Here is a 56,596-nt window from a genome sequence, read left to right on the forward strand (position 1 = left end):
TGTCCAGCACGTTGCAGAACTGCGGGTTGGTCGCGGCGTTGTTGACCAGGATGTCGAGGCGGCCGAACTGTTCCTTGATGCCGGCGAAGACCTGGCTGATCTGTTCCATTTCACCGATGTGGCAGGCGATGGCGGTGGCCTTGCCGCCGGCGGCAATGATCGCGTCGGCGACGTGTTGGCAGCCTTCGAGCTTGCGGCTCGAGACGATCACGTGGGCGCCTTGCTGGGCCAGCAGTTTGGCGATGGCTTCACCGATGCCACGGCTGGCGCCGGAGACGAAAGCGATCTTGCCGTCGAGGTCGAACAACTGAGTCTTGGACATGGGGTTCCCTTATGAAAAGTCTTGTTGTTGAGTCAAGTGCCGGGTGTCGCTGATGCTGTCGGGTGGGGCGGGTTGCTGCGTTTGGTCATTGAACGAGCGTTATCGTTCGCGACCATCGCGAGCAGGCTCGCTCCTACAGGGGGTTGTGTGTAATCGAGCAGCATCGGGGCGCGTCGAGGTCAGAGGGTGGATTTCTGGATGACTTGCAGGCTCATTTGCTCCAGCAGCTTGTTCATGTGAATGAACTGCGCGAAGCGTTTGTCCTGGGTCTGGCCGTGGTAGAAGCGGTAGTAGATCTGCTGCACGATACCGGCCAGGCGGAACAGGCCGTAGGTGTAGTAGAAGTCGAAATTGTCGATGCGGATGCCCGAGCGTTCGGCGTAGTAATCGACGAATTCGCGGCGGGTCAGCATGCCCGGTGCGTGGCTCGGCTGGCGGCGCATCATCTGCACGGGCGCCGGGTCGTCGGCTTCGATCCAGTAGGCGAGGGTGTTGCCCAGGTCCATCAACGGGTCGCCCAGGGTGGTCAGTTCCCAGTCGAGCACGCCGATGATCTGCATCGGGTTGTTCGGGTCGAGGATGACGTTGTCGAAACGGTAGTCGTTGTGCACGATGCTGGAGGTCGGGTGATCGGCTGGCATCTTGTCGTTGAGCCAGGCTTTGACCGTTTCCCATAGCGGCGCATCCGGAGTCAGGGCTTTTTCGTAGCGATCGCTCCAGCCCTTGATTTGCCGCGCCACGTAACCTTCGGGCTTGCCGAGGTCGCCCAGGCCGTAGGCGTTGTAGTCGACGCGATGCAGTTCGACGAACTTGTCGATGAAGCTCTTGCACAGGGCTTCGGTTTTCGCCGAGTCCAGCCCGAGTTCCGGCGGCAGGTCCGAGCGCAGGATGATGCCGTTGACCCGTTCCATCACGTAGAACTCGGCACCGATCACCGACTCGTCGGTGCAGTGCACGTAGGCTTTCGGACAGTACGGAAAACCGTCGCGCAGTTGATTGAGGATGCGGAACTCACGGCCCATGTCATGGGCGGATTTGGCCTTGTGGCCGAACGGCGGGCGACGCAGGACGAATTCCTGTTCGGGGTATTCCAGCAAATAGGTGAGGTTTGAAGCGCCGCCCGGAAACTGGCTGATCTTCGGCAAACCGCTGAGCCCCGGAATATGGGCCTTGAGGTAGGGATCGATCAGGCTGGCATCGAGCTCTTCGCCGGTGCGGATACGGGTGGATTGGTCATTAAGCGCCATGCTTATCCCTTCTGCTTATTCTGGAGGCCTGAAACTATTGGCTAATCTAATGCGCACACTCCAGACCCACAACCGCGAGCGGCTCTTATAGGTGAGCGTGTTGCCGGCCAATCATTGTTTTTGATACAGCTGTTTGAATTGCCGTCAATGAGCGACCCGGCTCTTGGCGGGCGGCAAGTCGATCGGCGTCAGCACCGGTTGGTTTGCGAAAAACGCCACGAGGTTCTTGCCCACCAGCTCGACGGTGCCTTGGGTGGCTTCCGGGGACAGCCCGGCGACATGGGGCGTGAGGATCACATTGCTCAGGTTCTTGAGTGCATCCGGTACTTGCGGTTCGTGATCGAACACATCCAGTGCAGCACCGGCGATCCGGCGTTGCTCGAGGGCCGTGATCAGGTCCGCGGTGGCAATTACGCTGGCCCGGGCGATGTTGACGATAAACCCCTGGGGACCCAATGCGTCGAGGACCTGGCGATTGATCAAGTGCTTGGTGCCCAGGCCGCCGGGCGTGGCGACGACCAGGAAGTCCGAGGCGCGCGCCAGTTCGGTCGGGGTCGAGCAGAACGTGTAGGGCACATCGCTGCGATGCTGGCGGTTGTGGTAGCTGATGCTCATGTCGAAGCCGGCGCCGGCGCGTTTGGCGATGGCCATGCCGACCGCGCCGAGGCCGAGGATGCCCAGGCGTTTGCCGGCGAGGGAAGGGCGCATGATCTTCGGCCACTCGCCGCGCCGTACGGCGGCATCACAGCGGGGTACGTCGCGCACCAGCGACAGCAGCAGCGCCATGGCATGGTCGGCGACGGACGAGGCGTTGACCCCGGCGCCGTTGGTGACGGTGATGCCCCGGTCAGCGGCGGCCTGCAGGTCGACGTGTTCATAGCCGGCGCCGATCACGCAGATGATCTTGAGGTTGGGCAGCGCGGCGATTTCATCGGCATACAGCCCCAAAGGGCCGCGGGTGAGTACGGCGTCGATCTGGCCGGCGTGGCGGGCGATGGCTTCGGCGCGCTCGGCGGGTGTCGGGGCCAGAATCAGGTGGAAGCCCTGATGTTCGAGGATAGGCAGGTAATCATTGATGGTTTCAACCAGTACCAGAACGGTTACAGGCATGCTTGGCTCCCTGTGGGCATCGGAAAATCGGCAAAACGTCGCTTGAGATTGCAGATTCAAGGATAGCTTGGCAACCGCCAGCGATGGTCGTTAACGATGACGCGTTTGAACGGGATAAACGCGGCGCATTGGCGTCCATCGCCGGCAAGCCGGCTCCTACGGTTTTCCGGGCATGAGAGTGGCGCGGGCAGCCTCGAGAATTTCGTCCGACAGCGGATCGCCGCGAGTCGCCCGGGACAGCATCAGTGCGCCGAACATCATTGAGTACTGCGCCAGCGCCTGCTGCCGTTTGCAGGCTTCGTCCTCTGTGTCCAGCAGCGAACCGAGGGAATCGAGCAGGTCGTTCAGGCCCTGCACGTACGTTTGCCGCAAGCCACTCTGGGCGGCCTCATGGCACATGTCTCCGGCAAAGGCCACCACCGGGCAGCTTTCGCCCGGGTTGTCCCGGCTTTCATTGGACAGGTACGGTTCGACCACGGCGCGGCGGGCAGCGTCCTTGCTGTCCTGGTCGGCCACCCGCGCTTGCCAGTTTTGCGCCGCTTGCTTGAAAGCCCTTGCGCTGGCTTCTTGCGCAAGCGCTTCCCTGGATTCGAAGTGGCCGTAGAAACCGCCGTGGGTCAGGCCCGCCGCCGCCATCACTTCGACCACACTGATTCCGTGCAGGCCGCGTTCGCGAAACAGCCGTGTGGCGGCTTCGACTATGGTCTCGCGGTTGAGGTCGGCTTGTTTGCGGGAAACTCGGGGCATGGGTCACTCTCGGGTCTGCAGGTTGACTATCAGAGGGCGTATTGGGCAATTCCGTTGCCGAACGACCAATTCTCTTTTTTCACTTCCACCAGATTGATGAAAACGTCCTCCAGGCGCAACGCCAGCTCTGCGTGAAGGCTCTCGGCGATGGTCTTGTAGAGGCGTTTTTTCTGCTCGATGGTCCGGCCTTCGCTCATGGTGATCTGGATCACCACCAGTTGGTCCGTGCGGTCGATGCCCAGGTAACCTGGATCAAAGATGAAATGCTGCTCATCGTGTTCGTTGAGGATCTGGAAATTATCGTTTTCCGGCACGCCGATGGTGCTGTGCATGGCGGCGTAGATCAGTTGGCCGATGCGCTTGGCGTGGGTGGGGTCCTGATGTTTTTTGATGTCGACGCGAACCAGTGGCATGGGAAGACTCCAGGAGGAATGCAGGTGGGTTAAAAATACATGATGGTAGACCTTTATCAAGTGGTAAACGCCATCTTGCGATGAAGCGCAGGATCTGAAAGCCGCACAAATTCCTGTGGGAGCGGGCTTGCCCGCGAAAGCGGTGTGTCAGTCAACTCAACGCTGAATGTGCCGCCGCCTTCGCGGGCAAGCCCGCTCCCACAGGTTATGTGTCGTTCATTATCGTCAACCTGGTACCACCGTTCCTCACCTAAGTCTTTGCTTCTGTTCACTAATCCTCCAGAATCGCGCCCCTGTTTCGGCCAAGGCGCTGCCTGTCGGGTATTCCGACGCGTCCTGGCCGGGTGGCAAGTGACCGGAATGTGGAGATCCCACCGGATGAATGATCAGGCCAATAGCGTCAACAAACGCTATGTAGCAGCAACACCCGCGACGCTTTCGAACTGGAATCGCCAGGACACCACCTGGATGCTGGGCCTGTTTGGCACGGCGATTGGTGCGGGAACCCTGTTTTTGCCGATCAACGCAGGCCTGGGCGGTTTCTGGCCGCTGCTGATCCTGGCGTTGCTGGCGTTCCCGATGACGTTCTATGCACACCGTGGGCTGACCCGGTTCGTGCTGTCCGGTCGCGAAGGCGCCGACATCACGGAAGTGGTGGAAGAGCATTTCGGCATCAAGGCCGGTGCGCTGATCACCTTGCTGTACTTCTTCGCCATTTTCCCGATCCTGCTGATCTACAGCGTGGCGCTGACCAACACCGTGGGCAGTTTCCTCGAGCATCAACTGCACATCACGCCGCCACCGCGCGCCGTGCTGTCGCTGGTGCTGATCCTCGGCCTGCTGGCGGTGGTGCGTTGCGGCGAGCAACTGATCGTCAAGGCCATGAGCCTGATGGTCTACCCGTTCATCGTTGCGCTGCTGTTCCTGGCGGTGTACCTGGTTCCGCACTGGAACGGCGGCATCCTCGCCACCGCCAGCAGCGTGCCGGCGCCCTCGGCGTTGCTGCACACCTTGTGGCTGGCGATTCCGGTGATGGTGTTCTCGTTCAACCACTCACCGATCATTTCGGCGTTCGCGGTGGACCAGAAGCGTCGCTACGGTGAGCACGCCGAAGAGCGCAGCTCGCAGATCCTGTCCCGCGCCCACCTGCTGATGGTGGCGATGGTGCTGTTCTTCGTTTTCAGTTGCGTGCTGACCCTGTCGCCAGCGCAACTGGCGGAAGCCAAGGCGCAGAACCTGTCGATCCTGTCGTACCTGGCCAACCACTTCAGCAATCCGACCATCGCCTTCGCGGCGCCGTTGATTGCGTTCGTGGCCATTTCCAAGTCGTTCCTGGGCCACTACATCGGCGCCAGCGAAGGCCTCAAGGGGCTGATCGTCAAGAGCGGCAAGCGTCCATCGGCCAAGGCCCTGGATCGCATCGTGGCGGCGTTCATGCTGGTGGTGTGCTGGATCGTCGCCACGCTGAACCCGAGCATCCTCGGCATGATCGAAACCCTCGGCGGCCCGGTGATCGCGGCGATCCTGTTCCTGATGCCGATGTACGCCATCCGCAAGGTGCCGGCGATGGCGCGCTATCGCGGTCAGGCGTCCAACGTCTTTGTGACGGCGGTGGGCCTGGTGGCGATTTCGGCGTTGATCTATTCGTTGAGTGCTTGAGTAGAGAGCCAAGAGGCGCTGAATACTTTGTGGGAGCGGGCTTGGTCCGGGCGGCGTTCCGACGATGACGTCCTCACAGGCGGCATAGATGTCGAATGTGCCGACCTCATCGCGGGCAAGCCCGCTCCCACAGGTTTGTCGGTGTCAGTTAAACCAGGCATAAAAAAACGCCGCCCATCTCACGATGGGCGGCGTTTTTCATTGCGTTGCTACGTTAGGCTTGAACGACCGGGATGTTGGCGTTCGCAGCAGCTTCACGGAACTCGGCGATCTGGTCGAAGGACAGGTAGCGGTAGACATCGGCCGCCATGCTGTCGATCTTGCCAGCGTATTCCATGTACTCCTCGACGGTCGGCAGGCGACCCAGGATGGAAGCCACCGACGCCAGCTCGGCCGAAGCCAGGTAGACGTTCGCGCCGTCACCCAGACGGTTCGGGAAGTTACGGGTCGAAGTCGACACGACAGTCGAGTTCGGCTCTACACGTGCCTGGTTACCCATGCACAGCGAGCAGCCCGGCATTTCCATGCGCGCGCCGGCCTTGCCGTAGATGCCGTAGTAGCCTTCTTCGGTCAGCTGGTGAGCGTCCATCTTGGTCGGCGGCGACAGCCACAGACGGGTTGGCAGCTGACCCTTGACCTGTTCCAGCAACTTGCCGGCAGCGCGGAAGTGACCGATGTTGGTCATGCACGAACCGATGAACACTTCGTCGATCTTCTCGCCAGCAACGCTGGAGAGCAGGCGAGCGTCGTCCGGGTCGTTCGGCGCGCAGAGCACAGGCTCCTTGATGTCGGCCAGGTCGATCTCGATGATTTCAGCGTATTCGGCGTCTTTGTCCGCTTGCAGCAGCTCAGGGTTGGCCAGCCAGGCTTCCATTGCTTGGGCGCGACGTTCCAGAGTACGTGCATCGCCGTAGCCTTCGCCGATCATCCAGCGCAGCAGGGTGATGTTGGACTGCAGGTATTCGGCAATCGACTCTTTGGACAGCTGGATGGTGCAACCGGCAGCCGAACGTTCAGCCGAGGCGTCAGACAGTTCGAACGCTTGCTCGACGGTCAGTTTTGGCAAACCTTCGATCTCCAGGATGCGACCGGAGAAGGCGTTCTTCTTGCCTTTCTTCTCTACGGTCAGCAGGCCAGCCTGGATCGCGTAGTAAGGAATGGCGTGAACCAGGTCACGCAGGGTGACGCCTGGCTGCAGTTCGCCTTTGAAGCGAACCAGGATCGACTCAGGCATGTCCAGCGGCATGACGCCGGTGGCTGCGGCGAACGCAACCAGGCCGGAACCGGCCGGGAACGAGATGCCGATCGGGAAACGGGTGTGCGAGTCACCACCGGTACCGACGGTGTCCGGCAGCAGCATGCGGTTCAGCCACGAGTGGATGATGCCGTCGCCCGGACGCAGGGAAACGCCGCCGCGGGTCATTATGAAGTCAGGCAGGGTGTGGTGGGTGGTCACGTCGATCGGCTTTGGATAAGCCGCGGTGTGGCAGAAGGACTGCATCACCAGGTCGGTCGAGAAGCCCAGGCACGCCAGGTCTTTCAGTTCGTCACGGGTCATCGGACCGGTGGTGTCCTGGGAACCGACGGTGGTCATCTTCGGTTCGCAGTAGGTGCCCGGACGAACGCCGGTCACGCCGCAAGCCTTGCCGACCATTTTCTGCGCCAGGGTGAAACCCTTGGTGCTTTCAGCTGGTGCTTCAGGCTTCTTGAACAGAGTCGAAGGTGGCAGACCCAGCTCGGTACGAGCCTTCTCGGTCAGGCCACGGCCGATGATCAGCGGGATACGGCCGCCGGCACGTACTTCGTCCAACAGGACCGGGGTCTTCATTTCGAAGGTGGTCAGGACTTCGTCGGTGCCGTGCTTGCAGACTTTGCCAGCATGCGGGTACAGGTCGATCACGTCGCCCATGTGCATGTTGGAAACGTCGAATTCGATTGGCAGTGCGCCAGCATCTTCCATGGTGTTGTAGAAGATCGGAGCGATCTTGCTGCCGAAGCAGAAACCGCCGGCACGCTTGTTCGGCACGTAAGGAACGTCGTCGCCGAAGAACCACAGTACGGAGTTGGTCGCCGATTTACGCGAAGAACCGGTACCGACCACGTCACCGACGTAGGCGATAGGGAAGCCGGCGTTGCGCATTTCTTCGATCTGCTTCATCGGACCGGTGACGCCTTGTGCGTCAGGCACGATGCCGTCGCGAGCCATTTTCAGCATGGCCAGGGCGTGCAGCGGGATGTCCGGGCGGGACCAGGCATCAGGCGCAGGGGACAGGTCGTCGGTGTTGGTTTCGCCGGTGACCTTGAACACGCGCAGGCTGATCTTGTCGGCCAGGGTCGGGCGCTTCACGAACCACTCGCCGTCAGCCCAGGATTGCAGGACGCCTTGGGCGTGAACGTTGCCGTTCTTGGCTTTTTCAGCCACGTCGTGGAAGGCATCGAACATCAGCAGGGTGTGCTTGAGTTCTGCGGCAGCTACTGGCGCCAGTTCGGCGTCGTCCAGCAGGTTGACCAGCGTCACGATGTTGTAGCCGCCCTGCATGGTGCCGAGCAGTTCAACAGCGCGTTTCTTGTCGATCAGGGGGGAGTTGGCTTCGCCTTTGGCGATGGCGGACAGGAAACCGGCCTTTACATAGGCTGCTTCGTCCACGCCTGGCGGAACGCGATTGGTGATCTGGTCAACGAGGAATGCTTCTTCGCCAGCCGGGGGATTTTTCAGCAGCTCGACCAGGCCTGCAGTTTGTTCGGCGTTTAGCGGCTGGGGAACGATACCCAGTGCTGCGCGCTCTTCGATATGTTTGCGGTAGGCTTCAAGCACAGTTATTACCCTCATCAGTGGTCCCAAATGGGTGTCCGGGACGCTCATCCCGAAATTGCCGTACTCATGCGCTGCATGGCGTTGTGAGCCACTTAGCCAGAATTACCGACAATTCCTTACAGAAGCTGCTTTCAAAGTTTTACGCCTGCAGAACGGGAGCTGATGAGGGTTGGCGTTGGGCTTTTCCCCGCTGGAAAAACCCATCGCCAACACCGCTCTGAAGGAACGACTGTGCTCGTGACGCTTTGAAAACAGCTTCTAACGGACATTGGCGCCTAAAAAGGCAGGCTGATTCTACGGCAAAAAAAAATTTAAGGTAAGTCAGTGTTTATTGGACTTTGGTGGAGGCGGCCAGCAAGGTGCCATTGACCTTAACCCTTTGACTTTGAGGGGTGATGAATATCGGACAAAGGGCTAACATGCCGGCCTGTTCTGCTTTTCGCGTTTTTGCCTACCTATGCCCAATCAGACCATCAAGACGCCGTGCGTCGGCCTTTGCTCCACTGTCTACGGTGACCTGGTGTGCCGTGGCTGCAAGCGTTTCCACCATGAAGTGATTCACTGGAACGGTTACAACGAGGAAGAAAAGCGCGCGGTATGGCTGCGTCTCGAGCAATTGCTGTCGCAAGTGATGGCCGCCAAGGTGGAAATTTTCGATCCGGCGCTGCTGCGCATGCAGCTGGAGCAGCGCAAGATCCGCTTCGTGCCCCATCAGTCGGAATATTGCTGGGCCTACCAGTTGATTGCCCGTGGCGCACGGGTGATCAACAACCTCGAAGCCTACGGGATGGTGTTGCTGCCGGAATTTCGCGAGTGGAACCTGCCGGAATTGCGCGATGCCATTGATCGGGAGTTTTTCCTGCTTTCCGAGGCGCATTACCAGCGCTACATTGCGCCGGGGTTTCTGAAAGACGTCTTTGGCGGGTGAGCCGCTGATATGTGGCGAGGGGGCTCGTCGGATCGCCGCACCGTCCCGTTCGGCGGCGCAGCCGTCGCAAATTGAGCTGGCACAGTACATCTGCCGGAATGCAGGGGGCCGCTTCGCGACCCAACGGGGCGGTGCGGCGGTCCGACAAGCCCCCTCGCCACAAAAGCATGTTCGGCCTCAACGCTTGACGGCCATTTCCTCCAGATGATCCTCGATCTCCTGCGGCTTGAGCACCAGCACATCGCTCTCCACCGCATCGAGCACCACTTCCGCCGTATTGCCGATCAACGCCCCTGACAACCCGCTGCGGCCCACGGTGCCGATCACCGTCACCGCCGCCTGCAGTTTGTGCACCATGAACGGAATCAGCACGTCCGCCGGGCCTTCCTCGATGTGCAGGTGTTCATCGTCGATGTCGAACTCCGCCTGGAACGACCTGCATTGCTCGCGGTAGCGCGCCTGGATGGTTTCGCTGAGTTGAAAGGTCGGGTCGGCCGACGACAGCATCGGCGACGGGTGGGCGCTGATCACGTGCAGGTGGGCCTTGGCCAGGGTAGCGATGTCATAGCCATGATCAATGATGGTGTCGTGCAGGTGGCGGTGTTCGAGGTCGGTGTTGCCGACATCGATGGCGGCCAGGATCACTTTGTCTTTCCATGAACCGGCGGTTTTCACCAGCAGCACCGGGGAAGGGCATTGGCGCAGCAGTTTCCAGTCCTCGGGTGTCAGCAGGGCCTTTTTCAGTGCGCTGTCGGGAAAGTGCTGCTTTACCACGAGACCGCAGCCTTCGGCTTGCTGCACATCGATGATGGTTTGATGCAGGCTCTGGTTCCAGGCCTGCTCGGTGGTGACGTTGTAACCGTCTTCCAGCAAAGCGGCCTTGAGCACACCCAACATGCCGCTGTGATCATGCTTGGGGTCGCACACCAGCAGATGCAACTGGGCCTGGGTCACACCGGCGATCAGCTTCGCCCGTTTGAGCGCCAGGCTTTCGGAGTGTTCGGGGTCGATGACCACCAGAATGCTGCGTACGGCTTGCATGATCGCTATCTCCTGAAAATGAAAAGGCACGGCGTTGCACAACTATAGTTGCTGCCAACGATTCGGTGACTTGATGCATATCAACGGTTGGCGACTGGTGGTCTGCGGGCAGGCCGGTATAATCGGCGCCCTTCGTTTTGAACCTATTTTTCCGTGAGCCCCATGATCCTTCCCGAAATTCACGAGTTCCTTGGCTGCCGCACCCCCGACGGCTGGGTTCAAGCCGCGCTGGCCGACCAGGAAACCCTGCTGATCGACCACAAGAACTGCGAATTCAAGGCTGCCAGCACCGCATTGAGCCTGATCGCCAAGTATCACTCCCATGTCGACCTGATCAACATGATGTCGCGCCTGGCCCGGGAAGAGCTGGTGCACCACGAGCAGGTCATGCGCCTGATGAAACGCCGCAAGATCGGCCTGCGCCAGCTGTCCGCCGGGCGCTATGCGTCGGGGCTGCGCAAGGTGGTGCGCAGTCACGAGCCGGTGAAACTGGTGGATACCCTGGTGGTGGGCGCTTTCATCGAGGCGCGCAGTTGCGAGCGTTTCGAAGCGCTGGTGCCGCACCTGGACGAGGAACTGGGCAAGTTCTATTTCGGTCTGCTCAAGAGCGAGGCGCGGCATTTCCAGGGTTATCTGAAACTGGCCTACCAGTATGGTGACGCCAAGGACATCGCCCAGGTGATCGACAAGGTCCGCGCCGCCGAGCAGGAACTGATCGAGTCGCCGGACGTCGAATTCCGCTTTCATAGCGGTGTACCGGCTGCGGCGTAACCTGCAAAGCGCCACCACCGGACAGTCGTCAGTGAATTTTGGTGGCCCTGAACTACAGTCAACGGGTCACCGGTCATGCTGTAGACGATATTTTCAGGGATCATTCCAATGCAAGCGTTCACGATCAAGCAAATCGATCACATAGTCCTGCGCGTCGAGGATCTCGAACGAAGCATCACTTTTTACGGCGATGTATTCGGCGCCGAACTGGTCAAGCGCCGCGACGATCTGGGCATGGTGCACTTGCGGGCGGGTGCCTCGATGATCGACCTCGTCGACATCCGGGGCGAACTCGGCCGCAAGGGCGGTGCTGCCGCTGCCCGCGAACGGCGCAATGTCGATCATTTCTGCCTGCGCATCGAACCGTTCGACGAGGAAGCGCTGATCTGTCACTTGCAATCCTTCGGCCTGGCACCCGAGAAAGCCGCCGTGCGCTTCGGTGCCGAAGGCAGTGGGCTGTCTATCTATTGCTTCGATCCGGACGGCAACCAGGTCGAACTGAAAGGGCCGTCCCAAGCGTAAGGATCATGCCCGTTTGGTTTTCAGCCCAGATCACTCAATGACAAAAACACGTGTTTTGGCATTGGCGTAAACCGGTCACCGCGCAGTTGGCTGATGGCATACGCCGCGCTGGCGGTGCGGCCATTACCGTCGCCGAACCCCTGAAAGCCTGCAATGGCCGCCAGCAAGTGTTTGTCAAAGTGCTCATGGGCGGCATCCAGGGTTTTCAGGTGTTGGTCCATCAGCGCAAAACCGCTGATGCTGCCGCCATATTTCGATGGCGCACCTGCGTTGCGCACCGAGCCAGCGAGTTGGGGGACGAGCCGGCTGTGGATCTCCTTGATGACGGCAGAATCGGTGAGCGATTTATTGTTGCCCGCGTACTCACGCAGTAACGCAACGATGTTTTCGAAGTCGTTGCCGTCGGACGTCGATCCCTTCAGCATCCAGGCGCCGGCTCTCTGCGCATTGTCGGTATAGCCCTGGGGATTGAAGGCGGATTCGGGCATGACATCGGCATAGGGCGCTTTGCCCAGATCCTGCTTCAACACACTCTGCTGGTGATTCTTGAGGTAGCTGACTTTCTTTGTTTCAAGTTCGGCGACAAAGCCCAGCGTTTCCGAATAGTCACGGGCGCCTATGGTGAACCGGGTTCCATCGAAGCGGCTGGGCTTGCCTTCAATGAACGCGATCAGTAGGTCGTTGGTGGCCTGATGGCCGATCAACGACTCCAGCTCCTGGAGTGGTCGCGCCGGGAGTGCGGCTTCTCTGATGGCATTGTTAAACAGATGCTCCAGCTCCGCGGATGATGCGCCCTTGGGCAGGAGAACGTTTTTCTCACTGAGCCGCGCAACGATCTGTTCGACGGTTTCCAGCGTGTCATCCTTGAACAGCGCACGGGCATGGGCCACTGTCGGCAGGCTCATGCGCAGTTCGGCAGCGGCCCCGGATTTGCTGAGCGCCTTGATCAGGTCGTAGGAGCCGCTGGAACTGCTCGTCAACCGACGCAGCTGTCCGGCACCCAACCGTGTGATCGAAAGGCCGTGGGCACCCAGTTTAAGGGCGCCCTTGCCGATCAGTCTGGCACCGCCCTGAATCAGTTGCGGAACGCCGTCCAGCGGGTTGAACAGCGACAGCACGAAACGTGAGCCGACCTTGCCCAGGCTGAGCAGTCTTGAACTGCTGGCGAATACTTTGGTAAAGGCGCCGGCGCCCCCCACGAAGGTGAACAACAGCAGGGTCGCGTCCATCACACAGCTGAACAATGCACTGTCGCGGCGGCTTTCCTTGCCCGATGCGAGGCCTTCAATGCATTCCTTGAACGGAATAAGAATGTTCAGAACTGTCTCGAGAAGACGCTGCCATTGTTCGTAGCTTTCTTCCAGTTCGGTTTTGTCGTAACCCATGGCATAGAAAGCATCGTAGGGCAGGGGCGGCTGGTGTTCTGCCAAATGCTGTGCGAGCTCACTGAATCGTCCGCAGTTGTAGCTTTCCATCGGGCTGCGCTGATAGGAAATCCAGCTCGCTCTGTCGAAACTGGCAAATTGCTCCAGCAGAACGTTGCGTGTACCGGGTAGCGAGCCGTTATCGAGCGCCTTGCCTTTGAAGTAGACCTCGCTGTCAATGGATGCCTTGAACAGGAAAATTTCTGTCTTTAACGCTCCCTCGCCCTTATCCCTTCTGTTATTGCTGTCGGGGCCGGGGATCTGACGGGTCAGCTCTTGATTTATCCGGCACGCCCCCAGCAGTGCGAACAGGTCGTAGGCAGTCACCTCCTCGTTGACTTTACTCAGCATGACGATCCCATAAGGTGCGACTTTTTCGCCTGATCGGTGTATCTGGCCATCAATCCCGATCGGGGGAACGGTGAGCACCCGGTATAGCGCCAGATAGCCCTGTTCGATGGCTACCCGGTCTTCAAGAGGGATTTGCGACAGTGCGAGACGAATGAAAGTCGTCAGGCCTTTTTTATGCAGTGCGTATTGGCTGTCGACTTCCCTGGCATACAGCGTGTTAACGGGTTCGAGGCTATGGAGTCGTTCCCGTTCAAAGGTGTAAGCCGTCAATCGGCGCGCCAGATACAGGTCAAGTAGAGACTCCGGCGCGCTGGCGTAATCGCTTATCTTGAGTTCCGGGTCCAGTCCTGTTGCCTGGATCACAGATCGTGCGATCGCCCTGCGACTCGGCGGAGCAGTGGAAATGTTCTTGAAGGCTTCGCGTGTTTCCTCAAGGAAGGCGTTGTATTGCGTTGTGGCATGCTCGACGAGTGTTTGCGTCGGCAAATTTTCGGCATTCTCCAGGTCAAGACCATTGATCGTGTTCCAGTCCAGAACACAACGGGTCAGGATCAAGTCATGCAGTGCCTGTTGGGCGGGACTGGCAGGCGCGATGGCGCCCAGTTCGTTCAGGCTTGCATAGGACATGCGGCGCGACAACCCGGGCGCAGTGGCTTCGGCGAGCATCACTGACTTGCGTAGCATGACCCAGCCCGAGGAACCCAATTGCAGTGCCGCTGGCACATACACCAGGAATTCAGGTGCAAGGCCGGCGAATATCAATTGCAACGCCAGAGGTGCAGCCGTTGCCTGAACAAAGAACGAATTGACGACGATGTCGGTAAACTTTTTCCTGATGTCGTAAGGATTCGCCTGAACATAGCGTGGTTCGTATAGGTGAAACGAGCGGTAGAACTGCTGCTCACTCTCTTCGGCCAGACCAAAATCCAGCATGACCGCGGCAACCAGCAACCTGCTGCACTGATGAGGCGACAGAGGTTTTTCGGCAGAAACCGCGTTGAGATTCATGGCTTCGAAACAGGCTTGGGCGAAATCCCTGGCCCTGGGAGCTTCGACAATCAGCTCCCAGCTTTTTTCGGGTTCTTCCTGCAGGAATGCGGCGGATCGATTGCCGTCAAACAAGGTGTCGGTTAAATAATTGAGCAGGGGTTCCGGTCGGACGCTGTCCTTGTTCACCACCCGCGCAATTTGTTGTTTTATCAGTAAATGCTGATCTGGCGTAATGGCGAGCAACGTTTCCTCAGTGTCACCCGACAGGCCCCAATAGTTTCCATAGGTGGGCGGCGCTGGAAGTTCAAGTTGTAGCAGGCTGATGAGATTGGAAATGTCGGGAATGTTTTTTGGTGTGTTCAGTTGATGGAACTTCAACCAGTTCTGCAGTGGAATATAGTCACTTGAGGAAACAATGCTCCCGGTCAATGCTGCGGTTTTTGCCAGAAGTTCTATATCAGCTTTTGATGTGGGAATGGCGCGGGTCACTGCATCGGTGACTTCTTCGAATTCAAAGTGTGTGGCCGGTGATTGAGTGGTTTCAGCCTGTAGAAGAGTGCCGTCTTCGGTAATCAGGATGAATTCGTCCGAAGTCGGGCCGTAGGGGCCGGAAAGTCTTGCGAATTCTGGCTGTCGAACCAATTGGCGAAGCACGGTTTTACTGGAACGATGGCTCTGTTCGAAATCACTGCCCTCAATGATTTTAACGATGATGTCATTGATTTCGACCGTTTCGTTCGCCCGGGCACTGGCTGGCAAATTGTCCTTGTCTGATAAGTCGAAAATTAACGTCAAAGTGCTGGCAATGGCTTGGCGCTCTTCCATGTCCGCAGTCGCGGGTAATGGATTGAACAGGTTCAATGGTTTATTCATGAGAATGGCCACCTTCCTTGGTAGGTAAGTTTTTGAGTGAGTCGTAAAGGTAGGCGACTATATCGGAAGGAGGAAGATTGATGTCTCGTAGTTGATTGCAAGTTATTTAATGGTTGCTGAAAGTGTTGGAGGCCATTTGTTTTCGGCGGCGGTGTAAGTGTGTGTTTAACTCAAAAAGGTTTTTCACGTAATTCCGGAAAACACCGGTACCTGTAGGAGCCGGCTTGCCGGCGATGGTCGTCAACGATAACGCGTGCGTCCTGACTAAGCGCGGCGCACTTGAGTCCATCGCCGGCAAGCCGGCTCCCACAGGTATTACGGTGTTTCCTGTCAAACGTTCAGCTTCAGAAATCCCACGTTGTGGTCAGCATCACGTTGCGTGGTTCGCCGTAGTAGGTGGTGTCGAAGTTGCCCAGGCCCGTCAGGTAGCGTTTGTCGAAGACGTTGTTGGCATTGACGGTGAAGCTCAGGTTCTCGTTGAACTGGTAGCGGCTCATCAGGTCGACGAGGGTGTAGCCGCCTTGCTTGATGCGGGTGTAGTCGCCCACGGTCGGGCTGTAGATCTTGCCGTAGAACGCGCTCTGCCAGCTGATGCCGCCGCCGATGGTCACCTGGTCCAGTGCGCCGGGCAGGCGGTAGGTGGTGAACGTGCGCACGACATGTTCCGGTTTGCTGGTCGACAGCGGGAAGCCATAGATGCGCTGCTCATCGGCGTCACGGGTGCGGGCGTAGGTGTAGCCGGCCGACACGTTCCAGCCATCGGTCACTTCACCGGCCAGTTCCAGTTCCACGCCTTTGGTGGTCGCGCCGTCGATGGCTTTGTAGATGCCTTCGTTGGTCACCGGGTTGGTGCCGATCGATTCGGCGACACCGTCTTGTTCGATGCGGAAGAAGGCCAGGCTGGCGTTCAGTCGGCCGTCGAAGTAAGCGGCTTTCAGGCCGGCTTCGTAGCTGTCGCCTTCGACCGGTGCCAGGGTCGAGCCGTTGATGTCCTTGTAGGTTTGCGGCTGGTAGATGCTGGTGTAGCTGGCGTAGGCCGAGTAGGTGTCGTCCAGGTCATAAACCACGCCGGCGTAGGGCGTGACCACCCCATGTTCCTTGTAGCTGGCATGGGTGTCATCGAGGCCGGCACCCGGATAGTACGAATAGTCTTCGTTGTACTTGTAGGTGCTCAAGCGGCTGCCGAGGATGATCGACAGGTCGTCGGTCGCGTGCAGGCGCGTGGCCAGGTACAGGCCGTTCTGGCTCTGGGTGCGTTCGTACTTGCCGTTTTTCGGGAAGTTCTGTTCCGGCAGATCACCGTTCCAGTCATAGATGCTGCCCGGGACCATGGCGAAGGCGCTGGTGTCGAAGGTCGCGCCGGTCTGGCGTGAGTGGGAGGCCATGAAGCCCGCCGTCAGCTCATGTTCGCGGCCACCCAGGGTAAAGGGGCCGGAGACGTTGACGTCAGCGGTGTTTTGCACGCGATGACCTTCCCAGCGCCCCCAGTACAGGAACATGCCTTCGCCGGTGGCGCGGTCCGGGTTGCCGCCGCTGGCCGAGGCCAGGCGAGTGTCGTGATCGGTGGTTTTCTGGTCGAGGGTAGCCTTGAACTTCCAGTCGTTGGCCAGGGCCTGTTCCAGGGAGGCGAAGTAGGTGATGTCGTCGAAGTCGCGTCGGCTCCAGTCGGCGCCCGGGTTGAAGTGACGCGGGAAGTCGGTGCGCCCGCCATCGGAGAAGTACACCGGGTTGCCGGTCCAGGACGAACCGCGCGGGGTGGCGCTCGATTTGTCGACACCGAAGGTCAGCAGGGTGTCGGGTGTCAGGTCGGCTTCGAGGATGCCGTAGAACAGGTCTTTCTTCTGGCTGTAATGGTCCTGGTAGGAGTTCTTGTCGGAATAAGCGCCGACAAAGCGACCACGCACGCTGCCGGAATCGTTCAGCGAACCGGAAATGTCACCGACGCTGCGATAGGCGTCCCACGAACCGACGGTGCCGCTGATCGACGCCTTGAATTCCTTGGTCGGCTTCTTGCGGATCAGGTTGACGGTGGCGGACGGGTCGCCCGCACCGGTCATCAGGCCGGTCGCGCCCTTGACGATCTCGATGCGGTCCAGGCTGGAGGCGTCGTCGCCGTTGGCAGGGTTTTCACCGTAGACACCGTCATACGGAATGTTGATGCCGTCGTACTGGAAGTTGGTGATGGCAAAACCACGGGCGGAAAATTCGGTACGGTCACTGTCGTACTTCTGCGTCGAAATGCCGGGGGTGTTGCGCAGAGCATCGCCGACGCTCTGCACGCCGCGGTCGTCCATCTGCTGGCGGGTGATGACCGTCACCGATTGCGGCGTCTCGCGGATCGACAGGGGCAGGCCGGTGGCCGAAGACGTGGAACCGGTGGTGTAGGAGCGGGTGCCTTCGGTGGTGGCGCCGAGCGCCTGGCCGGAAATGGTCGTTGCCCCCAGTTGCAGTACGCCGTCGTCCCTGGCCGGCTTCTTCCCGGCATCGGTTTCAGCGGCGTGGGCGGCGAGGCTCAGCAGGGCGGCGGGCAGGGCCAGCGCCAGAGGGCACAAGGCAAAACGGAAACGGGCGACAAGCTGGTGCGACATGGGGATCCCTTGCATCGAATCGATCGGTAGTTGAAGTGCTTCTGAGGGGTTAACCGAACGAAAAACGCAAAGGGGAACCGTTGTGCGAAAAAAATTGATAATTATTCTCAGCGGGTCAGGCCGAGACGCTCATGCCACTGGGCGATGGATTCTTCGGGGTACAGATCGAACTGCTGATCCGGGCTGCACCTGGACCGTCGCGGCTACTGGACAGGCACCAGAATCGCGTCGCCGGTCGCCACCAGTTTCAGTTGATCGCCGGTTTGTGCGAACAGCTCGGCGCGGGCGAACACCTGCTTCTTGCCGGCCTTCAGCACGCGGCCCCGGGCGACGAACACTTCACCCACCGCAGGCGCGAGGCAATTGACCGAGAAATGCGAGGCCAATACGTTGCCGGCGACCGTCCCGGCGGCAAAGCCGCAGGCGGTATCGAGCATCGCGCCAATCAGGCCGGCATGCAGGAAGCCGGCGTATTGCGCCATGTCGGCTGCGCGAAAAGCCAGGGTGAGTTCGGCTTCGCCGCTTTCGGCGCGGGTCACTTCGAAACCGGCCCAGCGGTTGAAGGCCGAGGTCGAGTTGATCTGTTTGAGTGTGTCGAGCATGGCGAATCCCTCCGGTTGAGGCATCAACATGCGCCGGGTGCGGGTGGATGTCATGCTCCATAAGGGAAGGTGATGGGCAGGTGGGTTGGTGGTGAATGGGCTGGCCTCATCGCGAGCAGGCTCGCTCCCACATTTGGAATGCAATCCCCTATGGGAGCGAGCCTGCTCGCGAAGAACGATTACACGGTCCCACTGGACGCCCACCAACGGCCAAGTCAGCATGGCCCCCTAAAAAACCGGGATCAAAACCCAATGCGACGATTACCTTCCCTGGCAGCCCTGCGCACCTTCGAATGCGCCGCCCGCCATGCCCATTTCGGCCGTGCGGCGGCCGAGCTGTGTGTCACCGACAGCGCGGTCAGCCATCAGATTCGCCAGCTCGAAGAGCAGCTCGGTGTATCGCTGTTCGTGCGCGAGGGCCGGCAGATTCGCCCGACCCTGGCCGCCGGGCGCCTGATGCAGAGCTTGCAACAAGCCTTCGAGCTGATTGGCGAGGCCTGCGATGAACTGCGCGACCCTTCATCCCTGGCGGTATTGCGCCTGGCGGTCACCGCCGAGCTGGCGCAGAAGTGGCTGATGAGCCGGCTCACGGATTTCTACGCGCGTTACCCGCACATCACCTTGCACCTGTACGAGCAACCGATCGACGCCACGGCGCCCGGGGAGGACATCGACCTGGCGATCACCTACGGCACCGGTCCCGTGGACAGCTCCGCGTATTTCGTCCGGCCGCTGCCGGCGCTACAGTTCTTCCCGGTGTGCAGCCCCGGGCTGTTCAACCAGGGCTCGCTGAAAACCCCGAAAGACCTGGTTCGCCATTGCCTGCTGCACGACGATCAGGACGGCAAGACCTGGACCGCGTGGCTCACCAGCCATGCCGGCGACCAGCGCCCCGACCGGCAGCTGTATTTCGCCCACGCCGGGCTCGCGCTGGAAGCCGCCGCGCAAGGGCAGGGCGTGGCCATGGGCGACAACCTGACGGCCCAGGAAGATTTGCTCAGCGGTCGCCTGGTCCGGCCATTCACGTCCAGCATGACCGCCCTGGGCCAATACGCGCTGGTGTGCGAACGGGTGCGGCTGGAACGTCCGGCGGTGGCGCAGATGCTGGAATGGTTCAACGATCAGTTGCTCGATTGATGAGTTGAATTCAAGTATTCCGTAATATTCATCGTTGGCGAGCCAGGCGCCAACGCCCTTAGCCTGTGGTCATTCCAATCCCTGCTGAAGAGGTTTGACCATGGCCCGTTTGCTCGACACCACCCCCAAACAGGACGGTTTCCGTCTGCCCGGCGAATTCGAAGCCAAGTCCGGCTGCTGGCTCGGCTGGCCGGAGCGCACTGACGTGTGGCGCAACGGTGCCAAGCCTGCGCAGAAAGTCTGGGTGCAGATCGTCACCGCGATTTCCATGAGCGAACCGGTGACCGTGTGCGCCTCGGCGGCCCAGTTCGCCACCGCACGCCGGCAGTTGCCGCCGCAAGTGCGCGTGGTGGAAATGACCTGCAACGACACCTGGTTCCGCGACAGCGGCCCGTGTTTTGTGGTCAACGACCAGAGCGGCGAAGTGCGCGGCGTCGACTTCGAATTCAACGCCTATGGCGGCCTCGACGGTGGCTTGTACTACCCGTGGGACAAGGATGACCAGATCGCGAGCAAGATCCTCGAAATCGAACGCTTCGACCGCTATCGCGCGCCGCTGATCGCCGAACTGGGCGGCATCCAGAGCGACGGCCAGGGCAGCATCCTCACCACCGAACAGTGCCTGCTCAACCGCAATCGCAACCAGCATCTGGGCAAGGACGAAGTCACCCGCCGCTTGACCGATTACCTTGGCGCCGAGCAGGTGATCTGGCTGCCACGGGGCTGCAAGTTCGACGAAACCGATGGCCATGTCGACGACCTCGCGTGCTTCGTGCGTCCCGGCGAAGTGGTGTTGCAATGGACCGACAACCGCGACGACCCGCAGTGGGAAATCTATCAGGAGGCCTACGACATCCTGCGCAGCACTCGTGACAGTCGTGGCCGCGAGTTGATCGTGCACAAGCTCCCGCAGCCGGATGTGCTGGAGTGGACCGCCGAAGAAGCCGAAGGCCTGGACCAGCAGGACAGCACCCATACCCGCCAGGCCGGGACGAAAATCTGCGCGTCGTACATCAACTACTACGCCGGCAACAGCTCCATCGTGGTGCCGCTGTTCGGTGATCGCAACGACAAGGTGGCGATGGCGACCCTGGCCGAGCTGTTCCCGCAGCACAGCATCGTCGGTATCGAAAACTCCCGGGAAATCCTTCTCGGCGGCGGCAACGTCGCGTGCATCACCATGCCGCAGTACGCGGGCAAAGGAGTGTAACCATGGGCCTGCACAAACTGACTCAAGCAATACTGCTGGTGCTTGCACCCCTGTGTGTGCAGGCCGCCGATACTGCCAAGCCGGTGGTCAACCTGTACATCTGGGGCGAGTACCTGGCCCCCGACACCTTGAAGAATTTTGAAGCGAAAACCGGCATCCATGTGGTGGCCGATCATTTTGACTCCCTGGAAACCGTCGAGACCAAGTTGCTCACCGGTCGCAGTGGCTACGACCTGGTGCTGACGGCGGGGCAGCACCTGTCCCGGGCCATCGAGAGTGGCGCGGTGCAGACGGTCGACAAGCAGCAGCTGCCGCACTTTGCCGGCGTCGGCGAGGAGTTCCGCCAGCACATGGCGGTGTTCGATCCGGGCAACCGTTATGCCGGGATCTACGCCTGGGGCACCACGGGCGTGGGCTATCAGGAGGAGGCGGTCAAGCAGCGCCTGCCCGACGCGCCGACCGACAGTTGGGCCATGCTGTTCGACCCGGCCGTGGTTTCTAAATTCGCCGATTGCGGCGTCAGCCTGCTCAACGATCCCAACGAAGTGTTTGCGGCGGTCATGAAATACATGGGGCTGGACATCAACCGCCAGAACCTCGACGACCTGAAACTGGCCGAACAGCAACTGGCGAAGATTCGGCCGTACATTCGCTACTTCGACAACGACCTGAACATCAGCGACCTGGCCAACGGCAACACCTGCGTGGCGATGTCGTGGAACGGCAACGTGGGCATCGCGGCAGGCCAGGCCGAGGCCGCGGGCAAGCCGTATTCGCTCAAGTACCGGATTCCGAAGGAGGGCACGCTGATCTGGTTCGACGCCATGGTCATTCCCAGGGACGCACCGCATCCAAAGGCTGGTCTTGCCTTGATGGACTACCTGATGACCCCGGAGGTGATCGCGCCGATCACCGACACCATCCATTACGCCAATGCGATCACGGCGGCGGATGCCTTGGTCGACCCGGCGATTCGCAACGATCCGGGGACGTACCCGCCGGCGGCGGTCAAGGCTTCGCTGTACAGCAAGAATGACAATGGCAAGGCGTTCAACCGGGCGTTGATCCGGGCGTTCAGTCGGTTGAAGTCGGGGTTGTAGTGTTATCTGGTCTGACGCCATCGCTGGCAAGCCAGCTCCCACAGGTCAGCGTCATACATATATTTTGTGTACGACTCGGACACTGTGGGAGCGGGCTTGCCCGCGATGAACGATAACGCGGTCTATTTGTTAGGCACCCGCCACAAATACCAGGCCGCCACCGTCCGATACGGGCTCCACCCCAACCCGATCTCGATCATCTGCTTGCGCGTCGGCTGCACGTCCAGCCCCTTGAGCCGTCGATAACCCTCACGCACGCCAAAATCATCGGCCGGCAGGATATCCGGCCGCTCCAGGCTGTAGATCAGCAGCATTTCCACGGTCCAGCGACCGACGCCGCGCAACGTGATCAACCGTTCGATCAGCGCTTCATCGTCCATGGCCAGCGCCGTGGCGTAATCCGGCACCACGCCGTCCAGCGACGCCTGGGCGATGCCCTGGATGGTCGCGATCTTGCTCGCGGAAAACCCGCAACTGCGCATCCGGTCGAAATCAGTCGCGACGATCTGCTCGGGCCGGGGAAACGCACCCGAACCAAACAGCGCCAGCAGGCGGCCGACAATCGCATCGCCGGCCCTGGCGTGCAGTTGCTGATAGGCAATCGCCCGCACCAGCGACTCATACGGATCACGCGCCGGATGCGGTTGGTGCAGGCACGGGCCGATGGTGTCGATGTGGCGGCGCCAGTCTTCATCGATGGCGGCCAGGAACCGGCTGGCGGCCAGATAGCCGTCGGACATGGGCTCAGGCTTTCCCGGACGGTTTCAGCAGGGCGTTCACTTCGCCATAGGTCAACGCCTTCAGGTCATGGCTGTCGAACTTGCCGGTTTGCAGAAAGCTTTTGGCGATGCCGGCCATGGCGCCGTAGAGGAATTCGGCGATGCCCGACCCGGCGCTCAGGCGACGAACGCCGAGTACTTCAAGTGCTTCGGGCGACGGCAGGCCGGGGAGCCCGAGCACATTCAGTGGCAGCGAGGTGCCGTGGCACAGCGCCTTGATCTCGTACTCGGCGGTAACGCCGGCCGCGAACAGGCCGTTGGCCCCGGCCGCCTGATACAGCGCGGCGCGTCTGAGGGTTTCGGCGACGCGATCTTCGGCAGGCACCAGGCCGCGCAGGTAGACATCGGTGCGTGCATTGATGAACAGGTTGACGTTGCGCCGTTCGGCCACCTGGCGGGCGGTTTCAATCTTGCGTACCAGCAACTCCGGCGGCGAGGAACCGTCCTCGATGTTGATCCCGACGGCGCCGGCGGCGATCACCGCGTCAACCACCTGTGCCACGCGTTCCAGGTCATCGGAATAACCGGCTTCGATGTCCACGGTCAGCGGCACACAAATGACCCGGGCAATTGACTCGACGGTCGAGACCAGGCGCTCAAGGGGCAGGGTATTGCCGTCCGGATAACCATGCACCCAGGCCACCGCCGCGCTGCTGGTGGCCACGGCCTTGTTGCCCAGTTGCTCCACCAGTCGCGCCCCGGCGGCATCGGCGACGTTGGTGAGGATCAGCAAACCCTGCTGATGCAATTGGTGCAGTTGATTGTCGAGCCTGTCCATCGAGCTTCCTTCCTTTTGAAAAAGACGTGGGGGTTCAGAGCGCCAGCTGCTCCGTGAGCTGCACCGGCGCGTTCTCCAGCCTGAGCAGAAACGCCTTGCGTGGCTGGCCTCCAGCGTAGCCGGTCAGCGAGCCGTCGGCGCCGATCACCCGGTGGCAGGGCACCACAATCGATAAGCGGTTATGCCCGTTGGCCAGGCCCACCGCCCGGCTGGCACCGGGCTTGCCGAGGATCGCCGCGATGGCGCCGTAGGTGGTGGTCCGGCCGTAGGGGATCTTCGCCAGTTCCGCCCAGACCCGGCGCGAGAACTCGCTGCCGGGCATGTGCAAGGCCACGCTGAACTCGGTGAGCGTGCCGGCGAAATACTCGGACAATTGCGCCTCGATCTGCTGCAAATGCACGTTGTGCCCCGGTGCCACGGCATAACCGAAACGGTTTTGCAGCGCTTCAACCTCCGGGGGCAGCGATGCCTGGTCGAGAAACTCGAGCAGCACCAGCCCACGCCGTTCGGCCATGGCGATCATCGGCCCCAGCGGTGTGGTCAGGCGCGTGAACAGCAGCGGCTCGCTGTTGGCCGCGCGGCCCGGGGTGATGTGGAACGACTTCTGGAAGGCATCGCGGAAACCACTCAGGGACTCGTAGCCGGAATCGAAGGCGACGGCGTCGATGGAGTCGCCCTGTTTGATCCCGCCCAATGCCATGCCCAGGCGCCGGGCGCGCAGCCAGGCGTGGAAGGTCATGCCGAAATGCTGCTTGAACCAGCGCCGCAGTTTTAGCGGCTCGATGCCTGCGGCCAGTAGCTGGGCGTCGGTCCAGCGCTGTTCCGGGTCGGCGTCTACCGACTTGAACAATGTCTGCACCCAGTCGGGCGCGCTGGCGGCGGTGTCCAGTGGTTTGCAGCGCAGGCAGGCGCGGTAGCCCGCCGCCAGGCACTGTTGGGCGTTGGCAAAGAACTCGACATTCTCAGGCTTCGGGCTGCGGGCGGTGCAGCCGGGGCGGCAGAAGATGCCTGTGGTCTTGACCGCCGTAAAGAACACGCCCTCGTAGGAGGTGTCTCGTTCGAGCATGGCGCGAACCATCTCGGTGCGGGGCGGGAGCAGCGTTTTTTGTAGGTTCATGGGCGCAGCATAGATCGCGTCAGGGGTGGTCTCCACCGGAAAATCGACAGCGAATTTCGTTCATTGCAGGCAGTACCCTGTGGGAGCGAGCCTGCTCGCGAAGGCGGCGTGCCAGTCACCTCGATACTGGATGACACTACGCTTTCGCGAGCAGGCTCGCTCCCACACTGATTACCAACATTTCAGGCGCGTCTGGCCATCAGCAGTACCGATGCCGCTGCCGACAACAACCCGGCGCAGCAGCGGTTGAACATCCGCTTGCCCGACGGCCTGGCGAACCAGCGACGCATGTGCAGGCCCATGTAGGCATAGGCGCCGATGGCGATCCACTCCAGCACCAGGAACAGCGCGCCCAGCACCACGAACTGCGGCGCAATGGCGTGGGTCGAGTCGACGAATTGCGGCAGGAACGCGGTGAAGATCAGGATCGCCTTGGGGTTGCCGGCCGCCACCAGGAACTCCTGTCGGGCCAGTGCCAGCGTGCCAACGGGCGCGGTGCTGACCACGTTTTCGACGCCAGGATCGGCGCGCCACAATTGCCAGGCGAGGTAGAACAGGTACGCCGCGCCGAGGATCTTGATCGCGTAGAACAACAGCTCGGAGGTCTGCAGCACCACCGCCAGCCCCGCCGAGGCCAGGGCAATCATCCCAGCGAACGCCAGCAACCGGCCGATGCCGGCCACGCACGCGGTGCGGTAGCCATAGCGGGTCGAATTGCTGACCGACAACAGGTTGTTGGGGCCGGGTGCCATGTTGAGGGCGAAGCAGGCCGGCAGAAACAGCGTGAGGGTGGCGAGGTCCATGATCGGCTCCTGTAGCAAGAGCGCTATTTTTATCACAGCCAGGCTGAGAGCAGACCCATACAGTCATGGGCCTGAACCACCGTATCAGGTGTTATCTGGCGAATTTTTTCGCCCCGGCGACGCAGAGGATCACGGCAACGGTGACACCCAGCATGCCGACGCTGACATGCTCATGCAGCAGGGTGGCGGCCAGGGTCAGCCCGAAAAACGGCTGCAGCAGCTGCAATTGTCCAACGGCGGCGATCCCTCCTTGGGCCAGCCCGCGATACCAGAACACGAAGCCGATCAGCATGCTGAACAGCGAAATGTAAGCCAGGCTGAACCAGGCCGGCAGGCTGATGCCGCTGAACGAAGCCGGCATGCGCATCCAGCTGAGCAGCGCCACGACCGGCAGCGACAGCACCAGCGCCCAGCAAATCACCTGCCAGCCACCGAGGGTGCGCGACAGCTTCGCGCCTTCGGCATACCCCAGGCCGCAGGCGAGGATCGCCAGCAGCATCAGGATGTCGCCTTGTGGGGACGCGGTCAGCCCTTGGGACAGGGCAAACCCGACCACCAGCAGGCTGCCCAGCACCGAGAAAATCCAGAACGCCGCCCGTGGCCGCTCGCCGCCGCGCAGCACGCCGAACACCGCCGTTGCCAGGGGCAGCAGGCCAACGAAGACGATGGAGTGCGCGGATGTCACGTATTGCAGCGCCAGCGCGGTCAACAGGGGAAAGCCGATGACCACGCCCAGGGCAACGATGATCAGCGGTATCAGTTGCTGGCGCGCCGGGCGTTTTTCCTTGAACAGCCACAGCAGGCCTAGCGCGAGTATTGCCGCGATGGTCGCGCGCGCGACCGTCAGGAACACCGGGTCAAACTCCAGCACCGCCACCCGTGTCGCCGGCAGCGAGCCGCTGAAAATCACCACGCCGATCAGGCCGTTGATCCAGCCGCTGGTGCTGTTCTCCAGCGTCCGCTGTTGCAGGTTCGAGGTCCGTTCCATTTGGCTCACGCTCATTGTCTGATTGCACGAAGCCCATCGTATGAGCGACTATCGATACAATCAAAAAATTGTCATGGATACATCTCGACATGCCACGATCGCGCTATAAAACCCTGGTGGATGCCTTTGCCGCCGACATCCGTTCCGGCTGTCTGCCGCCCGGCACGCGCCTGCCGACTCACCGGCAACTGGCAACCGAGCACGGTCTGGCGCTGGTCACCGCCAGCCGGGTGTATGCCGAACTCGAGGGCATGGGACTGGTCAGCGGCGAAACCGGACGCGGGACCTTTGTTCGGGAAACTTCGCTGCCGCCGGGGCAGGGCATCTCCCAGCATGTGGTGGCGGCGGGGATGCTTGACCTGAATTTCAACTACCCGTCATTGCCCGGCCAGGCCGACCTGTTGCGCAATGCCTTGCGGCAGCTGGCGTTGTCCGGTGACCTCGAGGCGCTCCTGCGTTATCAGCCCCACGCGGGACGCCTGCATGAGCGGGCCTCGGTCGCGCGCCATCTGGTCCAGCGCGGGCTCAACGTGCCGGCCGAACAGGTGTTGATCGTCAGCGGTGCCCAGCATGGCCTGGCGGTGACGCTGATGACGGTGCTCAAGCCCGGTGATGTGATCGCCGCCGATGCGCTGACCTATCCCGGTTTCAAGACCCTGGCCGAGAGCCTGCATCTGGAAGTCTTGCCGATTCCGGTCACGGACACCGGACCTGATCTGGTCGCGCTGGAAAAACTCTGCCGCAGCCGATCGGTGCGGGCCGTTTACTCGATGCCGACCTTGCACAACCCCTTGGGCTGGGTGATGGATGCCGCTCAGCGCGAGCAACTGGTGGCGATAGCGCGCCAGCATGACCTGACGATCATCGAGGACGCCGCCTACGCGTTCCTCGCCGAAAACGTACCACCACCCTTGGCCGAGCTGGCGCCGGAGAGAACGGTGTACGTCTCGGGCCTGTCGAAGAATGTCGCCACCGGACTGCGCGTCGGCTTCATTGCCGCGCCGGCGCAATGGGTCGCCGCCTTCGAGCGCACCATCATGGCGACCACCTGGAACACCCCCGGCGTGATGACCGCCATCGCCACGGCCTGGCTCGACGATGGCACCGTCGGCCAGCTGGAGGCGCAAAAGCGTGCGGACGCCCAGGCCAGGCAGGCCCTGGCCCGCGAGGTGCTTGCGGGGCTCAAGACCATCAGTCACCCCAATTCCTACTTCATCTGGTTGCCGTTGGCCGAAGACGCCCGGGCCGACCAGATCGCCATGGCGCTGATGCGCGAGCAGGTCTCGGTGTCGCCGGCCGAGCCCTTTGCCATTTCGGCTCACGTGCCCCACGCGATACGCCTGGCGCTGGGTTCGGTGGACATGGACTCGCTGCGTCTGGCCTTGGCCAAAGTGAAAAGTGTCGTGGATTACTACTCATAGCGAGACAGGGGAGTTTTGTTCAATACGCGAGCCGGCTGGCTCATTACCTTGAGGGCCTTGTTCAACTCGATGGAAGAAGGTGTGCAATGAGTCTGATGATATCCATGGCGGCGTTTGCGCTGGTCGCGTCCATCACGCCGGGGCCGGTGAATATCGTGGCGTTGAGTTCCGGCGCGCGCTTTGGCTTCAGGGCCAGCCAGCGTCATGTGGCCGGGGCCACGCTGGGGTTTGTCCTGCTGCTGGTGCTGATGGGATTGGGCCTGCATGAGCTGTTGCAACAGTGGCCGGCACTGACACAGGTGGTGCAATGGGCGGGTGTCGCTTTCCTGTTGTACATGGCGTTCAAGCTGGCGGCTGACAATGGGCAGGTGCAAGCCAGTGATTCGGCGCAAGCCCCGTCGATGCTGTATGGCGCGATCATGCAGTGGCTCAACCCGAAGGCCTGGCTGGCTTGCGTGGCCGGCATGGGTGCGTTCGTCGCCGATGGCGAAGCACGCCTGGTCTGGCAGTTCGCGGCGATCTATCTGGTGATCTGCTATGTGTCGGTGGGGTGCTGGGCGTATGCCGGGACGTTTTTGCGTGGGTTTCTGAACAACCCGGCGGGGATGCGATTGTTCAATCGCGCGATGGCGTTGCTGTTGGTGGTGAGTGCGGTGTATCTGCTGTTGCCGTAACGGCAGTCACCACAGACTCAACCAAACCACAGATTCAGCCTATGCCTCAGCCGCGATACTGCCCCGGCGTCGCCGCCAAATGCTGTTTGAACGCCCGTTGAAAATGCGCCTGATCGGCGAACCCGGCTTCCAGTGCCACGTCGGCAATCAGCTTGCCGCTGCGCAATTGATCCCGGGCGAACTGGATGCGCCGGTTCACCAGGAACGCGTGGGGCGTCATGCCGTAATGCTGTTTGAAGGCGCGGATCAGGTAGGACGGTGACAGTTGCGCCGCCTCGCAGATGTCTTCGAGCCTGAGGGTTTGCGTGCAGTGTTCGCGGATGTAATCGGCGGCACGCTCGAGCTTGAAATTGGGTTCGCGCAGCGGCTGATCGACCGGGTTGAGTCGCAACTGGACTTCAGTGAAAAACTCCACGGCCACGCTGTGTTTGCGCAGCACATCCTGCCGCGGATCGACCAACACCTCATACAAGCCCGCCACGCCGGCAAACAGGCTGGCGTCCTGGGTATGGGTCAGCGAAAAACGGCGAAACGCCGAGTCATCGCTGAACCCGAGCTGGTGCTGCAAGTCGGTTAGCCACGGCGTATCGACGTACAACATCAGGTACGACCAGGGCTGGTCTTCGATCGGGTTGCAGGCGTGGACGTCGCCGGGGTTCATCAGCACCACCGTGCCGACGCCGACCTCGAAGGCCGACTGCTCATGCAGATAGGTGCTGCGCCCGGCGGTGATCGCCCCGATGGAAAAGTGCTCGTGGGCGTGCCGGGTGTAGCAGACTTCGCGCCCGTCGGCGATGGAACGGGCCTCGATGAAGGGCAGGGCGTCATCGCGCCAGAAGCGCGGGGCCTGGTCGGCGTTCTTGGCTACGGCGTGCTTCATGCTCGGTCCTCGGCAGGTCAGTGCCCGAGTGTATTAGCTCTCGCCGTCAAAGGCTCGTTGCAGTGTGGCGATGTCGAGTTTTTTCATCTGCATCATCGCCTGCATGGCCCGTTGCGATTTTTTCGTGTCGGGGTCCTTGATCATGTCCATCATGGCGACGGGGACGATCTGCCACGACAGCCCGAACTTGTCCCTGAGCCAACCGCATTGCTGGGCCTCGGGTGCGCCACCGGCCGAAAGGTTGCCCCAGTAATGGTCGACTTCTTCCTGGCTCAGGCAATTGACCTGAAACGACACCGCCTCGCTGAACTTGAACAACGGCCCGCCGTTGAGGCCGGTGAAACTCTGCCCGTCGAGCTCGAAGCTGACGGTCATCACCGAACCTTCGGGCCGACCGTGGAACTCGAAGCCGGCGTGGCCGTAATGGGTGATGGCGGTGATTTTCGAATGGTCGAAGATCGAGCAATAGAACTTCGCCGCCTCTTCGGCCTGATCGTCGAACCACAGGCAGGGCGTGAGTTTTTGTACACGTTGCATGGCGGGCACTCCTCGGCAGGTTATGCATGCTGGATTACAGCGTAGCCAGCCTGAATGGGTTCGGCAGTACCGTAGATCGCCAAACGGGGTGTTTCAGGGGGGCGCTCAGAACGCCCAGCGGGTGGTCAGTTGCAGGGTGCGCGGTTCGCCGTAAAACCCGGTGCCGAAGTTGCCCAGCCCGGTGTAGTAGGTTTTATCGAACAGGTTCTTCACGTTCAGTGTGGTGCTCAGGTGCTCGTTGAAGCGATAGCGCGCCATCGCGTCTACCAGGGCGTAGCCCGGCTGGGTGATCGTGGTGTCATGACCGAAGTTCACGCTGTCGGCGGGGTCGGGGCGGAACACGTTGCCGAAGAATTCGCTTTGCCAACTCACGCCTGCACCGACGGTGAGCCCGTCCCACGCCCCTGGCAGGCGGTAGGTGCTGAAGACTCGCACCACCTGTTGCGGTGCAGTGGTTTGCAGCACCGAGCCGTAGACGTAGTCACCCTTGGCATCGCGGGTGTGGTTGTAGGTGTAGCCGGCCGACAGGTTCCAGCCATCGCGCAATTCGCCGGCCAGTTCGAACTCGAAACCTTTGGTGGTGGCGCCCTGGACGGCGCGGTACACCGACTCGGTATCCACGCCGCTGACATACTCGGCGATGTTGTCCTGCTCGATGCGGTACAGGGCGAAACTGGCGTTCAGGCGTCCGTCGAAGTATTCGGCCTTGATGCCCGCTTCAAGGCTTTTGCCTTGCACCGGATCAAGCAGTTGCCGGTTGGCGTCCTTGCTCATTTGCGGCTGATAGATGCTGGTGTAGCTGGTGTACACCGACCAGGTGTCATCGAGGTCGTAGACCAGCCCGGCGTAAGGCGTGACGACACCGCTCTGGTGATAGCTGTCGCGCAGGTCGGCGGTCTGCGGGTCGCTGTAGTCCAGGTCGTCGTGTCCGCTGAAGTTGCTGACACGGGTGCCGAGGATCAGCGCCAGGTCATCGGCGGGTTTGAGCCGGGTGGCCAGGTAGGCGCCGGTCTGGCGCTGGACGATGTCGTCGCTGCCCACCCGCGGGATCTCGGGTTTGGCAAACTCGCCGCGCCAGTCGAAGATGCTGCCGTCCACCGGCGGGTACACCGAGCCGTACACCGGGATGTCCTGGCGCGTATTCATCGACATGAAGCCCATGATCAGTTGGTGTTCGCGGCCTGCCAGCGTGAACGGACCGCTCAGGTTGACGTCGATGTTGTCCTGCACCTGGTCGCCCTTGAACCTGCCCATGTACATGAACATGCCTTCACCGCTGACCGGGGCCGGGTTGCCGCCGCTGGCAGAGGCGAGGAAGGTATCGTGCTGGCGGTGCTTGCGGTCGTAACTGACCTTCAGCGCCCAGTCGTTGGCCAGTTGCTGCTGCACCTTGGCGAACAGCGTCTGGTTGGTGAAATCACGACGGCTCCAGTCGGTGGCCGGGTTGAAGGAACGGGAGAAATCGGTGCGCGAGCCGTCGCTGTAGTACATCGGGAAACCGGTCCAGCTGGCGCCCCGGGAGCGGGTGTCTTGCTGGTCGATGCCGACGGTGACGAGGGTGTCCGGGGTCAGGTCGGCCTCGACTATGCCGTAGGCGATGTCCCGGGTGTTGCGGTAGTGATCGACGTAGGCGCTGCGGTCCTGATAGACGCCCACAAGACGCCCGCGGACATTGGCGCTGGCGCTCAGCGGGCCGGAAATGTCGCCTTCGCTGCGGTAGTTGTCCCAGGAGCCGACGGTGCCGCTGACCGAGGCCTTGAAGGTCGAGGTCGGGCGCTTGCGAATCAGGTTGACCGTCGCCGAGGGATCACCCGCCCCGGTCATCAGGCCGGTCGCGCCCTTGATGATTTCGATGCGGTCATAGGGGGCCATGTCGGTGCTGGTGGTGCCGTAGTCATAGACGCCGTCGTAGTCGGTATTGACGCCGTCGTACTGGAAGTTGGTGATCGGCAGGCCCCGGCTGGAAAACTCCCAGCGCTCGCTGTCGTAGTTCTGCACGCTGATGCCGGGAGCGCGGCGCAGGGCGTCGACGATGCTGGTGGCGCCCTGGTCGTCCATCATTTGGCGAGTGATGACCGTGACCGATTGCGGCGTTTCGCGCAGGGACAGCGGCAGGCCGGTGGCTGAAGACGTCGAGCCGATGGTGTAGGCGTGGGAGTCCTCGCTGATGGACCCGGGAGCCTGCCCGGAAATATTCGTCGCCCCCAGTTCCAGTGCGCCCTGTTCGACAGGAACGGCGTGCAACACGTAGCCGCCGTCCCCCTGGCGTTGCGCTTGCAGGCCGCTGCCTTGCAGCAGGCGTTGCAAGGCTTGCTGCCGGCTGTAGACACCGTTGAGGCCAGGGCTGCGTTTGCCGGCAGCGAGGTCATTGTGCCCGGCGAGAAAAATCCCGGCCTGTTCGGCAAAGCTGTTGAGGACGCTGACCAGCGATCCGGCCGCAATGGCGTAATGGCGTGCCTGGCTGTCGGGTTGTTCGCGGTTGACGAGGGGGCCGGCATGAGCCGGCGCCACTTGCATACCCGGTACGCCAATCGCCAGCGCCAGCACCAGCGGATGCACGGCGAAGCGGTTGCGGGTCAGGGTGGCGCGCGGCATGGAGTTCCCGGGAGTCGGATCATTCGGCATTCGAAGTGCTTGAAGAATTAACCGAACGAGAAAGGCAAAAGGGAACCGCTGCGCCAGAAAAAACCTTCATCAGGTTTTCGGGCCGACGCTGACCCACCATTCCAGCGTCTTGTGCACCCGCACCGGCAATGCCGCTTCGAGCAGGCGCAAGGCCTGGTCGGTGTCCTTGAGCGGGAACGAACCCATGACCGGCAGCCCGGCCACTGCCGGGTCACATCCCAGGTGCCCGGGACGGTAACGGCTCAGCTCTTCGAGCAACTGCCCCAATGGCAGGTTGTCCGCCAGCAACAGGCCTCGGTGCCAGGCTTCGCGGCCGGCCGAGGCAGCGGTCGCTGCAGGCAGGTGGTTTTGCGTAAAGCACAGCTGTTGTCCGGCCTTGATCACCTGCACCTGACCCTGGGGAGTGCGGACTTCGACTGCGCCTTCGTAGACGTTCAGCAACGTTTGCCGGTCCTCCTGGCGCACGCTGAAACGCGTGCCCAGCGCACGCATCCGGCCCTCGGCGGTTTGCACCAGCAGCGGACGACTGGTGTCCTTGGCGGTGTCGATCAACACTTCTCCGGCCTGCAACAGCAGTAACCGTTGGACGCTGTCGAACTGCACATTCAGCGCACTCAGGGCGTTGAGCCAGACCCGGCTGCCATCGCTGAGCCGTGCTTCGCGGGTTTCGCCGGTGCCGGTGGCGAGGTCGGCGGTCCAGCGGGACAGGGTCAGCGGCAGGGCGCTTTGCCGCCATGCGCTCCAGCCGAGCCCGCCGCCCGCCACCAGGATCAGCAGGCTCTTGACCGACTGGCGGCGGCTGATGGAAGCGCGACCGCTGTTGCGTAACACGTGGCCGGCCGCCTGTTGATGATTGTCCTGTAGCGCGGCAAAGCGCTGGCTCACGCGCTCGACGTAGTGCCATGCAGCCTGATGTTCGCCGCTTTGCGCCAGCCAGGCTTGCCAATGCTCGCGCTCCTGCTCGCCGACCTGTTGATCGTTGAGCTGCACGTACCAGCTGGCCGCCTGTTCGAGGCTGGCATGGCTGATGGCGTTCGTGGCGGCGCGGGTCATTGAATCAGCAGGCCGTCGAGTTCGGCTTCGAGCATTGCGCAATGCATCAGGGCCTGGGCCAGGTACTTTTTCACCATGCGCTCGCTCACGCCGATTTCCTCGGCAATGTTGCGGTAGGGCAGCCCATGCACCTGCGCCAGGATGAACGCCTCACGCACCCGCTGGGGCAGGCGCTGCAGCATGGCATCCACTTCGTACAGGGTTTCGACAATGATCGCCCGCTGCTCCGGCGAGGGCTGGACGGCCTGGGGCTGTGCGGCCAGGGTCTCGAGCCACGCCTGTTCCAGCTGTCGACGACGCCAGTGGTCAATGCACAGGCCACGGGCGATGGTCGCCAGATAAGAGCGTTCGTGGGTTTCCCCGTCAAACACCTGAGGCCGCTTGAGCACCCGGATGAAGGTGTCATGGGCCAGGTCGGCGGCATCGAACGCATTGTTCAAGCGTCGGCGCAGCAACTCGTGCAGCCAGTGGTGGTGGCTGGCATAGAGGTTCTGGACGCTGGAGGAGTCGGCAGCCGTCATCGTGAGTACATGTCCATGGGTGATCCGTTCACCCGCGTAAATAAGAATTGATCGCGATTAAAACAAAAGGCCTATGACTGTGCAAATGATATTGGTTTGCTTTTATCAGGCCCGAGCGGGCTTTGATTGGGTGTGCAGTCTTAATGACTCCATATAGAGTCATAAAGACTATTTTGTGCTCGAGTCAAATAGACTCTTATTTCTTGAGGTCATTGATTTACAAGGGAGTATTTTCTGGCACGAAACATGAAGCAGGCAACGTACAACTGAACGCCATCAGGAGTACGCCACCATGTTCAACTTCTTCAGCAACCCCCGCAACGTCCTTCAACTGTCCAGCCACGTGCTCGGCGCGGGTCTGGCGATGCTGCTGGCCGGCATCTACGGGGCCTATCTCTACGACGGACATCTGTCGATCGTCGTGCTGGTGAGCCTGCACGCCATGACGATTATCGGCCCGACCCTGTTGAAAATCGGCTATGTCATGCGCCTGCTTTCCCAGTACCGCCTGAGCCGAGGCCCGGTCCGGGTGGTGGCTTGATGCGCCGGCTTGCCGTTGCGCCGCTCTTCAGCCTGGGCTTTCGCCCGTTCTTTCTCGCCGGGGCCGGGTTCGCCAGCCTCGCCGTGGCAATCTGGGCCGTGTGGCTGTATGGCCGTTTACCCGGTGCGCAACCGCTGGGCGGCATGCTGGCCTGGCATCGACATGAAATGCCCTTCGGCTTTGCCTCGGCCATCATCGCCGGGTTCCTGCTGACGGCGGTGCCCAACTGGACCGGCCGGCCGGCGCTCAAGGGCTGGCCGCTGATCGGCCTGATGCTGGTGTGGCTGCTGGCGCGGCTGGCCTGGTGCCTGCCGCTGCCCGCGCTCTTGCTACTGGCCTTGCAGGCTCCGTTTCTGCCGCTGCTGGCGTGGGTGCTGGGGCGCGATCTGCTGGCTGCGGGCAAGCGCGAGAATTATCCGATTCTGTTGATGGTGGCGCTGTTGGCCGGATGTCAGGCATTGACGTTGCTGGGCTTGGCCGTTGATGACGGCAATCTGCAGCGGCATGGCGTGCTGAGCGCCTTGTGGCTGGTGGGCGCGCTGATGAGCGTGATCGGCGGGCGGGTGATCCCGTTCTTTATCCAGCGCGGCTTGAACCGTCCGCCAACGCCTGCGGCGCACCCGTTGCCGGGCAAGGTGCTGCTGGTCAGCGCCATGCTCGCGGCGGTGTCCTTTGCCGCCGGCTTGAACGACGTTCCGCGCATATCGCTGGCGCTATTGTTTGCGTTGATCAGCGGTTTGCATCTGCTGCGCCTGTGGCGTTGGCATGACCCTGGCCTGTGGCGCGTGCCGCTGCTGTGGTCGCTGTACCTGGCCTACGCCTGGCTCGCGGTGGCGGCGCTGGCCATGGCGCTCTGGCACCTGGGTTGGTTGCCGCAACAAAGCCTGGCCACCCATGCGCTGGCCGTCGGCGGTATCGGCGGGTTGATTCTGGCGATGATCGCGCGGGTCGGCCTGGGGCATACCGGGCGCCTGTTGCAGCCGTCGAAGGCGATCGTTGCGGGTTTTGCCCTGGTGATGCTGGCGGGGGCGTGTCGCGTGTGGCTGGTGCCGTTCTTCGGCTATGGCCTGGCGCTGTCGGCGCTGTTGTGGTGTGGCGCGTTTGCGCTGTTTGTCGGGCGCTACACCGGCATTTTGTTGGGGCCGAGGCTCTAGCGAGCGCTTCCATGGCCGCCCATCGAGGCGGCCTTTGCATGACCGGTGGTCGATGCACCACGGCCTGGCGGTAAATCTGCGCTTAGCTGAAGGGATAACCCGAGGCGCGCGCAGGTTGGACAAGGCCGCAGCGACGCCCCTTCAGATCACCGTGAGTCTGAGGAATTGCGCCATGCTGACCCTGAACATCAATGGCCAGGATCAGGAGCTGGATGTCCCCGCCGACATGCCGCTGCTCTGGGTCTTGCGCGACGTCGCCCACCTTACCGGCACCAAGTTCGGCTGTGGCATGGCCCAATGCGGGGCCTGCACCGTCCACGTCGACGGCGCGCCGCTGCGTTCCTGCATCACACCGGCGACCGCCGTCGCCCATGGACAGAAGATTCTCACCATCGAAGGCCTGTCGACGGACGGCTCGCACCCGGTGCAACAGGCCTGGGCGGAGCTCGACGTGGTCCAGTGCGGTTACTGCCAGTCCGGGCAGATCATGTCGGCCGCGGCGTTGCTGGCGAAAATTCCGCAGCCGACTGACAGCGACATCGATCAGGCGCTGTCCGGCAACATCTGCCGCTGCGGCACTTACCCGCGGATCCGCGCGGCGGTCAAGCGCGCCGCCGAGCTGGGTTGAGGCGGCCATGAACAGGATCAATGCATTATCGCGTCGTGGTTTCCTCAAGGGCAGTGCGTTGCTGGGCGGCGGTCTGGTGGTGGCGTTTGCCATGCCCGGCGCTCACCGGTTCGCCATGGGTGCGGAGAACCAGGGCAACGTGTTTGCGCCAAACGCCTTCCTGCGCATCGGCAATGACAACAGCGTCACCGTGTTGCTGGGGCACTCGGAGATGGGCCAGGGCATCTGGACCGGCCTGACCATGCTGATTGCCGAAGAGCTCGATGCCGACTGGTCGAAAATCCGCGTCGAGCATTCCCCGGCATCCGCCGCCGATTATGGCCTGCCTGGCTTTGGCGGGATGCAGATCACCGGCGGCTCGACCTCGACCTGGATGGAATTCGACCGCTATCGCCAGGCCGGCGCCGCCGCGCGCTTGATGCTGATCGACGCGGCCGCCAAGCGCTTCAATGTCGCGCCGTCCGAGATCCGCACCGAGTCGGGCGTGGTGATCGCCGGTGAGCATCGCGCCACCTATGGCGAATTGGCCGACGCCGCCGGGCAGTTGCCACGGCCGGACCCTGCCTCGATCAAGCTCAAGGAGGCGAAAGACTGGCGGCTGATCGGCAAACCCACCCAGCGTCTGGACACTCCGGAGAAAATCACCGGCCGGGCGAAGTTCGGCATGGACGTGCAGTTCGATGGGCTGATGACGGCGATGGTTGCCCGTTCGCCAACGTTCGGTGGCAGCGTCAAATCCTTCGAAGGCGCCGAGGCGCTGGCAATTCCGGGCGTGCACAAAGTGGTGCAGGTGCCGACGGGCATCGCGGTGATTGCCGATCATTACTGGGCGGCGAAGCTGGGGCGCGATGCGCTGAAAATCGACTGGGATCCGGGGCCGAACGCCGGGCTCAACAGCCGGGCACTGCTGGAAAACTTCCGCAAACTGGCCACCACGCCCGGCCTGAATGTCGCCAAGGCGGGCGATACCCAGGCTGCGCTGGCGAAAGCGGCCAAGACCATCGACGTTGAATACAGCGTGCCTTACCTGGCCCACGCGCCGATGGAACCGCTGAACTGCACCGTGAGCATCACCCAGGACAAATGCGAAATCTGGACCGGCACCCAGTTCCAGACCCTGGACCAGATGATCGCCGGGAAAATCACCGGGCTCAAACCCGAACAGGTGCAGATCCATACCGAGTTTCTCGGCGGCGGTTTCGGGCGCCGGGCCAACCCGACCTCGGACTTCGTCAGCGAAGCGGTGTACGTCGCCAAGGCCGCCGGTGCACCGGTGAAAACCGTGTGGGCGCGGGAGGATGACATTCGTGGCGGCTATTACCGCTCGGCGTTCCTGCACCATGCGCGCATCGGGCTGGGCGCTGACGGCCTGCCACTGGCCTGGAAGCATGTGCTGGTCGGGCAGTCGATCATGGCCGGGACCTCGCTTGAAGCGAGCATGGTCAAGGACGGGATCGACAAGACTTCCGTCGAAGGCGTGGCCGACAGCCCCTACATCGGCGCCCTGGCCGATCACCAGATTGAACTGCACTCCCCGAAAACCGGGATCAGCGTGCTGTGGTTGCGTTCGGTAGGGCACACCCACACCGCGTTTGTCATGGAGTCGCTGATCGATGAACTGGCCACGGCGGCGGGCAAGGATCCGGTGGAATATCGGCGCGCCTTGCTCAAGGAGCATCCGCGTCACCTCGGCGTGCTCAACCTTGCGGTAGAGAAGGCCGACTGGAAGGCACCGCTGCCCGATGGCCATGCGCTGGGGGTGGCGGTGCATGAATCGTTCGGCAGTTACGTGGCCCAGGTGGCCGAGGTGTCCCAGGAAAACCTCGCCATCCGCGTGCATCGGGTGGTGTGTGCGGTGGACTGCGGCATCGCGGTCAACCCGAAGAGCATCGCCGCGCAGATGGAGTCGTGCATCACCTTCGGCCTGGGCTTTGCCTTGCACAGCAAGTTGACGATCAAGGACGGGCAAGTGGTGCAGTCCAACTACCACGACTATCAGGTGCTGCGGCTCAACGAAATGCCGGTGGTCGAAGTGCATATCGTGCCCAGCAGCGACAAGCCCGGCGGCATCGGCGAAACCGGCGTGCCACCGACGGCGCCGGCGGTGGCCAACGCAGTGTTCGCCCTGACCGGACAGCGTCTGCGCGAGCTGCCGTTGCAGCTGTCGGGGGTGTGAGATGAAACGCCATCATTGGTTGCTCGGGACGGTGGTCCTGGTCTGTCTCTTCGCCTATGCATCGCACGTGTTCGCCGATGACCGCGAGGCCTTGCAGGCGTTCGACACCGTGCAGAAAGTCTTCCAGAGCCCGCGTTGCCAGAACTGCCACATCCCCGGGGATGCGCCGCTCCAATTCGATGCCGGCGTGCCCCACGCGATGAATGTCGTGCGCGGCATGGACGGCAAGGGCTCGGCCGGCTTGCCCTGTGCGACGTGCCATGCGCAAGGCAACCCGCCCGCCAGCTACGGTCCCCACGCGCCGCCCGGAGCGCCACACTGGAGCCTGCCGCCGGCAGCCCAGCGGATGGCCTGGATCGGCCTGCCGGCCGACCGGTTGTGCGCGATGATCAAGGATCGCGCGAGCAACGGCGATCGGGATTTCGCCGCGCTGATCAAACACGTCAGCGAGGACAAGTTGGTGCTGTGGGGCTGGAATCCTGGGGGTAATCGCGCACCGGTACCGGTGCCGCACGATGTCTTCGTCACCCAGTTCAAACGCTGGGCCGATGCAGGAGGGCCGTGCCCGGTGACGGGTAGCTGACCAACGGCACGCTTGCGGGGAGTCAATGCGGGTATGGGCGACTCTAAAGTGCATACCCGTCAAAAGGAGTCAACAATGTTGATCTCAGGCAAAACGGGCAAATCGGGCCGCTCCACAAGCCCCTTGCTCACGCCACAGCAAGAACGGGAGCGGCTGCGTGAAATGGCGCGCCTGGCCGAGCGAGAGCTGGCCGGCGTGCAAATGGCAAGCATGGATGAGCTGACGCTGCTGTCCAATCGCCATGGCTTCACCGCGCTGGCCCGCCTCGGACTGGACGCTTGCCAGGAGCTGCAGACGCCGGCGACGCTGCTGTACTTCACCCTCGATGAGTTCAAACGCATCAGCTATCTGTACGGCCGGGCCAAGGCTGACGATGCACTCAAGACCTTCGCCGACGTGCTGCGTATCGCTTTTCGTGAAAACGATGTGGTCGGCCGGCTCGAAGGCGACCGCTTCGTGGCGCTGCTGACCGGATCCAGCAGCGTGGAGATTGCGGCAATCAAGGCTCGGCTCAATGAGATACTCGATGAGCGCAACGCTATGGCGCAGCGCAGTTATGACATTAGCTTCAGCGTCACCCAGGTCGAATATGATCCCGTCATTCACGGCTCGATCGAGGAACTGCTGGGTGATGCCGAGAGTGTGATGAACCGTTAGAACAGTGGTGAATAGGCGGGCCTCATCGCGAGCAAGCTCGCTCCCACAGTAGAATTGTGGTGCTCACAAAACCTGTGGGAGCGAGCTTGCTCGCGATGGCGTCCTAACAGGCACCACCTATTTGGCAAACAACTGCCCGATATCCTTGAACGCCTTGAACTCCAGCGCATTGCCGCAAGGATCAAACAGGAACATCGTCGCCTGTTCACCCACCAGCCCCTGAAAACGAATCCCCGGCTCGATCACGAAGCGAGTTCCCAGCGATTTCAGCCGCTCGGCCAGCGCCTCCCACTCGTCCATCCCGAGCACCACGCCAAAATGCGGCACCGGCACATCGTGGCCATCCACGGCATTGGTGTGCGCGGCTTCCTGCGCCAGGTTTTTCGGTGCGAGGTGGATCACCAGTTGATGGCCGAAAAAATTGAAGTCCACCCAGTGATCGCTTGAGCGACCTTCTTCCAGGCCAAACACCGCGCCGTAAAAGTGCCGGGCGGCAGGCAAGTCGTAGACCGGTATGGCCAGGTGAAAAGGGGACAGTTGCATCGGGCGAACCTCGCTGGTGGGTGTGGGTTGAGTTTAGCCCTGTGCTTTTTGATTGAAAGACGATAATTTTTGCAGCGAGCTCAAATTATTTCGATCAATCGAGGCCGCCATGTTACGAGAACTGAAAACCTTTATCGCGGTGGCACGCCATGGCACCTTCGCCGCCGCGGGCATGCACATCGGCCTGACGCAATCGGCAGTCAGCGCGCAGATTCGCAACCTGGAACAGGCCCTGGGCATCCGTCTGTTCGATCGCACCGGCCGCCAGGCGCTGCTCAATGCGGCGGGGCAGCGTGCGTTGCCGATGGCCAGGGAAATGCTCGAAATCTTCAGCCGCATGGCGGTCAGTGACGATGTCAGCGAGTACCGCGGCGAACTGAAAATCGGTGCGGTGGCGACGGCGCAGACCGGGCTGCTGCCGCAGGCGCTGCTGCGCTTGCGGCAACAGGCACCTTTGCTTGAGCCCAAGCTGGTGCCCGGTGTGTCGCTGAACCTGCTGAGCCAGGTGGACACGGGCGAAGTGGACCTGGCGATCCTGATCAAGCCGCCGTTCGAGTTGCCCAAGGAACTGTTCGCGCAGGTGATTCGCCGGGAACCCTTTGTGCTGATCGTGCCGGCGGACCTCGAAGGCGATGATCCATTGCAACTGCTCGCCGAGCATCCTCATGTGCGCTACGACCGCAATTCGTTTGGCGGGCGGCTGGTGACGCGGTTTCTGCGTGAACAGAAGATCGAGGTGCAGGTGGCGCTGGAGCTGGATGAGCTGGAGGCTATTGTGAAAATGGTCGAGTGTGGGTTGGGGGTGTCATTGCTGCCCGAAGCCGGGTTATGGCTTGAACACGGGGCCAAGGTACGAATCATCCACTTGGGCGAGTTGACGTTCTATCGGGAGATTGTCTTGCTGCAGCGCTATAGCCAGCGAAATCAGCCGATTCAGCAGTTGTTTGCGCAATGCCTGACGCCGATAGCTGACTGAACATAACCCCTGTGGGAGCGAGCTTGCTCGCGATAACGGACTGACATTCACAATTGATGTCGACTGACAGACCGCTATCGCGAGCAAGCTCGCTCCCACAAAGGGTGATGTTTGTCCGTGAAATCTCGGGCATAAAAAAACCCGCCGGAACAGGCGGGTTTTTTTGGCTGGTCGAAGATTACTCTTCGATGCTGCCCATGGCCGTGGTGTTGAAGCCACCGTCCACGTACATGATTTCACCGCTGATGCCGGACGCCAGGTCCGAGCACAGGAAGGCGCCGGCGTTGCCGACTTCGTCGATGGTGACGTTGCGACGCAGCGGGGTTTGCGCTTCGTTGGCGGCCAGCATCTTGCGGAAGTTCTTGATGCCGGAAGCGGCGAGGGTGCGGATCGGGCCGGCCGATACGCAGTTCACGCGAGTGCCGTCCGGGCCCAGGGAACCGGCCAGGTAGCGTACGCCGGCTTCCAGGGAAGCCTTGGCCATGCCCATCACGTTGTAGTTCGGCATGGTGCGCTCGGCGCCCAGGTACGACAGGGTCAGCAGGCTGCCGTTGCGGCCTTTCATCATTTCGCGGCCGGCCTTGGCCAGGGCCACGAAGCTGTAGGCGCTGATGTCGTGGGCGATGCGGAAGCCTTCACGGGTGGTGGCTTCGGTGAAGTCGCCGTCCAGTTGGTCGCCCGGGGCGAAGCCGACGGAGTGCACGATGCAGTCCAGGCCGTCCCACTTCTTGCTCAGTGCTTCGAAGACCTTGGCGATTTCTTCATCGCTGGCCACGTCGCACGGGAAGCACAGCTCAGGGTTCGAACCCCAGCCTTGGGCGAATTCTTCGACACGACCTTTCAGTTTGTCGTTCTGATAAGTGAAGGCAAGCTCAGCGCCCTCGCGATGCATGGCGGCAGCGATGCCGGATGCGATGGACAGCTTGCTGGCGACACCGACGATCAGTACGCGCTTACCGGCGAGAAAACCCATGTGTTGCTCCTCTTTCAGGTTATTGCGCAGTGGCTGGAGCCAGAAAAGCGGCTTCCAGCAACTGCTGTGTATACGGATGTTGGGGGGCGGCAAAAATGCTTTGCGCGTCTCCCTGTTCGACCACTTGGCCATGCTTGACCACCATCAACTGGTGGCTCAGCGCTTTCACCACAGCCAGGTCATGGCTGATAAACAGATACGTCAGGTTGTACTTGCTTTGCAGTGAACGCAAAAGCTCCACTACCTGGCGTTGTACCGTGCGGTCGAGGGCCGAAGTCGGCTCGTCCAGCAAAATCAACGCCGGTTTTAACACCAATGCCCGGGCAATGGCGATTCTCTGCCGTTGCCCTCCGGAAAATTCGTGGGGGTAGCGGTGCCGGGTTTCCGGATCCAGGCCTACCTCCTTCAGTGCTGCAATGATCGCTTGTTCCTGTTCCGCCTCGGTGCCCATCTTGTGGATCCGCAGGCCTTCGCCAACGATCTGGCTCACGCACATCCGCGGGCTCAGGCTGCCAAACGGGTCCTGAAACACCACTTGCATCTCCCGCCGCAGCGGGCGTACCTCGTTCTGCGTCAGGCAGTCCAGCTGCTTGCCTTCGAAGCGGATCGCGCCTTTGCTGCCGATCAGCCGCAAAATGGCCAGCCCCAGCGTGGATTTGCCGGAACCGCTTTCACCCACGATCCCCAGGGTCTGGCCCTGGGGCAGGCTGAAGTTGATGCCGTCCACCGCCTTGACGTAATCCACCGTGCGCTTGAGCAGGCCTTTCTTGATCGGAAACCAGACTTTCAGGTCCTCGACCGCCAGCAATGGCGGGCCGATCACGTTGCTTGCAGGCTTGCCGCCGGGCTCCGCTGCCAGCAGTTCCCGAGTGTACGGATGCTGCGGCGCGCGGAACAGTTCTTCGCACGATGCCTGTTCGACGATGCAACCTCGCTGCATGACACATACGCGATGCGCAATTCTTCGCACAAGGTTCAAATCGTGGCTGATCAACAGCAACGCCATGCCCAGGCGAGCCTGCAGTTCCTTGAGCAATTCGAGGATTTTCAGCTGAACGGTCACGTCCAGCGCGGTGGTCGGCTCGTCGGCGATCAGCAGTTCCGGCTCGTTGGCCAGGGCCATGGCGATCATCACCCGCTGCCGTTGGCCGCCGGACAATTCGTGGGGCAGGGCCTTGAGGCGCTTGTGCGGCTCGGGGATGCCGACCATCTCCAGCAGCTCCAGGGTGCGTTTGGTCGCAACCTTGCCGGTCAGGCCCTTGTGAATGCCCAGCACTTCGTTGATCTGTTTTTCGATCGAGTGCAGGGGGTTGAGCGAGGTCATCGGCTCCTGGAAGATCATCGCGATGCGGTTGCCGCGAATGTGGCGGATGGTTTTTTCTTTCAGGTCCAGCAGGTTCTGCCCGGAATACGAAATGGTCCCGGACGGATGCCGGGCGAGCGGGTAGGGCAGCAGGCGCAGGATCGAATGCGCGGTCACCGATTTGCCAGAGCCACTTTCACCGACCAGCGCCAGGGTTTCGCCGCGCTTGATGTCGAAGCTGACGCCTTCGACCGCCCGCTGGCAGCGATTGCCGACGACAAACTCGACGGACAGGTCGCGCACTTCGATCAGATTGTCATGATTCATTTCACTTCCTCGGGTCGAAGGCATCGCGAGCGGACTCGCCGATGAACACCAGCAGACTCAACATCAAGGCCAGCACGGCAAAGGCGCTGATGCCCAGCCATGGCGCCTGCAGGTTGGATTTGCCCTGGGCCACCAGTTCACCCAGCGAAGGGCTGCCCGCCGGCAGGCCGAAGCCGAGGAAGTCCAGGGCGGTCAGGGTGCCGATGGCGCCCGTGAGGATGAACGGCATGAAGGTCATGGTCGAGACCATCGCGTTGGGCAGGATGTGGCGAAACATGATCGCACCGTTCTGCATGCCCAGGGCGCGGGCGGCGCGTACGTATTCCAGGTTGCGCCCGCGCAGGAACTCGGCGCGCACCACGTCCACCAGGCTCATCCACGAGAACAGCAGCATGATCCCCAGCAGCCACCAGAAGTTGGGCTGCACGAAGCTGGCGAGGATGATCAGCAGGTACAGCACCGGCAGCCCGGACCAGATCTCCAGGAAGCGCTGCCCGGCCAGGTCCACCCAACCGCCATAGAAACCCTGCAAGGCCCCGGCGATCACGCCGATGATCGAGCTGAGCACGGTCAGGGTCAGGGCGAACAGCACCGAAATGCGGAAGCCGTAGATCACCCGGGCCAGCACGTCGCGGCCCTGATCGTCGGTGCCCAGCAGGTTGTCCGCCGAGGGTGGGGCCGGGGCCGGGACTTTCAGGTCGTAGTTGATGCTCTGGTAGCTGTAGGGAATCGGCGCCCACAGCACCCAGGCGTCCTTGGCCTTGAGCAGTTCGCGGATGTACGGACTCTTGTAGTTGGCCTCCAGCGGAAATTCACCGCCGAAGGTGGTTTCCGGGTAGCGCTTGAGCGCCGGGAAGTACCAGTTGTTGTCGTACTGCACCGCCAGCGGCTTGTCGTTGGCGATCAGCTCGGCGCCCAGGCTGGCGCCGAACAGGATCAGGAACAGCCACAGCGACCACCAGCCACGCTTGTTGGCCTTGAACAGTTCGAAGCGTCGGCGATTGAGTGGGGACAGGTTCATCTCAATGCTCCCGGCTTTCGAAGTCGATGCGCGGATCGACAAAGGTGTAGGTGAGGTCGCCGATCAGTTTCACCACCAGCCCGAGCAGGGTGAAGATGAACAGGGTGCCGAACACCACCGGGTAATCACGGTTGATCGCCGCCTCGAAGCTCATCAGGCCGAGACCGTCGAGGGAGAAAATCACCTCCACCAGCAACGAGCCGGTGAAGAAGATGCCGATGAAGGCCGAGGGGAAGCCGGCGATCACCAACAGCATGGCGTTGCGGAACACGTGACCGTACAGCACGCGGTGGTTGGTCAGGCCCTTGGCCCTGGCGGTGATCACGTACTGTTTGTTGATTTCGTCGAGGAAGCTGTTCTTGGTCAGCAGGGTCATGGTCGCGAAGTTGCCGATCACCAGCGCGGTCACCGGCAGCGCCAGGTGCCAGAAGTAGTCGAGGATCTTGCCGCCCATGCTCAGTTCATCGAAGTTGTTCGAGGTCAGCCCGCGCAACGGGAACCAGTCCAGGTAACTGCCGCCGGCGAACACCACGATCAGCAGGATGGCGAACAGGAACGCCGGGATCGCATAGCCGACGATGATCGCCGAACTGGTCCAGACGTCGAAGTGGCTGCCGTGCCGCGTGGCCTTGGCGATCCCCAGCGGGATCGACACCAGGTACATGATCAGCGTGCTCCACAGCCCGAGGGAGATCGACACCGGCATTTTTTCCTTGATCAGGTCGATGACCTTGGCGTCGCGGAAGAAGCTGTCGCCGAAATCCAGCGACGCATAGTTCTTGACCATGATCCACAAGCGTTCCGGCGCCGATTTGTCGAAGCCGTACATGTGCTCGATTTCCTTGATCAGCGCCGGGTCCAGGCCCTGGGCGCCGCGATAGGCCGAGCCTGCCACCGAGACTTCGGCACCGCCGCCGGCGATGCGGCTGGTGGCGCCTTCGAAGCCTTCGAGCTTGGCGATCATCTGCTCCACCGGCCCACCCGGAGCCGCCTGGATGATCACGAAGTTGATCAGCAAGATGCCGAACAGGGTCGGAATGATCAGCAGCAGTCGCCGAAAAATGTACGCCAGCATCTGATTACTCCGTGCCCGCAGGATCGGCCTGCAGTGTGGTTTCGACTTCTATTGCCGGCTTGATATCGGGCTTGACCCACCAGGTGGCCGTGCCGATGTCGTATTTGGGCGAGACCTTTGGATGGCCGATGTGGTTCCAGTACGCCACGCGCCAGGTCTTGATGTGCCAGTTGGGTATTACGTAATAGCCCCATTGCAGAGCGCGGTCCAGCGCACGGGCATGGGCCACCAGGCTCTTGCGCGAATCGGCGTTGATCAGTTGCTCGACCAGTTGATCGACCACCGGATCTTTCAGGCCCATGGAGTTGCGGCTGCCGGGTTTGTCGGCGGCCGCCGACATCCAGAACTCGCGCTGTTCGTTGCCCGGCGAGTTGGACTGCGGAAAGCTGCCGACGATCATGTCGAAGTCCCGGGAGCGCACGCGGTTGATGTATTGCGAGACATCGACCCGGCGAATCACCAGGTCGATGCCCAGGTCGCTCAGGTTGCGCTTGAACGGCAGCAGCACCCGTTCGAATTCGGTCTGCGCCAACAGGAACTCGATGACCACCGGTTTGCCGGTGGCATCGACCATCTTGTCATCGACGATGCGCCAGCCGGCCTCCAGCAGCAGTTGATAGGCTTCACGCTGTTGGGCGCGGATCATGCCGCTGCCGTCGGTGCTCGGGTTCTGGAACGCTTCGCTGAACACCTGCGGCGGCAGCTTGCCGCGAAACGGCTCGAGGATCGCCACCTGATCGGCATCGGGCAGGCCGGTAGCGGCCATTTCCGAGTTCTCGAAGTAACTGCGGGTGCGCGCGTAGGCGCCGTTGAACAGTTGCTTGTTGGTCCATTCGAAGTCCAGCAACAGCGACAGGGCCTCGCGCACGCGCACATCCTGGAACACCGGGCGGCGCATGTTGAACACGAATCCTTGCATGCCGGTCGGATTGCCGTTGGCAATCTGTTCCTTGACCAGCCGGCCTTCGGTGACCGCCGGAATGTTGTAGGCGTTGGCCCAGTTTTTCGCGGTCATCTCCAGCCAGTAGTCGAACTGCCCGGCCTTGAGCGCTTCCAGGGCCACGGTGTTGTCGCGGTAGTAATCGGTGGTCATCACGTCGAAGTTGTAGAAACCCCGATTGACCGGCAGGTCCTTGCCCCAGTAATCCTTGACCCTCTCATAGCGCACCGAGCGCCCGGCCTTCACTTCGCCGACCTTGTAGGGGCCGCTGCCCAGCGGGATCTCCAGGTTGCCCTTGTTGAAGTCGCGGTCGGCCCACCAGTGCTTGGGCAGCACCGGCAACTGGCCGAGGATCAGCGGCAGTTCGCGATTATTGGAGTGCTTGAACCTGAACAGTACGGTGAGCGGGTCTTCGGCGACCACTTCCGCGACGTCGTTGTAGTAGCCGCGGTACATCGGCGCGCCGTCCTTGGTCAGCATCTGGAAGCTGAATACCACGTCTTCGGCACGGACCGGGTGACCGTCGTGGAAACGCGCTTCGGGCCGCAGGTAGAAACGCACCCAGGCGTTGTCCGGGGCTTTTTCGATCAGGCGGGCGATCAGGCCGTACTCGGTGAAGGGTTCGTCCAGGCCTTGCTTGGCCAGCGTGTCGTAGATCATGCCGATATCGTCCGCCGGCACGCCCTTGCTGATGAAGGGGTTGAGGCTGTCGAAGCCGCCGAAACCGGCCTGGCGGAAAATCCCGCCCTTGGGCGCGTCCGGATTGACGTAGTCGAAGTGTTTGAAGTCGGCCGGGTATTTCGGCGGCTCGTTGTACAGGGTCACGGCGTGCTGCGGGGCGGCGCAGGCCAGCCCGGCGAACAGCAGGCCGCCGGCCTGCAGGAGCAGGGTGCGGATGGGGGTCATTGATCTTTCTCCGAAGATTTCAGCCACCACGCGTTCAGGCCCAGGGTGTAGGGCGGCGTGGTGACGAAGGCGAGCCGGTTGCGGTACGCCAGGCGGTGATAATTGAGGTACCAGTTGGGCACGATGTAGTGCTGCCACAGCAGCACCCGGTCGAGGGCCTTGCCGGCGGCGACCTGTTCATCGCGGTTTTGTGCGGCCAGCAACTGTTCGAGCAAGTGATCGACCACCGGGTTGGTGATGCCGGCGTAGTTCTTGCTGCCCTTGACCCCGGCCTGGCTGGAATGAAAGTACTGCCACTGTTCCAGGCCCGGGCTGAGGGTCTGGTTGAGGGTCATCAGAATCATGTCGAAATCGAACTGGTCGAGGCGCTGCTTGTATTGCGCGCGATCGACCGTGCGCAGCCGCGCATCGATGCCGATGCTGGCGAGGTTCTCGACATAAGGCTGGAGGATGCGTTCAAGGTTCGGGTTGACCAGCAGCAGTTCCAGGCGCAGGGGTTGCCCGGCGGCGTTTTGCAGGCGCTGGCCATTGAGCTTCCAGCCGGCTTCGGCGAGCAGGCCGAGGGCTTTGCGCAAGGTCTCCCGGGGGATGCCGCGGCCATCGGTCTGCGGCAGGCTGAACGGTTCGGTAAAGAGCCTGGCCGGCAGCTGTTCACGATAGGGCTTGAGCAACAGCCATTCGTGCCCGACCGGTAATCCGCCCGCCGAGAACTCGCTGTTGGGGTAGTAGCTCATGGCTCGCTGGTAGGCGCCACTGAACAGTGTGCGGTTGGTCCATTCGAAGTTGAACATCAGCCCCAGCGCTTCACGGACTTTGGCATCCGTGAACGTCGGCCGGCGGCTGTTCATGAACAGGCCCTGGGTCTGGGTCGGGATCTGGTGGGGGATCTGCGCCTTGATCACGTCACCGCGGCGTATCGCGGGGAAGTTGTAGCCGCTGGCCCAGTTCTTCGCCTGATGCTCGATGTAGATGTCGAATTCATCGGCCTTGAACGCCTCGAACGCCACGTCGGCGTCACGGTAGAACTCGACTTCCATGCGGTCGAAGTTGTACTTGCCGCGATTGACCGGCAGGTCCTTGCCCCAGTAGTCCTTGACCCGTTCGAAGACGATCTGCCGCCCCGGCGTGACCGATGTGATGCGATACGGCCCGCTGCCCAGCGGCGGTTCGAAAGTGGTGGCCTTGAAGTCGCGACCTTTCCAGTAGTGTTGTGGCAGCACCGGCATTTCGCCCAGGCGCAGGATCAGCAGCGGATTGCCGGCGCGCTTGAACACGAAACGGATGCGCCGGGGGTTGAGGATGTCGACCCGCAGCACTTCCTGAAGGCTGGTGCGGTACAGCGGATGGCCTTCCTTGAGCAGCGTGCGGTAGGAGAACGCGACGTCGTAGGCGGTGATTGGCGTGCCGTCATGGAAGCGCGCTTCGGGACGCAGGTTGAACACCACCCAGCTGCGGTTCTCGTTGTACTCCACCGACTGGGCAATCAGGCCATAGCTGGACGCGGGCTCGTCACCCGAAGGCGCGTACTGCCCGGTGCCGACCATCAGCGGTTCGTTGAGCTCGTTGATGCCGTATTGCAGGAAGTTCGGTGTGGTGACCGGGCTGGTGCCCTTGAAGGTGTACGGGTTGAGCGTATCGAAGGTGCCAAACGCCATGACCCGCAACGTACCGCCCTTGGGCGCTTGCGGGTTGACCCAGTCGAAGTGGGTAAATCGGGCCGGGTACTTGAGCGTGCCGAACTGCGCATAACCATGGCTTTCGCTGATCGTCGCGCTTGCGGTGGAGCTCAAGGCCAGGCTGATCAGGAGCAGGGGCAGGGGACGCTTCAAATAGAGGATCCGATCCAGGCGGCTTGGGCTTTGTGGACCGTACAGTAACAGCTTGTATGGACAGGAAAAAGACGGGGCCGGGAAGGGGCTGGTTTTTTGTAGGAGCTGGCTTGCCGGCGATCAAAACGATGCGATCCATCAGTTTGATCGCATCGCCGGCAAGCCGGCTCCTGCAGGTTAGTGCGGATTGGCCACGGTGAGCATCTGGCCAGGCTTGAGCGCCTGACCGACGCGCGGGTTCCAGCGCTTGAGGTGCTGCATCTCGATATTGAAGCGCTTGGCCACGATGTACAGCGAGTCGCCTTGCTGGACCTTGTACCTGGTCTGCTGCTGCTTTTTGCTGTTCGCTGCGATCACGGTGTTGACGCGCCCGGAGCTGCGTTTGCTGTTGTCCTGCATGACCAGGGTCTGGCCGGGCTTGAGGTTCTTGCCGGAGAGCTTGTTCCAACGTTGCAGGTCCTTCACGTCAACGTTGTTGGCCTTGGCGATGGAGCCCAGGTTGTCACCGCGCTTGACCCGGTAGGAACGCTTGGCGCTGGCGACCTGGGTGTCGCTTGCGCCTTCGAAGACCGGCTTGAGCGACTTCTTGCTGATCAACTCTTCAGGGCGCATGGTCTGCAGGCTGCTGGTCAGCAGCTGCGCCTTGGAAGTCGGCACCAGCAGGTGTTGCGGACCGTCGATGGTGGTGCGCTGCTTGAAGGCCGGGTTGAGCTGGAACAGTTCGTCTTCGTCGATGTTGGCCACTTCAGCGACCTTGGACAGGTCCATGCGCTGGTTGATTTCGACGACCTTGAAGTAAGGTTCGTTGGCGATCGGGTTGAGGTTCACGCCGTAGGCTTCCGGCGCCATCACCACTTGCGACAGCGCGAGCAACTTCGGCACGTAGGCCTGGGTTTCGGAGGGCAGCGGCAGGTTCCAGTAGTCGGTCGGCAGGCCAAGGCGTTCGTTGCGCTCGATGGCCCGGCTGACGGTGCCTTCGCCGGCGTTGTAGGCCGCCAGGGCCAGCATCCAGTCGCCGTTGAACATGTCGTGCAGTCGCGTCAGGTAGTCCAGCGCGGCGGTGGTCGACGCGGTGATATCGCGACGGCCATCATAGAAACGGGTTTGACGCAGGTTGAAGTAGCGCCCGGTGGACGGGATGAATTGCCAAAGACCCACCGCGTCGGCCCGGGAATAGGCCATCGGGTTGTAGGCACTTTCAATCACTGGCAGCAAGGCCAGTTCCAGCGGCATGTTGCGCTCTTCGAGGCGTTCGACGATGTAGTGAATGTAGAGGCTGCCACGCTCGCCGGCGTTTTCGAGGAAAGATGGATTGCTGGCGAACCACAGGCGTTGCTGTTCGATGCGCGGGTTGACACCCAGTCCATCCTGCAACTGGAAGCCCTGGCGCATACGCTCCCAGACGTCCTGAGGAATCTGCGGGCTGGGTTTTTCGCTGAGCCAGATCGGCTTCTGCTTGGCGCGCGCGGCGATGTTCGGCGTGTGCGCCGCATCGGTCTGCGGCGCATGGCTGGAACAGCCCGCCAGGGTGGCGGACACAGCCACCGCGATGGCTTGAGCCAAGCGGGTCAATGCGTCTGAACTGATGGCTTTACGAATAGGTGACGACATTGGCTGGAAGTTAGTTCCGGGCAAAAATGTCGGGCGATTCTAGAAAGCGCACCCTGCGCGGTCAACCTTTCAGAATTGTTGCAACCTTTTGAAAGCCCTTTAGAACGTATCTTTCCAAGCCCGAAGCGCAGCAAAAACCATATCGGGCGCCGAGTTATCGGTGCCGGTCCGTTCGTCCGCTTTTTCTTTAACGGATGTTTCGCCGGCGCGCAAAAACGGGTTTGTCAGCTTTTCCAGCGCCAGTGTCGACGGCAGCGTCATGATCCCGGACTCCCGTTGGCGGCTGACTTTTGCCAGGCGTTCGGCGGTGTGCGGATTGTTCGGTTCGACGGCTGCCGCGAACTTCAGATTGCTCAGGGTGTATTCGTGGGTGCAGTAGACCAGCGTGTCTTCGGGCAACGCCGCAAGGCGGGTCAGCGAGCGATGCATTTGTTGTGGCGTGCCTTCGAACAAGCGCCCGCAGCCAGCGGCAAACAGGGTGTCGCCGCAGAACAGCAGCCCGTGATGGTAATAGGCTATATGCCCCAGGGTGTGGCCCGGGACCGCAAAGACGTCGAAGTCCCAGCCGAGCACGCTGACCTTGTCGTTGTCCTTGAGCGCGACGTCGCGCGCCGGGATCTTTTCGCTGGCCGGACCATAGACTTTCGCGTTGGTCGCTTTCTTCAGCAGTTCGACGCCGCCGACGTGGTCATGATGGTGGTGAGTGATCAGAATATCACTCAGTACCCAACCCGGATTGGCGTCGAGCCAGGCTTGTACCGGGGCGGCATCGCCCGGGTCGACCACCGCGCAGCGTTTGCTGCCGTGGTCTTGTAACAACCAGATGTAGTTGTCGGTGAAGGCGGGCAGGGCTGTGATCTGTATCATCGTCGGATTCGCCAAGCGGAAAACATTGGCGCATCTTAGAACTTCCTGGCGCGTTGGAGAATGCAATGACTGATAAAGCGTTCGCACAGGCCGATCCTGACTGGCTGGCGTTGATCAGCGCGGCCCGCGAGTGGCTGGAAGGCCCGATCGGGCAATTCCTGCTGGACGAAGAACGGCGCATGCTCGAAGACGAACTCGGGCGGTTCTTTGGTGGCTATCTGGTGCATTACGGCCCTTCGGCCCAGACGCCGCCGTCAGCGCCGCAGGTACAGCGCAATGTGCGCCTTGGCGCGCCGTTGCCGGGGGTCGAGATTGTCTGCGAGGAACAGGCCTGGCCGCTGAGCGAGCATGCCGCCGATGTGGTGGTGCTGCAGCATGGCCTGGATTTCTGCCTGTCGCCCCACGGCCTGCTTCGCGAGGCGGCGAGCAGCGTACGCCCCGGTGGGCATCTGCTGATCATCGGCATCAACCCCTGGAGCAGTTGGGGCCTGCGGCATGTGTTTGCCCAGGATGCGCTGCGCAAGGCGCGCTGCATTTCACCGTCACGAGTCGCGGACTGGCTGAACCTGCTGGGCTTCGCGCTGGAGAAACGCCGCTTCGGGTGCTATCGTCCGCCCCTCGCGTCACCGGCGTGGCAGACCCGCCTGGCCGGCTGGGAGCGCAAGGCCGGTGACTGGCAACTGTCGGGTGGCGGCTTCTATTTATTGGTGGCGCGCAAGATCGTGGTGGGCCTGCGACCGGTCCGTCAGGAACGGCGCGAGCCGATGGGCAAGTTGATTCCCTTGCCGATGGCCAAGGTCAACCGGCGCAACATCGAACCGTAATACACACTTTTCATTTGCGGCCGGGCCTGTCCCGGCTTCGGGCGTCGTCGATCAGCGATCGGCGGGCCGGCGCATTTTCTGGATAGATTGGCATGAGCGATAGCGTAGAACTGTTCACCGACGGCGCCTGCAAAGGCAACCCCGGCCCTGGCGGCTGGGGCGCACTGCTGGTGTGCAAGGGCGTCGAAAAGGAACTCTGGGGCGGCGAAGCCAATACCACCAACAACCGCATGGAGCTGATGGGCGCGATCCGTGGCCTGGAAGAGCTCAAGCGGCCCTGTGAGGTGCTGCTGGTGACCGACTCCCAGTACGTGATGAAAGGCATCAACGAGTGGATGGACAACTGGAAGAAGCGCGGCTGGAAAACCGCGGCGAAGGAGCCGGTGAAAAACGCTGACCTGTGGAAGCTGCTCGACGAGCAGGTCAACCGCCACAAAGTCACCTGGAAATGGGTGCGCGGACACATTGGCCATCACGGTAACGAACGGGCCGACCAGTTGGCCAACCGTGGCGTCGATGAAGTGCGCGGGTACAAGCAGACGTGAGTTCACATCGGACCCTGCAGGAGCCGGTTTGCCGGCGATGCTCGTCTGGTTTTAGTCGATCTCATGACCGCCATCGCTGGCAAGCCAGCTCCTACAGATGGCTCGGTGTATCTGAAAGACCCCGGCGAGCGTGTTAACATCGCCGCTTTTGCACGATTGACCGATTGAGAGCTGAGCACTGATGGCCACCAGATCCGTTGTACTCGACACCGAAACCACCGGCATGCCGGTGACCGACGGCCACCGGATTATCGAAATCGGTTGTGTCGAGTTGATCGGCCGACGCCTGACGGGCCGGCACTTTCATGTGTACCTGCAACCCGATCGCGAAAGTGACGAGGGCGCCATCGGCGTCCACGGCATCACCAACGAATTCCTCGTGGGCAAGCCGCGTTTTGCCGAGGTGGCCGACGAGTTCTTCGAGTTCATCAAGGGCGCGCAGCTGATCATCCACAACGCGGCGTTCGACGTTGGCTTCATCAACAACGAATTCGCCCTGATGGGGCAGCAGGACCGCGCGGACATCACGCAGCACTGCTCGATCCTCGACACCCTGATGATGGCCCGGGAACGTCACCCGGGGCAGCGCAACAGCCTCGATGCCCTGTGCAAGCGCTATGGCGTCGACAACTCCGGCCGTGAACTGCACGGCGCCTTGCTCGACTCCGAGATTCTCGCCGACGTCTACCTGACCATGACCGGCGGGCAGACCAGTTTGTCCCTGGCCGGTAACGCCTCCGATGGCAATGGCTCCGGTGAAGGCGCGGATAATTCGGCCACCGAGATCCGTCGTTTGCCGGCGGACCGCCAGCCGACGCGGATCATCCGCGCGAGTGAAGACGACCTGGCCCGCCATGCGGCGCGGCTGGAAATCATCGGCAAATCCGCGGGTGCTCCGGCGTTGTGGGTGCAGTTGGTTGAGGCTGAAGCGCAGGCTTGACCGAGCATTCGCCACACAAGCCCCCTCGCCACAGGGGAACTCCGCGTCGCCACAAGTTGGTGCGTCCCGCTCGCTACATCCGCTGCAACACTCTACCCTGAGGTGATTGGCGGGCTCTGGTCTGCCGCCTCAGGACACTGAGCCTCATGTATAAAGATTTGAAATTCCCGGTCCTGATTGTCCATCGCGACATCAAGGCCGACAGCGTCGCCGGCGACCGCGTGCGGGGCATCGCCCGGGAGCTGGAGCAGGAAGGGTTCAGCGTCGTTTCGGCGGTGGACTACACCGAAGGGCGATTGGTGGCGTCGACTTACCATGGCCTGTCCTGCATGTTGATAGCGTCCGAGGACGCCAGCAGCCATTCGCATTTGTTGCAGAACATGGCCGAACTGATCGGCCTGGCGCGAGTGCGCGCACCGGATCTGCCGATCTTCGCCCTGGGCGAAAAAGTGACCCTGGAAAACGCACCCGCCGACGCCATGGCCGAACTCAATCAGTTGCGCGGCATTCTTTACCTGTTTGAAGACACCGTGCCTTTTCTTGCCCGGCAGGTTGCCCGCGCCGCGCGCAAGTACCTCGATGGCCTGTTGCCGCCTTTTTTCAAGGCGCTGGTGCAACACACCGCGGACTCCAATTATTCGTGGCACACCCCCGGTCACGGCGGTGGCGTGGCGTATCACAAGAGTCCGGTCGGGCAGGCGTTCCACCAGTTTTTCGGGGAAAACACCCTGCGCTCGGATCTTTCGGTGTCTGTGCCCGAGCTCGGCTCCTTGCTCGATCACACCGGCCCCCTGGCTGAAGCCGAGGCCCGTGCTGCACGTAATTTCGGCGCCGATCACACCTTTTTCGTGATCAATGGCACATCTACGGCCAACAAGATTGTCTGGCATTCGGTGGTCGCTCGCGATGATCTGGTGCTGGTGGACCGCAACTGCCACAAATCGGTGCTGCACTCGATCATCATGACCGGCGCGATCCCGCTGTACCTGTGTCCGGAGCGTAATGAGCTGGGGATCATCGGCCCGATTCCCCTGAGCGAGTTCAGCCGCGAATCGATACAGGCCAAGATCGACGCCAGCCCGCTGACCAAGGGGCGTTCGCCGAAGGTCAAGCTCGCCGTGGTGACCAATTCCACCTACGACGGCCTCTGCTACAACGCCGAGCTGATCAGGCAGCAACTGGGCAATAGCGTCGAGGTGCTGCACTTCGACGAGGCCTGGTACGCCTATGCGGCCTTTCATGAGTTTTTCGCCGGGCGCTACGGCATGGGCACATCCCGTGATGAAGGCAGCCCGTTGGTGTTTACCACCCATTCCACCCACAAATTGCTGGCGGCATTCAGTCAGGCTTCGATGATCCATGTGCGCGATGGCGGTGCGCGGCAACTGGACCGGGATCGCTTCAACGAAGCCTTCATGATGCACATCTCGACCTCGCCGCAGTACGGCATCATCGCTTCGCTGGATGTGGCTTCGGCGATGATGGAGGGTCCGGCCGGGCGTTCGCTGTTGCAGGAAATGTTCGATGAGGCCCTGAGTTTTCGCCGGGCGCTGGCCAACCTGCGCCAGCACATTGCCGCGGATGACTGGTGGTTTTCGATCTGGCAACCGCCGTCGGCACAGGGCATCGACCGGGTCGTCACCGAGGACTGGTTGCTGCAGCCCGATGCCGACTGGCATGGCTTTGGTGGCGTGACCGACGATTATGTGTTGCTCGACCCGATCAAGGTCACGCTGGTGATGCCGGGGCTGACGGCCGGTGGCGCGCTGAGCGAGCGCGGGATTCCGGCGGCGGTGGTCAGCAAATTCCTTTGGGAGCGTGGCCTGGTGGTCGAGAAGACCGGGCTGTATTCGTTCCTGGTGTTGTTCTCCATGGGCATCACCAAGGGCAAGTGGAGCACCTTGCTCACCGAGTTGCTGGAGTTCAAGCGCAGCTATGACGCCAACGTCAGTCTGGCCAGTTGCCTGCCTTGCGTGGCGCAGGAGAATGTCGCGCGGTATCAGGGCATGGGCCTGCGCGATCTGTGCGATCAGTTGCATGCCTGTTATCGCAGCAACGCCACCGCCAAACACCTCAAGCGCATGTACACCGTGCTACCGGAAGTCGCGATGAAACCGGCGGACGCCTATGATCAATTGGTGCGCGGTGAAG

Annotated in this window: 49 protein-coding genes and 1 pseudogene (1 of these 50 cut by a window edge); 20 read left to right on the forward strand and 30 right to left on the reverse strand. The window is 61.7% G+C overall.

Features of this window, described 5'->3' with window-relative positions; translation table 11 throughout:
- From EI969_RS22930 to EI969_RS22950, 5 genes are all read right to left on the reverse strand, one after another.
- On the reverse strand, positions 1-322 hold a 322-nt coding region (locus EI969_RS22930), incomplete at its 3' end, for an SDR family NAD(P)-dependent oxidoreductase (RefSeq protein WP_160389778.1).
- A 179-nt stretch (positions 323-501) separates the two neighbouring features.
- A complete protein-coding gene (locus tag EI969_RS22935) occupies positions 502-1,569 on the reverse strand; it encodes a phosphotransferase family protein (protein ID WP_160389779.1) in 1,068 nt (355 codons plus the stop codon).
- Positions 1,570-1,713: 144 nt separating this feature from the next.
- The gene (locus EI969_RS22940; protein ID WP_160389780.1) at positions 1,714-2,679 is read right to left on the reverse strand and encodes a 2-hydroxyacid dehydrogenase; all 966 of its coding nucleotides are present in this window, start codon (positions 2,677-2,679) and stop codon (positions 1,714-1,716) included.
- 156 nt (positions 2,680-2,835) lie between these two features.
- Positions 2,836-3,426 carry a TetR/AcrR family transcriptional regulator gene (locus EI969_RS22945; RefSeq protein ID WP_160389781.1) on the reverse strand — a complete coding sequence of 197 codons (591 nt, stop codon included), beginning with the start codon at positions 3,424-3,426 and terminating at the stop codon, positions 2,836-2,838.
- A gap of 29 nt (positions 3,427-3,455) precedes the next feature.
- Positions 3,456-3,839, reverse strand: a complete 384-nt coding sequence (locus EI969_RS22950; protein WP_160389782.1) for a tautomerase family protein — start codon at positions 3,837-3,839, stop codon at positions 3,456-3,458.
- A 378-nt stretch (positions 3,840-4,217) separates the two neighbouring features.
- Between EI969_RS22950 and EI969_RS22955 the strand changes: the two genes are divergently transcribed.
- Positions 4,218-5,498 carry a serine/threonine transporter gene (locus tag EI969_RS22955; protein WP_160389783.1) on the forward strand — a complete coding sequence of 427 codons (1,281 nt, stop codon included), beginning with the start codon at positions 4,218-4,220 and terminating at the stop codon, positions 5,496-5,498.
- A gap of 214 nt (positions 5,499-5,712) precedes the next feature.
- On the opposite strand, the gene acnB is transcribed toward EI969_RS22955, so the two are convergent.
- Positions 5,713-8,313 carry a bifunctional aconitate hydratase 2/2-methylisocitrate dehydratase gene (gene acnB, locus EI969_RS22960; RefSeq protein ID WP_160389829.1) on the reverse strand — a complete coding sequence of 867 codons (2,601 nt, stop codon included), beginning with the start codon at positions 8,311-8,313 and terminating at the stop codon, positions 5,713-5,715.
- Positions 8,314-8,770: 457 nt separating this feature from the next.
- Between acnB and EI969_RS22965 the strand changes: the two genes are divergently transcribed.
- Entirely contained in the window at positions 8,771-9,241 is a 471-nt protein-coding gene (locus EI969_RS22965) for a DUF1289 domain-containing protein (RefSeq protein ID WP_160389784.1), read from the forward strand.
- 177 nt (positions 9,242-9,418) lie between these two features.
- Here EI969_RS22965 and EI969_RS22970 read toward each other — a convergent pair whose 3' ends face one another.
- A complete protein-coding gene (locus EI969_RS22970; RefSeq protein WP_160389785.1) occupies positions 9,419-10,282 on the reverse strand; it encodes a universal stress protein in 864 nt (287 codons plus the stop codon).
- Positions 10,283-10,444: 162 nt separating this feature from the next.
- On the opposite strand from EI969_RS22970, the gene EI969_RS22975 reads away from it, so the two are divergent.
- A complete protein-coding gene (locus EI969_RS22975; RefSeq protein ID WP_150718370.1) occupies positions 10,445-11,053 on the forward strand; it encodes a tRNA-(ms[2]io[6]A)-hydroxylase in 609 nt (202 codons plus the stop codon).
- 108 nt (positions 11,054-11,161) lie between these two features.
- Positions 11,162-11,575, forward strand: coding sequence for a VOC family protein (locus tag EI969_RS22980; protein WP_160389786.1), 414 nt, complete (start codon positions 11,162-11,164; stop codon positions 11,573-11,575).
- A gap of 20 nt (positions 11,576-11,595) precedes the next feature.
- Here the strand turns inward: EI969_RS22980 and EI969_RS22985 are convergent, their stop codons facing one another.
- The 4 genes and pseudogenes from EI969_RS22985 to EI969_RS23000 all read right to left on the reverse strand — a co-directional run bounded on the left by EI969_RS22985 (position 11,596) and on the right by EI969_RS23000 (position 18,403).
- Positions 11,596-15,213 carry a hypothetical protein gene (locus EI969_RS22985; protein WP_160389787.1) on the reverse strand — a complete coding sequence of 1,206 codons (3,618 nt, stop codon included), beginning with the start codon at positions 15,211-15,213 and terminating at the stop codon, positions 11,596-11,598.
- A gap of 344 nt (positions 15,214-15,557) precedes the next feature.
- Positions 15,558-17,801: a TonB-dependent siderophore receptor gene (locus EI969_RS22990; RefSeq protein WP_160389788.1), complete on the reverse strand. Its 2,244-nt coding sequence runs from the start codon at positions 17,799-17,801 to the stop codon at positions 15,558-15,560.
- Between the two features lie 107 nt (positions 17,802-17,908).
- A pseudogene (locus EI969_RS22995) lies at positions 17,909-17,980 on the reverse strand (GFA family protein); the annotation flags it as partial.
- Between the two features lie 24 nt (positions 17,981-18,004).
- Positions 18,005-18,403, reverse strand: coding sequence for a PaaI family thioesterase (locus EI969_RS23000; RefSeq protein WP_160389789.1), 399 nt, complete (start codon positions 18,401-18,403; stop codon positions 18,005-18,007).
- Positions 18,404-18,655: 252 nt separating this feature from the next.
- On the opposite strand from EI969_RS23000, the gene EI969_RS23005 reads away from it, so the two are divergent.
- From EI969_RS23005 to EI969_RS23015, 3 genes are all read left to right on the forward strand, one after another.
- A complete protein-coding gene (locus EI969_RS23005) occupies positions 18,656-19,540 on the forward strand; it encodes a LysR substrate-binding domain-containing protein (RefSeq protein WP_160389790.1) in 885 nt (294 codons plus the stop codon).
- A gap of 100 nt (positions 19,541-19,640) precedes the next feature.
- Positions 19,641-20,750 carry an agmatine deiminase gene (gene aguA / locus EI969_RS23010; protein WP_160389791.1) on the forward strand — a complete coding sequence of 370 codons (1,110 nt, stop codon included), beginning with the start codon at positions 19,641-19,643 and terminating at the stop codon, positions 20,748-20,750.
- Positions 20,751-20,752: 2 nt separating this feature from the next.
- Positions 20,753-21,850 carry an extracellular solute-binding protein gene (locus tag EI969_RS23015; protein WP_160389792.1) on the forward strand — a complete coding sequence of 366 codons (1,098 nt, stop codon included), beginning with the start codon at positions 20,753-20,755 and terminating at the stop codon, positions 21,848-21,850.
- 122 nt (positions 21,851-21,972) lie between these two features.
- On the opposite strand, the gene EI969_RS23020 is transcribed toward EI969_RS23015, so the two are convergent.
- The 5 genes from EI969_RS23020 to EI969_RS23040 all read right to left on the reverse strand — a co-directional run bounded on the left by EI969_RS23020 (position 21,973) and on the right by EI969_RS23040 (position 26,315).
- Positions 21,973-22,590, reverse strand: coding sequence for a DNA-3-methyladenine glycosylase (locus tag EI969_RS23020; protein WP_160389793.1), 618 nt, complete (start codon positions 22,588-22,590; stop codon positions 21,973-21,975).
- A 4-nt stretch (positions 22,591-22,594) separates the two neighbouring features.
- Positions 22,595-23,407 carry an isocitrate lyase/phosphoenolpyruvate mutase family protein gene (locus EI969_RS23025; protein WP_160389794.1) on the reverse strand — a complete coding sequence of 271 codons (813 nt, stop codon included), beginning with the start codon at positions 23,405-23,407 and terminating at the stop codon, positions 22,595-22,597.
- Positions 23,408-23,441: 34 nt separating this feature from the next.
- Positions 23,442-24,524, reverse strand: coding sequence for a bifunctional transcriptional activator/DNA repair enzyme AdaA (locus EI969_RS23030; RefSeq protein WP_160389795.1), 1,083 nt, complete (start codon positions 24,522-24,524; stop codon positions 23,442-23,444).
- Between the two features lie 182 nt (positions 24,525-24,706).
- Entirely contained in the window at positions 24,707-25,327 is a 621-nt protein-coding gene (locus EI969_RS23035; RefSeq protein ID WP_160389796.1) for a LysE family translocator, read from the reverse strand.
- Positions 25,328-25,418: 91 nt separating this feature from the next.
- Positions 25,419-26,315 (reverse strand): DMT family transporter, encoded by an 897-nt coding sequence (locus EI969_RS23040; RefSeq protein ID WP_160389797.1) that lies wholly within the window; start codon positions 26,313-26,315, stop codon positions 25,419-25,421.
- Positions 26,316-26,404: 89 nt separating this feature from the next.
- Here EI969_RS23040 and EI969_RS23045 point away from each other — a divergent pair, with 89 nt between their 5' ends.
- Together EI969_RS23045 and EI969_RS23050 are read left to right on the forward strand one after the other, a co-directional pair.
- On the forward strand, positions 26,405-27,736 hold the full coding sequence (locus EI969_RS23045) for a PLP-dependent aminotransferase family protein (RefSeq protein WP_160389798.1): 1,332 nt from the start codon (positions 26,405-26,407) through the stop codon (positions 27,734-27,736).
- Between the two features lie 86 nt (positions 27,737-27,822).
- Entirely contained in the window at positions 27,823-28,410 is a 588-nt protein-coding gene (locus EI969_RS23050; protein WP_150718355.1) for a LysE family translocator, read from the forward strand.
- 46 nt (positions 28,411-28,456) lie between these two features.
- Here the strand turns inward: EI969_RS23050 and EI969_RS23055 are convergent, their stop codons facing one another.
- The 5 genes from EI969_RS23055 to EI969_RS23075 form a co-directional block, all read right to left on the reverse strand.
- A complete protein-coding gene (locus EI969_RS23055) occupies positions 28,457-29,290 on the reverse strand; it encodes an AraC family transcriptional regulator (protein ID WP_160389799.1) in 834 nt (277 codons plus the stop codon).
- Between the two features lie 33 nt (positions 29,291-29,323).
- A complete protein-coding gene (locus EI969_RS23060; RefSeq protein WP_160389800.1) occupies positions 29,324-29,827 on the reverse strand; it encodes a VOC family protein in 504 nt (167 codons plus the stop codon).
- Between the two features lie 105 nt (positions 29,828-29,932).
- On the reverse strand, positions 29,933-32,344 hold the full coding sequence (locus EI969_RS23065) for a TonB-dependent siderophore receptor (RefSeq protein WP_371926016.1): 2,412 nt from the start codon (positions 32,342-32,344) through the stop codon (positions 29,933-29,935).
- A gap of 177 nt (positions 32,345-32,521) precedes the next feature.
- Positions 32,522-33,505 carry a FecR domain-containing protein gene (locus EI969_RS23070; RefSeq protein ID WP_160389802.1) on the reverse strand — a complete coding sequence of 328 codons (984 nt, stop codon included), beginning with the start codon at positions 33,503-33,505 and terminating at the stop codon, positions 32,522-32,524.
- Entirely contained in the window at positions 33,502-34,026 is a 525-nt protein-coding gene (locus tag EI969_RS23075) for a sigma-70 family RNA polymerase sigma factor (RefSeq protein ID WP_150718350.1), read from the reverse strand. Before EI969_RS23075 ends, EI969_RS23070 begins: the two co-directional genes overlap by 4 nt.
- 292 nt (positions 34,027-34,318) lie before the next feature.
- Here EI969_RS23075 and EI969_RS23080 point away from each other — a divergent pair, with 292 nt between their 5' ends.
- From EI969_RS23080 to EI969_RS23105, 6 genes are all read left to right on the forward strand, one after another.
- Positions 34,319-34,567, forward strand: a complete 249-nt coding sequence (locus EI969_RS23080) for a transmembrane sensor/regulator PpyR (RefSeq protein WP_160389803.1) — start codon at positions 34,319-34,321, stop codon at positions 34,565-34,567.
- The gene (locus EI969_RS23085) at positions 34,567-35,721 is read left to right on the forward strand and encodes an NnrS family protein (RefSeq protein WP_160389804.1); all 1,155 of its coding nucleotides are present in this window, start codon (positions 34,567-34,569) and stop codon (positions 35,719-35,721) included. Before EI969_RS23080 ends, EI969_RS23085 begins: the two co-directional genes overlap by 1 nt.
- Positions 35,722-35,893: 172 nt before the next feature.
- Positions 35,894-36,349, forward strand: a complete 456-nt coding sequence (locus EI969_RS23090; RefSeq protein ID WP_160389805.1) for a (2Fe-2S)-binding protein — start codon at positions 35,894-35,896, stop codon at positions 36,347-36,349.
- Between the two features lie 7 nt (positions 36,350-36,356).
- Positions 36,357-38,525 carry a xanthine dehydrogenase family protein molybdopterin-binding subunit gene (locus EI969_RS23095; RefSeq protein ID WP_160389806.1) on the forward strand — a complete coding sequence of 723 codons (2,169 nt, stop codon included), beginning with the start codon at positions 36,357-36,359 and terminating at the stop codon, positions 38,523-38,525.
- Position 38,526: 1 nt separating this feature from the next.
- Positions 38,527-39,108, forward strand: a complete 582-nt coding sequence (locus tag EI969_RS23100; protein WP_160389807.1) for a hypothetical protein — start codon at positions 38,527-38,529, stop codon at positions 39,106-39,108.
- Between the two features lie 75 nt (positions 39,109-39,183).
- The gene (locus tag EI969_RS23105) at positions 39,184-39,765 is read left to right on the forward strand and encodes a GGDEF domain-containing protein (RefSeq protein ID WP_160389808.1); all 582 of its coding nucleotides are present in this window, start codon (positions 39,184-39,186) and stop codon (positions 39,763-39,765) included.
- A gap of 117 nt (positions 39,766-39,882) precedes the next feature.
- Here EI969_RS23105 and EI969_RS23110 read toward each other — a convergent pair whose 3' ends face one another.
- The gene (locus EI969_RS23110) at positions 39,883-40,308 is read right to left on the reverse strand and encodes a VOC family protein (protein ID WP_160389809.1); all 426 of its coding nucleotides are present in this window, start codon (positions 40,306-40,308) and stop codon (positions 39,883-39,885) included.
- 109 nt (positions 40,309-40,417) lie between these two features.
- Here EI969_RS23110 and EI969_RS23115 point away from each other — a divergent pair, with 109 nt between their 5' ends.
- On the forward strand, positions 40,418-41,284 hold the full coding sequence (locus tag EI969_RS23115) for a LysR family transcriptional regulator (protein ID WP_160389810.1): 867 nt from the start codon (positions 40,418-40,420) through the stop codon (positions 41,282-41,284).
- A 178-nt stretch (positions 41,285-41,462) separates the two neighbouring features.
- Here EI969_RS23115 and fabI read toward each other — a convergent pair whose 3' ends face one another.
- The 8 genes from fabI to gloB form a co-directional block, all read right to left on the reverse strand.
- Positions 41,463-42,257: an enoyl-ACP reductase FabI gene (fabI, locus tag EI969_RS23120; protein WP_150718343.1), complete on the reverse strand. Its 795-nt coding sequence runs from the start codon at positions 42,255-42,257 to the stop codon at positions 41,463-41,465.
- A 19-nt stretch (positions 42,258-42,276) separates the two neighbouring features.
- Positions 42,277-43,887, reverse strand: coding sequence for an ABC transporter ATP-binding protein (locus tag EI969_RS23125; protein ID WP_160389811.1), 1,611 nt, complete (start codon positions 43,885-43,887; stop codon positions 42,277-42,279).
- Between the two features lies 1 nt (position 43,888).
- On the reverse strand, positions 43,889-44,908 hold the full coding sequence (locus EI969_RS23130; RefSeq protein ID WP_160389812.1) for an ABC transporter permease: 1,020 nt from the start codon (positions 44,906-44,908) through the stop codon (positions 43,889-43,891).
- A 1-nt stretch (position 44,909) separates the two neighbouring features.
- A complete protein-coding gene (locus EI969_RS23135; RefSeq protein ID WP_007979116.1) occupies positions 44,910-45,983 on the reverse strand; it encodes a microcin C ABC transporter permease YejB in 1,074 nt (357 codons plus the stop codon).
- Between the two features lie 4 nt (positions 45,984-45,987).
- Complete coding sequence (locus tag EI969_RS23140; RefSeq protein ID WP_160389813.1) at positions 45,988-47,829, reverse strand: extracellular solute-binding protein; 1,842 nt, start codon at positions 47,827-47,829, stop codon at positions 45,988-45,990.
- Positions 47,826-49,646 (reverse strand): extracellular solute-binding protein, encoded by a 1,821-nt coding sequence (locus tag EI969_RS23145; RefSeq protein WP_371926017.1) that lies wholly within the window; start codon positions 49,644-49,646, stop codon positions 47,826-47,828. Before EI969_RS23145 ends, EI969_RS23140 begins: the two co-directional genes overlap by 4 nt.
- A gap of 189 nt (positions 49,647-49,835) precedes the next feature.
- A complete protein-coding gene (locus EI969_RS23150; protein ID WP_160389815.1) occupies positions 49,836-51,269 on the reverse strand; it encodes a LysM peptidoglycan-binding domain-containing protein in 1,434 nt (477 codons plus the stop codon).
- A gap of 99 nt (positions 51,270-51,368) precedes the next feature.
- A complete protein-coding gene (gene gloB, locus EI969_RS23155; protein ID WP_160389830.1) occupies positions 51,369-52,136 on the reverse strand; it encodes a hydroxyacylglutathione hydrolase in 768 nt (255 codons plus the stop codon).
- A gap of 65 nt (positions 52,137-52,201) precedes the next feature.
- On the opposite strand from gloB, the gene EI969_RS23160 reads away from it, so the two are divergent.
- From EI969_RS23160 to EI969_RS23175, 4 genes are all read left to right on the forward strand, one after another.
- Positions 52,202-52,960, forward strand: coding sequence for a class I SAM-dependent methyltransferase (locus tag EI969_RS23160; RefSeq protein ID WP_150718337.1), 759 nt, complete (start codon positions 52,202-52,204; stop codon positions 52,958-52,960).
- Between the two features lie 92 nt (positions 52,961-53,052).
- Complete coding sequence (gene rnhA, locus EI969_RS23165) at positions 53,053-53,505, forward strand: ribonuclease HI (RefSeq protein WP_095059896.1); 453 nt, start codon at positions 53,053-53,055, stop codon at positions 53,503-53,505.
- A 181-nt stretch (positions 53,506-53,686) separates the two neighbouring features.
- On the forward strand, positions 53,687-54,445 hold the full coding sequence (gene dnaQ / locus EI969_RS23170) for a DNA polymerase III subunit epsilon (protein ID WP_160389816.1): 759 nt from the start codon (positions 53,687-53,689) through the stop codon (positions 54,443-54,445).
- Between the two features lie 146 nt (positions 54,446-54,591).
- Positions 54,592-56,596, forward strand: the 5' portion of a protein-coding gene (locus EI969_RS23175) for an arginine/lysine/ornithine decarboxylase (protein WP_160389817.1). The gene runs 251 nt beyond the window's last position; 2,005 of the gene's 2,256 nt are visible here — the first part of the coding sequence; the start codon lies at positions 54,592-54,594; the stop codon falls past the right edge of the window.

The organism is Pseudomonas sp. PB101 (genome assembly GCF_009764265.1).
Taxonomy (GTDB): Bacteria; Pseudomonadota; Gammaproteobacteria; order Pseudomonadales; family Pseudomonadaceae; genus Aquipseudomonas.

What these genes read in the sequence shown, in the direction of transcription:
- EI969_RS22935 (WP_160389779.1), bottom strand. Translation starts at nt 1,569, where the DNA reads ATGGCGCTTAATGACCAATCCACCCGTATCCGCACCGGCGAAGAGCTC.
- EI969_RS22940 (WP_160389780.1), bottom strand. Translation starts at nt 2,679, where the DNA reads ATGCCTGTAACCGTTCTGGTACTGGTTGAAACCATCAATGATTACCTG.
- EI969_RS22945 (WP_160389781.1), bottom strand. Translation starts at nt 3,426, where the DNA reads ATGCCCCGAGTTTCCCGCAAACAAGCCGACCTCAACCGCGAGACCATA.
- EI969_RS22950 (WP_160389782.1), bottom strand. Translation starts at nt 3,839, where the DNA reads ATGCCACTGGTTCGCGTCGACATCAAAAAACATCAGGACCCCACCCAC.
- EI969_RS22955 (WP_160389783.1), top strand. Translation starts at nt 4,218, where the DNA reads ATGAATGATCAGGCCAATAGCGTCAACAAACGCTATGTAGCAGCAACA.
- EI969_RS22965 (WP_160389784.1), top strand. Translation starts at nt 8,771, where the DNA reads ATGCCCAATCAGACCATCAAGACGCCGTGCGTCGGCCTTTGCTCCACT.
- EI969_RS22970 (WP_160389785.1), bottom strand. Translation starts at nt 10,282, where the DNA reads ATGCAAGCCGTACGCAGCATTCTGGTGGTCATCGACCCCGAACACTCC.
- EI969_RS22975 (WP_150718370.1), top strand. Translation starts at nt 10,445, where the DNA reads ATGATCCTTCCCGAAATTCACGAGTTCCTTGGCTGCCGCACCCCCGAC.
- EI969_RS22980 (WP_160389786.1), top strand. Translation starts at nt 11,162, where the DNA reads ATGCAAGCGTTCACGATCAAGCAAATCGATCACATAGTCCTGCGCGTC.
- EI969_RS22985 (WP_160389787.1), bottom strand. Translation starts at nt 15,213, where the DNA reads ATGAATAAACCATTGAACCTGTTCAATCCATTACCCGCGACTGCGGAC.
- EI969_RS22990 (WP_160389788.1), bottom strand. Translation starts at nt 17,801, where the DNA reads ATGTCGCACCAGCTTGTCGCCCGTTTCCGTTTTGCCTTGTGCCCTCTG.
- EI969_RS23000 (WP_160389789.1), bottom strand. Translation starts at nt 18,403, where the DNA reads ATGCTCGACACACTCAAACAGATCAACTCGACCTCGGCCTTCAACCGC.
- EI969_RS23005 (WP_160389790.1), top strand. Translation starts at nt 18,656, where the DNA reads ATGCGACGATTACCTTCCCTGGCAGCCCTGCGCACCTTCGAATGCGCC.
- aguA (WP_160389791.1), top strand. Translation starts at nt 19,641, where the DNA reads ATGGCCCGTTTGCTCGACACCACCCCCAAACAGGACGGTTTCCGTCTG.
- EI969_RS23015 (WP_160389792.1), top strand. Translation starts at nt 20,753, where the DNA reads ATGGGCCTGCACAAACTGACTCAAGCAATACTGCTGGTGCTTGCACCC.
- EI969_RS23020 (WP_160389793.1), bottom strand. Translation starts at nt 22,590, where the DNA reads ATGTCCGACGGCTATCTGGCCGCCAGCCGGTTCCTGGCCGCCATCGAT.
- EI969_RS23025 (WP_160389794.1), bottom strand. Translation starts at nt 23,407, where the DNA reads ATGGACAGGCTCGACAATCAACTGCACCAATTGCATCAGCAGGGTTTG.
- EI969_RS23030 (WP_160389795.1), bottom strand. Translation starts at nt 24,524, where the DNA reads ATGAACCTACAAAAAACGCTGCTCCCGCCCCGCACCGAGATGGTTCGC.
- EI969_RS23035 (WP_160389796.1), bottom strand. Translation starts at nt 25,327, where the DNA reads ATGGACCTCGCCACCCTCACGCTGTTTCTGCCGGCCTGCTTCGCCCTC.
- EI969_RS23040 (WP_160389797.1), bottom strand. Translation starts at nt 26,315, where the DNA reads ATGGAACGGACCTCGAACCTGCAACAGCGGACGCTGGAGAACAGCACC.
- EI969_RS23045 (WP_160389798.1), top strand. Translation starts at nt 26,405, where the DNA reads ATGCCACGATCGCGCTATAAAACCCTGGTGGATGCCTTTGCCGCCGAC.
- EI969_RS23050 (WP_150718355.1), top strand. Translation starts at nt 27,823, where the DNA reads ATGAGTCTGATGATATCCATGGCGGCGTTTGCGCTGGTCGCGTCCATC.
- EI969_RS23055 (WP_160389799.1), bottom strand. Translation starts at nt 29,290, where the DNA reads ATGAAGCACGCCGTAGCCAAGAACGCCGACCAGGCCCCGCGCTTCTGG.
- EI969_RS23060 (WP_160389800.1), bottom strand. Translation starts at nt 29,827, where the DNA reads ATGCAACGTGTACAAAAACTCACGCCCTGCCTGTGGTTCGACGATCAG.
- EI969_RS23065 (WP_371926016.1), bottom strand. Translation starts at nt 32,344, where the DNA reads ATGCAAGTGGCGCCGGCTCATGCCGGCCCCCTCGTCAACCGCGAACAA.
- EI969_RS23070 (WP_160389802.1), bottom strand. Translation starts at nt 33,505, where the DNA reads ATGACCCGCGCCGCCACGAACGCCATCAGCCATGCCAGCCTCGAACAG.
- EI969_RS23075 (WP_150718350.1), bottom strand. Translation starts at nt 34,026, where the DNA reads ATGACGGCTGCCGACTCCTCCAGCGTCCAGAACCTCTATGCCAGCCAC.
- EI969_RS23080 (WP_160389803.1), top strand. Translation starts at nt 34,319, where the DNA reads ATGTTCAACTTCTTCAGCAACCCCCGCAACGTCCTTCAACTGTCCAGC.
- EI969_RS23085 (WP_160389804.1), top strand. Translation starts at nt 34,567, where the DNA reads ATGCGCCGGCTTGCCGTTGCGCCGCTCTTCAGCCTGGGCTTTCGCCCG.
- EI969_RS23090 (WP_160389805.1), top strand. Translation starts at nt 35,894, where the DNA reads ATGCTGACCCTGAACATCAATGGCCAGGATCAGGAGCTGGATGTCCCC.
- EI969_RS23095 (WP_160389806.1), top strand. Translation starts at nt 36,357, where the DNA reads ATGAACAGGATCAATGCATTATCGCGTCGTGGTTTCCTCAAGGGCAGT.
- EI969_RS23100 (WP_160389807.1), top strand. Translation starts at nt 38,527, where the DNA reads ATGAAACGCCATCATTGGTTGCTCGGGACGGTGGTCCTGGTCTGTCTC.
- EI969_RS23105 (WP_160389808.1), top strand. Translation starts at nt 39,184, where the DNA reads ATGTTGATCTCAGGCAAAACGGGCAAATCGGGCCGCTCCACAAGCCCC.
- EI969_RS23110 (WP_160389809.1), bottom strand. Translation starts at nt 40,308, where the DNA reads ATGCAACTGTCCCCTTTTCACCTGGCCATACCGGTCTACGACTTGCCT.
- EI969_RS23115 (WP_160389810.1), top strand. Translation starts at nt 40,418, where the DNA reads ATGTTACGAGAACTGAAAACCTTTATCGCGGTGGCACGCCATGGCACC.
- fabI (WP_150718343.1), bottom strand. Translation starts at nt 42,257, where the DNA reads ATGGGTTTTCTCGCCGGTAAGCGCGTACTGATCGTCGGTGTCGCCAGC.
- EI969_RS23125 (WP_160389811.1), bottom strand. Translation starts at nt 43,887, where the DNA reads ATGAATCATGACAATCTGATCGAAGTGCGCGACCTGTCCGTCGAGTTT.
- EI969_RS23130 (WP_160389812.1), bottom strand. Translation starts at nt 44,908, where the DNA reads ATGAACCTGTCCCCACTCAATCGCCGACGCTTCGAACTGTTCAAGGCC.
- EI969_RS23135 (WP_007979116.1), bottom strand. Translation starts at nt 45,983, where the DNA reads ATGCTGGCGTACATTTTTCGGCGACTGCTGCTGATCATTCCGACCCTG.
- EI969_RS23140 (WP_160389813.1), bottom strand. Translation starts at nt 47,829, where the DNA reads ATGACCCCCATCCGCACCCTGCTCCTGCAGGCCGGCGGCCTGCTGTTC.
- EI969_RS23150 (WP_160389815.1), bottom strand. Translation starts at nt 51,269, where the DNA reads ATGTCGTCACCTATTCGTAAAGCCATCAGTTCAGACGCATTGACCCGC.
- gloB (WP_160389830.1), bottom strand. Translation starts at nt 52,136, where the DNA reads ATGATACAGATCACAGCCCTGCCCGCCTTCACCGACAACTACATCTGG.
- EI969_RS23160 (WP_150718337.1), top strand. Translation starts at nt 52,202, where the DNA reads ATGACTGATAAAGCGTTCGCACAGGCCGATCCTGACTGGCTGGCGTTG.
- rnhA (WP_095059896.1), top strand. Translation starts at nt 53,053, where the DNA reads ATGAGCGATAGCGTAGAACTGTTCACCGACGGCGCCTGCAAAGGCAAC.
- dnaQ (WP_160389816.1), top strand. Translation starts at nt 53,687, where the DNA reads ATGGCCACCAGATCCGTTGTACTCGACACCGAAACCACCGGCATGCCG.